The sequence below is a fragment of the Flavobacterium profundi genome, assembly GCF_006491645.1.
GTDB lineage: Bacteria > Bacteroidota > Bacteroidia > Flavobacteriales > Flavobacteriaceae > Flavobacterium > Flavobacterium profundi.
In genome coordinates, this window is the sequence record NZ_VDCZ01000003.1 from 230686 (window position 1) to 288356 (window position 57671).

At 30.3% G+C, this 57671-nt stretch carries 54 protein-coding genes and 2 tRNA genes (2 of these 56 only partly in view); 23 read left to right on the plus strand and 33 right to left on the minus strand.

The genetic code is table 11. From position 1 onward, the window contains the following. From FHG05_RS06205 to FHG05_RS06235, 7 genes are all read right to left on the minus strand, one after another. Window positions 1-42 carry the beginning of a glycerophosphodiester phosphodiesterase gene (locus FHG05_RS06205; protein WP_232338059.1) on the minus strand. It extends 1149 nt beyond the left edge of the window, so the window shows 42 of its 1191 coding nt (coding positions 1-42); it begins with the start codon at window positions 40-42; its stop codon lies beyond the left edge, outside the window. Between the two features lie 127 nt (window positions 43-169). After that, a complete protein-coding gene (locus FHG05_RS06210) occupies window positions 170-2695 on the minus strand; it encodes a hypothetical protein (protein WP_140997151.1) in 2526 nt (841 codons plus the stop codon). Between the two features lie 71 nt (window positions 2696-2766). Continuing rightward, entirely contained in the window at window positions 2767-3564 is a 798-nt protein-coding gene (locus tag FHG05_RS06215) for a GLPGLI family protein (RefSeq protein ID WP_140997152.1), read from the minus strand. Between the two features lie 6 nt (window positions 3565-3570). After that, entirely contained in the window at window positions 3571-4362 is a 792-nt protein-coding gene (locus tag FHG05_RS06220) for a GLPGLI family protein (protein ID WP_157504185.1), read from the minus strand. A gap of 63 nt (window positions 4363-4425) precedes the next feature. Continuing rightward, the gene (locus FHG05_RS06225; RefSeq protein WP_140997154.1) at window positions 4426-4713 is read right to left on the minus strand and encodes a hypothetical protein; all 288 of its coding nucleotides are present in this window, start codon (window positions 4711-4713) and stop codon (window positions 4426-4428) included. A 158-nt stretch (window positions 4714-4871) separates the two neighbouring features. After that, window positions 4872-5885 (minus strand): UDP-glucose 4-epimerase GalE, encoded by a 1014-nt coding sequence (gene galE / locus FHG05_RS06230; RefSeq protein ID WP_140997155.1) that lies wholly within the window; start codon window positions 5883-5885, stop codon window positions 4872-4874. Window positions 5886-5957: 72 nt separating this feature from the next. Beyond that, on the minus strand, window positions 5958-7085 hold the full coding sequence (locus FHG05_RS06235; protein ID WP_140997156.1) for a DegT/DnrJ/EryC1/StrS family aminotransferase: 1128 nt from the start codon (window positions 7083-7085) through the stop codon (window positions 5958-5960). Between the two features lie 93 nt (window positions 7086-7178). On the opposite strand from FHG05_RS06235, the gene FHG05_RS06240 reads away from it, so the two are divergent. The 3 genes from FHG05_RS06240 to FHG05_RS06250 all read left to right on the plus strand — a co-directional run bounded on the left by FHG05_RS06240 (window position 7179) and on the right by FHG05_RS06250 (window position 11104). Beyond that, window positions 7179-8429 (plus strand): 3-deoxy-D-manno-octulosonic acid transferase, encoded by a 1251-nt coding sequence (locus FHG05_RS06240; protein ID WP_140997157.1) that lies wholly within the window; start codon window positions 7179-7181, stop codon window positions 8427-8429. Between the two features lie 139 nt (window positions 8430-8568). Next, window positions 8569-10728, plus strand: coding sequence for a S46 family peptidase (locus FHG05_RS06245; protein ID WP_140997158.1), 2160 nt, complete (start codon window positions 8569-8571; stop codon window positions 10726-10728). A gap of 154 nt (window positions 10729-10882) precedes the next feature. Next, window positions 10883-11104, plus strand: a complete 222-nt coding sequence (locus FHG05_RS06250) for a hypothetical protein (protein WP_140997159.1) — start codon at window positions 10883-10885, stop codon at window positions 11102-11104. 232 nt (window positions 11105-11336) lie between these two features. Here FHG05_RS06250 and FHG05_RS06255 read toward each other — a convergent pair whose 3' ends face one another. After that, a complete protein-coding gene (locus FHG05_RS06255) occupies window positions 11337-11690 on the minus strand; it encodes a DUF1508 domain-containing protein (RefSeq protein ID WP_140997160.1) in 354 nt (117 codons plus the stop codon). A gap of 256 nt (window positions 11691-11946) precedes the next feature. Between FHG05_RS06255 and FHG05_RS06260 the strand changes: the two genes are divergently transcribed. Genes FHG05_RS06260 through FHG05_RS06270 form a run of 3 tightly spaced genes read left to right on the plus strand, consistent with a single transcriptional unit; the run spans window position 11947 to window position 14203 of the window. Further along, window positions 11947-12597, plus strand: a complete 651-nt coding sequence (locus tag FHG05_RS06260; protein WP_140997161.1) for a hypothetical protein — start codon at window positions 11947-11949, stop codon at window positions 12595-12597. 53 nt (window positions 12598-12650) lie between these two features. Next, a complete protein-coding gene (locus FHG05_RS06265) occupies window positions 12651-13226 on the plus strand; it encodes a hypothetical protein (RefSeq protein WP_140997162.1) in 576 nt (191 codons plus the stop codon). Between the two features lie 8 nt (window positions 13227-13234). Next, on the plus strand, window positions 13235-14203 hold the full coding sequence (locus FHG05_RS06270; protein WP_140997163.1) for an HTTM domain-containing protein: 969 nt from the start codon (window positions 13235-13237) through the stop codon (window positions 14201-14203). Between the two features lie 66 nt (window positions 14204-14269). On the opposite strand, the gene FHG05_RS06275 is transcribed toward FHG05_RS06270, so the two are convergent. The 3 genes from FHG05_RS06275 to mutS form a co-directional block, all read right to left on the minus strand. After that, window positions 14270-14355: transfer RNA gene (locus FHG05_RS06275), tRNA-Leu, on the minus strand. A gap of 26 nt (window positions 14356-14381) precedes the next feature. Continuing rightward, a tRNA-Gly gene (locus FHG05_RS06280) sits at window positions 14382-14454 on the minus strand. A 151-nt stretch (window positions 14455-14605) separates the two neighbouring features. Further along, a complete protein-coding gene (gene mutS / locus FHG05_RS06285; RefSeq protein ID WP_140997249.1) occupies window positions 14606-17176 on the minus strand; it encodes a DNA mismatch repair protein MutS in 2571 nt (856 codons plus the stop codon). Window positions 17177-17366: 190 nt separating this feature from the next. Here mutS and FHG05_RS06290 point away from each other — a divergent pair, with 190 nt between their 5' ends. Next, window positions 17367-17894: an RNA methyltransferase gene (locus FHG05_RS06290; RefSeq protein ID WP_140997164.1), complete on the plus strand. Its 528-nt coding sequence runs from the start codon at window positions 17367-17369 to the stop codon at window positions 17892-17894. 194 nt (window positions 17895-18088) lie between these two features. Continuing rightward, the gene (locus tag FHG05_RS18340) at window positions 18089-18232 is read left to right on the plus strand and encodes a hypothetical protein (protein WP_181369148.1); all 144 of its coding nucleotides are present in this window, start codon (window positions 18089-18091) and stop codon (window positions 18230-18232) included. 329 nt (window positions 18233-18561) lie between these two features. Here FHG05_RS18340 and FHG05_RS06295 read toward each other — a convergent pair whose 3' ends face one another. The 10 genes from FHG05_RS06295 to FHG05_RS06340 form a co-directional block, all read right to left on the minus strand. Further along, a complete protein-coding gene (locus tag FHG05_RS06295; protein WP_140997165.1) occupies window positions 18562-21264 on the minus strand; it encodes a carboxypeptidase-like regulatory domain-containing protein in 2703 nt (900 codons plus the stop codon). Next, window positions 21233-21919: a GLPGLI family protein gene (locus FHG05_RS06300; RefSeq protein ID WP_140997166.1), complete on the minus strand. Its 687-nt coding sequence runs from the start codon at window positions 21917-21919 to the stop codon at window positions 21233-21235. The genes FHG05_RS06295 and FHG05_RS06300 overlap by 32 nt, the downstream gene beginning before the upstream one ends. Window positions 21920-21982: 63 nt before the next feature. Beyond that, window positions 21983-22243 (minus strand): hypothetical protein, encoded by a 261-nt coding sequence (locus FHG05_RS06305; protein WP_140997167.1) that lies wholly within the window; start codon window positions 22241-22243, stop codon window positions 21983-21985. Between the two features lie 165 nt (window positions 22244-22408). Continuing rightward, on the minus strand, window positions 22409-23092 hold the full coding sequence (locus tag FHG05_RS06310; protein ID WP_140997168.1) for a GLPGLI family protein: 684 nt from the start codon (window positions 23090-23092) through the stop codon (window positions 22409-22411). 56 nt (window positions 23093-23148) lie between these two features. Next, window positions 23149-23382: a hypothetical protein gene (locus FHG05_RS06315; protein ID WP_140997169.1), complete on the minus strand. Its 234-nt coding sequence runs from the start codon at window positions 23380-23382 to the stop codon at window positions 23149-23151. A 126-nt stretch (window positions 23383-23508) separates the two neighbouring features. Then, window positions 23509-24240 (minus strand): GLPGLI family protein, encoded by a 732-nt coding sequence (locus tag FHG05_RS06320; RefSeq protein ID WP_181369149.1) that lies wholly within the window; start codon window positions 24238-24240, stop codon window positions 23509-23511. Window positions 24241-24283: 43 nt separating this feature from the next. Then, window positions 24284-24964 carry a GLPGLI family protein gene (locus FHG05_RS06325; protein ID WP_140997171.1) on the minus strand — a complete coding sequence of 227 codons (681 nt, stop codon included), beginning with the start codon at window positions 24962-24964 and terminating at the stop codon, window positions 24284-24286. Between the two features lie 40 nt (window positions 24965-25004). After that, window positions 25005-25244 carry a hypothetical protein gene (locus FHG05_RS06330; RefSeq protein WP_140997172.1) on the minus strand — a complete coding sequence of 80 codons (240 nt, stop codon included), beginning with the start codon at window positions 25242-25244 and terminating at the stop codon, window positions 25005-25007. 17 nt (window positions 25245-25261) lie between these two features. Continuing rightward, window positions 25262-25492 carry a hypothetical protein gene (locus FHG05_RS06335; RefSeq protein WP_140997173.1) on the minus strand — a complete coding sequence of 77 codons (231 nt, stop codon included), beginning with the start codon at window positions 25490-25492 and terminating at the stop codon, window positions 25262-25264. A gap of 497 nt (window positions 25493-25989) precedes the next feature. Beyond that, window positions 25990-26700, minus strand: coding sequence for a GLPGLI family protein (locus FHG05_RS06340; RefSeq protein ID WP_140997174.1), 711 nt, complete (start codon window positions 26698-26700; stop codon window positions 25990-25992). Between the two features lie 411 nt (window positions 26701-27111). Between FHG05_RS06340 and FHG05_RS06345 the strand changes: the two genes are divergently transcribed. After that, the gene (locus FHG05_RS06345; RefSeq protein ID WP_140997175.1) at window positions 27112-28806 is read left to right on the plus strand and encodes a helix-turn-helix domain-containing protein; all 1695 of its coding nucleotides are present in this window, start codon (window positions 27112-27114) and stop codon (window positions 28804-28806) included. Between the two features lie 86 nt (window positions 28807-28892). Continuing rightward, window positions 28893-30023 (plus strand): DinB family protein, encoded by a 1131-nt coding sequence (locus tag FHG05_RS06350; RefSeq protein ID WP_140997176.1) that lies wholly within the window; start codon window positions 28893-28895, stop codon window positions 30021-30023. 81 nt (window positions 30024-30104) lie between these two features. Here FHG05_RS06350 and FHG05_RS06355 read toward each other — a convergent pair whose 3' ends face one another. Beyond that, entirely contained in the window at window positions 30105-32624 is a 2520-nt protein-coding gene (locus FHG05_RS06355) for a DEAD/DEAH box helicase (RefSeq protein ID WP_140997177.1), read from the minus strand. Next, window positions 32611-33378: a hypothetical protein gene (locus tag FHG05_RS06360; RefSeq protein WP_140997178.1), complete on the minus strand. Its 768-nt coding sequence runs from the start codon at window positions 33376-33378 to the stop codon at window positions 32611-32613. Before FHG05_RS06360 ends, FHG05_RS06355 begins: the two co-directional genes overlap by 14 nt. Window positions 33379-33723: 345 nt before the next feature. On the opposite strand from FHG05_RS06360, the gene FHG05_RS06365 reads away from it, so the two are divergent. The 3 genes from FHG05_RS06365 (at window position 33724) to FHG05_RS18670 (ending at window position 35031) form a co-directional block, all read left to right on the plus strand. Next, the gene (locus FHG05_RS06365) at window positions 33724-34260 is read left to right on the plus strand and encodes a hypothetical protein (RefSeq protein ID WP_140997179.1); all 537 of its coding nucleotides are present in this window, start codon (window positions 33724-33726) and stop codon (window positions 34258-34260) included. A 172-nt stretch (window positions 34261-34432) separates the two neighbouring features. Continuing rightward, on the plus strand, window positions 34433-34843 hold the full coding sequence (locus FHG05_RS06370) for a hypothetical protein (protein ID WP_140997180.1): 411 nt from the start codon (window positions 34433-34435) through the stop codon (window positions 34841-34843). Between the two features lie 50 nt (window positions 34844-34893). Beyond that, the gene (locus tag FHG05_RS18670) at window positions 34894-35031 is read left to right on the plus strand and encodes a hypothetical protein (protein WP_394344896.1); all 138 of its coding nucleotides are present in this window, start codon (window positions 34894-34896) and stop codon (window positions 35029-35031) included. A gap of 74 nt (window positions 35032-35105) precedes the next feature. Here the strand turns inward: FHG05_RS18670 and folK are convergent, their stop codons facing one another. Next, window positions 35106-36239 (minus strand): 2-amino-4-hydroxy-6-hydroxymethyldihydropteridine diphosphokinase, encoded by a 1134-nt coding sequence (gene folK, locus FHG05_RS06375; protein ID WP_140997181.1) that lies wholly within the window; start codon window positions 36237-36239, stop codon window positions 35106-35108. 120 nt (window positions 36240-36359) lie between these two features. On the opposite strand from folK, the gene sppA reads away from it, so the two are divergent. The 5 genes from sppA (at window position 36360) to FHG05_RS06400 (ending at window position 42606) form a co-directional block, all read left to right on the plus strand. After that, the gene (gene sppA / locus FHG05_RS06380) at window positions 36360-38126 is read left to right on the plus strand and encodes a signal peptide peptidase SppA (protein WP_140997182.1); all 1767 of its coding nucleotides are present in this window, start codon (window positions 36360-36362) and stop codon (window positions 38124-38126) included. Window positions 38127-38216: 90 nt separating this feature from the next. Further along, window positions 38217-38924 carry a queuosine precursor transporter gene (locus FHG05_RS06385; RefSeq protein ID WP_140997183.1) on the plus strand — a complete coding sequence of 236 codons (708 nt, stop codon included), beginning with the start codon at window positions 38217-38219 and terminating at the stop codon, window positions 38922-38924. Between the two features lie 99 nt (window positions 38925-39023). Beyond that, window positions 39024-41642 (plus strand): AsmA-like C-terminal region-containing protein, encoded by a 2619-nt coding sequence (locus tag FHG05_RS06390; protein WP_140997184.1) that lies wholly within the window; start codon window positions 39024-39026, stop codon window positions 41640-41642. Between the two features lie 21 nt (window positions 41643-41663). After that, complete coding sequence (locus FHG05_RS06395) at window positions 41664-42068, plus strand: hypothetical protein (RefSeq protein WP_140997185.1); 405 nt, start codon at window positions 41664-41666, stop codon at window positions 42066-42068. 46 nt (window positions 42069-42114) lie between these two features. Continuing rightward, window positions 42115-42606 (plus strand): hypothetical protein, encoded by a 492-nt coding sequence (locus FHG05_RS06400; RefSeq protein ID WP_140997186.1) that lies wholly within the window; start codon window positions 42115-42117, stop codon window positions 42604-42606. Between the two features lie 51 nt (window positions 42607-42657). On the opposite strand, the gene FHG05_RS06405 is transcribed toward FHG05_RS06400, so the two are convergent. Beyond that, a complete protein-coding gene (locus tag FHG05_RS06405; RefSeq protein ID WP_140997187.1) occupies window positions 42658-43449 on the minus strand; it encodes a DUF2797 domain-containing protein in 792 nt (263 codons plus the stop codon). 98 nt (window positions 43450-43547) lie between these two features. Between FHG05_RS06405 and FHG05_RS06410 the strand changes: the two genes are divergently transcribed. Continuing rightward, window positions 43548-45071 (plus strand): GH3 auxin-responsive promoter family protein, encoded by a 1524-nt coding sequence (locus tag FHG05_RS06410; protein ID WP_140997188.1) that lies wholly within the window; start codon window positions 43548-43550, stop codon window positions 45069-45071. Window positions 45072-45416: 345 nt separating this feature from the next. After that, window positions 45417-47012, plus strand: a complete 1596-nt coding sequence (locus tag FHG05_RS06415) for an OmpA family protein (protein WP_181369150.1) — start codon at window positions 45417-45419, stop codon at window positions 47010-47012. A gap of 75 nt (window positions 47013-47087) precedes the next feature. On the opposite strand, the gene clpX is transcribed toward FHG05_RS06415, so the two are convergent. The 8 genes from clpX to FHG05_RS06455 form a co-directional block, all read right to left on the minus strand. Beyond that, a complete protein-coding gene (gene clpX / locus FHG05_RS06420) occupies window positions 47088-48320 on the minus strand; it encodes an ATP-dependent Clp protease ATP-binding subunit ClpX (RefSeq protein WP_140997190.1) in 1233 nt (410 codons plus the stop codon). Between the two features lie 58 nt (window positions 48321-48378). After that, window positions 48379-49038: an ATP-dependent Clp endopeptidase proteolytic subunit ClpP gene (gene clpP / locus FHG05_RS06425; RefSeq protein ID WP_140997191.1), complete on the minus strand. Its 660-nt coding sequence runs from the start codon at window positions 49036-49038 to the stop codon at window positions 48379-48381. A gap of 81 nt (window positions 49039-49119) precedes the next feature. After that, window positions 49120-50445 (minus strand): trigger factor, encoded by a 1326-nt coding sequence (gene tig / locus FHG05_RS06430; RefSeq protein WP_140997192.1) that lies wholly within the window; start codon window positions 50443-50445, stop codon window positions 49120-49122. A 144-nt stretch (window positions 50446-50589) separates the two neighbouring features. Continuing rightward, window positions 50590-50934 carry a phage holin family protein gene (locus tag FHG05_RS06435; protein ID WP_140997193.1) on the minus strand — a complete coding sequence of 115 codons (345 nt, stop codon included), beginning with the start codon at window positions 50932-50934 and terminating at the stop codon, window positions 50590-50592. Between the two features lie 70 nt (window positions 50935-51004). Further along, window positions 51005-52651 carry an SGNH/GDSL hydrolase family protein gene (locus tag FHG05_RS06440; RefSeq protein WP_140997194.1) on the minus strand — a complete coding sequence of 549 codons (1647 nt, stop codon included), beginning with the start codon at window positions 52649-52651 and terminating at the stop codon, window positions 51005-51007. Between the two features lie 16 nt (window positions 52652-52667). Beyond that, on the minus strand, window positions 52668-53906 hold the full coding sequence (locus FHG05_RS06445; RefSeq protein ID WP_157504187.1) for an OmpP1/FadL family transporter: 1239 nt from the start codon (window positions 53904-53906) through the stop codon (window positions 52668-52670). A 121-nt stretch (window positions 53907-54027) separates the two neighbouring features. Further along, window positions 54028-54789 carry an alpha/beta fold hydrolase gene (locus FHG05_RS06450; RefSeq protein ID WP_140997196.1) on the minus strand — a complete coding sequence of 254 codons (762 nt, stop codon included), beginning with the start codon at window positions 54787-54789 and terminating at the stop codon, window positions 54028-54030. Beyond that, on the minus strand, window positions 54789-55502 hold the full coding sequence (locus FHG05_RS06455; protein WP_140997197.1) for a pyridoxine 5'-phosphate synthase: 714 nt from the start codon (window positions 55500-55502) through the stop codon (window positions 54789-54791). Before FHG05_RS06455 ends, FHG05_RS06450 begins: the two co-directional genes overlap by 1 nt. A gap of 95 nt (window positions 55503-55597) precedes the next feature. On the opposite strand from FHG05_RS06455, the gene FHG05_RS06460 reads away from it, so the two are divergent. The 3 genes from FHG05_RS06460 to porG all read left to right on the plus strand — a co-directional run. Continuing rightward, window positions 55598-56257, plus strand: a complete 660-nt coding sequence (locus FHG05_RS06460; protein ID WP_140997198.1) for a CBS domain-containing protein — start codon at window positions 55598-55600, stop codon at window positions 56255-56257. 34 nt (window positions 56258-56291) lie between these two features. Then, window positions 56292-57170 (plus strand): NAD kinase, encoded by an 879-nt coding sequence (locus FHG05_RS06465; protein WP_140997199.1) that lies wholly within the window; start codon window positions 56292-56294, stop codon window positions 57168-57170. A gap of 123 nt (window positions 57171-57293) precedes the next feature. Further along, window positions 57294-57671, plus strand: partial view of a type IX secretion system protein PorG gene (gene porG, locus FHG05_RS06470; protein ID WP_140997200.1) — the 5' portion only. Its footprint extends 306 nt past the window's final position; only the first 378 of its 684 coding nucleotides appear in the window; the start codon lies at window positions 57294-57296; the stop codon falls past the right edge of the window.

Consider the following 57671-nt stretch of genomic DNA (forward strand, 5'->3'; position numbering starts at 1 on the left):
CAATACTGCAGTAATTGCAAAGAATGTGTTTTTAAAAATCATGTTATAATTTGTTTGTTTGAAATGCAAAACAGCATCTTTTTTTCAAATAACAGATTACCCGATTGTTAAAAATAGATTATTAAATCATTGGGAGTTATCTAAGATTTATAAAAAAATTTAACTTTATTTAAAAATTATATTCAACGTTTAAAAGAAAAAAACGCTGGGTTAAATTTATTTCTGAATTATAGGTCGAAAAATCAGTATTATCAAACTCTTTATAAGAATTAATATTCAATAAATTATTAGCTAAAAAAATAAAATTTAATTTTTTAGTTATGGCATAATAGCATTCAAAATCAAGAAAATTATAATTATTATTTTTATTATCTAGATTAGGGATATAAGAATCCCACTTTATGTTGCCATTTATTTTTTTGTTTATTTTATACCTAACTTTAAATGTGTTTTTGAAAGAATTTACTTGATTTTTAATTATATATTTTGAGACTACTGTACTATAATCAATAGTTTCTTCAAAATTTACTTTTGAATTAAAACCAGTTCTAAAATCCAAGGAATTTTTAAAAACATAATTAGTATTTTTTCTAATATCATTGCTATTTACAAAATTAGGATATTTATTTTCTACATAAGAACTTGAAACAATTATAGTTGAAGACAACTTCTCTATAAAACTTGAATATCTGATATTATTCGTAAAAACAGAATTTTCAGCATGATAAAAGCTTTTATTAATTCTAATAAATTCTTCATCGATACTATAGCTTGACAAGTACTGACCGTTACTTTTTTCATACCTTGATGAAACACTTAAAGTTTTATTTTTAAATAAATTATTGTAGAAGTAGAATACTCCAAAACCATTTGTCCTTTTAAAATCAAAAGAAGGTATATTCTGAATTGTAGTTCTATTATTTATAAAGACTCTGTCTGAAAATATATTTTCTTCACTAATAGGCTTTTGGGTATAGGAATAAAACGTTCGAAAGGTAGATTTCCTAAAGCTATAAATTAAATCAAGGCTTGGCTCAACAATAACAACATTTTTTTTTAAATCGCTATAATTATTTTTATCCGACAAACTAAAATCATAATCCGTCAAAGAAATACTTGGTGCAATTACAAATTGTTTTATATTAATTTTAATTCTAGAATGATTGTAGAAAAAATTATTACGAAATAAAATATCGTTGTTATCTATTGAATTTTCAGACGCATATGGTGTTTTTTCTAAGTTTCCACCTATCTGAGAAGTATAACTTATTTTATTTGTTTTACCAATTAAATTATAATTAAATAAAAAAATTGACTTTCTAAAACTACTTTTTTGTGTAAAAGACTCATCTATACTATTACTTGTAAAATATTGAGGTATTTTATTAAAAGTATAATATATATTGCCTTGTAAAGCATTATTGTTAGACACTTTCCAAGTATGTACAATTTTATTGATAGAAAAATAGCTGTTAGTAGTATTGTTATTATTAAATTCATTATTATTGTTTTTAACGTAAGTACTAAACAATTTTGTCTTTTCAATATATTGCTTACTATACACTTCAAATAGAGTAGATTTTGTTGTATTTAATCTAAACTCTAACTCTCCTGTAAAAACTTTTGGTTTCTTAATGAATGAATACGTATCATTAGTTTCAATTGTCGTATTATTAATGAAATTTTTTGTTGAAATATCTTGTTTAGAATTTATCTTATCATCAATAAAATTGAAATTCGTCTTAAAAGTAGTCTTTTGATTTACTTTAAATAAATTATTATGACTCACAAATAATTGATTATTTCTGTTGTATCTAATGGGATCTAATTGTGGGCTAACAATATCTGAAGTAATTATTTTTTGTGTTTGAAAATCTTCATCTGATTTTCGATCTAAACTTTTACTGCTTTGCTTCTCATAAAAATAAGCATCACTTCTACCAATATTATTCAAATTTAAAGTGGTGAATGATTTTACTTTAGAAGAAATCTGCATTACATAAGAATTACTATAAAAGGCTCCATTAAGATCATTTTTGAAACCCAATCCATTTTCTAAACTTCCAGAAAAATCTGACTTTCCTTTTTTTAATTTTAGATTTAGAGCAACTTTGCCCTCGCTTTCAATACCTTTTAATAATTTATTATTGGTATAATTATCTATGGCTTCTATTTGCTCCACCATATCGATATTGATATTCTTTGTACCTAACTTGTAATTACTATTAAATAAATTATCGCCATCTAGAGTAACAGTTTCTATAGATTTACCTTTATATTTAATAGAACCATTTGCATCAACTTCAACACCTGGTAATTTTTTGATTACATCTTCTACCTTTTTTTCTGAACCATCAGTGTATTTACTAATATCAAAGACAATAGTATCTTTTTTAATTTTATAAGGTAATTCCTTTCCTTCTACTATTACTTCTTTTAGTTCAACTTCTTTTGATTTTAATACTACATTAAAAAAATATTCTTCTTCTGGATTAGGATTTATTATATTAATTTCTTCACTAGCATAATTAGTAGATTGTATTTCCAATAGTATACTTACATATTTCTTCTTTATTACATAAGTTCCATCTCCTTGAAAAACTCTATAAAATTCCCCAATTTCGTTAGACGATTTTTCCTTTAAAAGCACATTCGCCACTGGAATATTATTACCTTGATCATCTTTAATAATCAATTTAAGCGTTTGACTATACGATAAACAGGTAAGCAAAAGGCAAAAAATAATTTTTTTAATCATTTCTAGTTTTATTCATATACTCTTTCTCCTACTTCATAGTCCTCTATAGACTCAGGTTTACTCATTGCTATTTTATCTGGAGGATTAGGTCTACTCTTCATTTTAGAAACATGTTTTTTATCTTGCTCTAATATTTTGTCTTTAATTTGAGAGAAAGTAATTACTTTTTTATTCAAAAATGGATTGCTAATTTTTTGAGTTTCTTTTTTGAATACAATTTTAGTAGGTTCAATTAACAAAAAACCGTCTGTAGATTCTACTTTTAAAATAAACCCGGGCAATCCATCAAATTTCCAAGGACCTCCCTGATTGGCAATTTCATTTGTATAATAAGCCCAATATTCTCTACCTCTAAAAAAGGTCTTTGCTTTTTTACAGTTATAATTAGCAATATTAACTACATCAGAATCTATAATTTCCCACTTCATCAAATTAAATAAGGAATCTTTTATATTTAATAATTCTAAATTCATCCCAAGTTGTAGATTATTTATTTGAGAGTCATTTAAAAAATCCTTGTAGCAAATTTCTTTAAATAAAGTTTCTACCGTATTATTCCCTACAAAATAAAAAATGATAGAATCTTTATCAACTTTGTTAGTAATTTCATTCTTATATTTAAATTGGTTTTCGTCTTTAATATCTATTATTTTAAAAACAGAAAATTCATCATTTTGATATAGCTTAAATTTTTTATTGGTACTTGCCAAATCATTCTCTCTATTAATATAAAAATTAAAATCCACCTCAATTTTTTGAGAAAAAGCAAAATTGATAAATAAAACTAAAAACAATATTCTATTCATAAAACTTTATTCATAAACTCTTTCACCCAATCCAGTATCTTCAATCATATCAGGTTTTCCAACAACTATTCTCTCTGGAGGATTAGGCAACGACTTGGTTCTAGCAAGATATTTTTTGTCTTTTTCCAACAAAAGCTTTGACAAATCAGTGAAAAGTGTTGTTTTTTTATTTATAAAAGGATTAGGAATTTCATTAGAAGTAGTCCTAATTATTTCAACAGGTTCGATTAACAAATAGCCATCTAACGATTCAACTTTTAAAATAAAGCCAGGTAATCCATCAAATTTCCATGGACCTCCATAGTTTGCTATTTCATTTGAAAAATAAGCAATGTAATCTCTACCTCTAAAATTTGTTTTCGCTATTTTGCAATTAAATCCTCCAATCAACGTGTCTTTATTATTAATTATTTCCCAATTAAAAATATCGATTTTATCTTCAATATATATTTTTGGAGATTTCATCTCTAATCTTAAATCAGCTATAAGGAAATTCTTTTCAAAATTTTTATAAATCTGTTCTTTTTCAAAAAACAAAAAAGATTCACCATTCATTAAAAATATAACAAGAGAATCATTTTCTTTATATACACTTGCATATTCTTTATTTTTTATTTGACTAATATTTCTTATATCATCAAAAACAAAAGTGGATGCTCTTTCATTTTGAATTAATTTAAAATTTTTAATTGTAGAGACTAAATCATACGACTTATTTTGATGAAATTTAAATTTAACCTCTAAATTTTGACAAAAAACTAAATTTGAAATAAAGACTAAAAAAAATATTTTTTTCATAATTGGAATATAAAAACTCCTCCTTTTAAATAATTTCAAAAAGAGGAGCTGTATTGTTTTTTATTATAATTCTATTTGAAGAGTTTTAACAGCATCTGCTAAACAAGCGTTATTAGATCCTCCCCAACAAAAGAAACATGAATATGTATGTGTATACCATGAATCTGTAAAACCATCATAAACTGTACACGTTACAGTTTTAAATTCTTCATTTTCTTTTACGGGCTCATTCTGAACAGTAACCATTTCTTTTTTCACTGTTTCTTTTACTGGTTCTCCAGTTTTAATTTCAGTTGCATTTGCAAAAGAAATCATAGCAACAGCCATAAGGCTAAATACAATTTTTTTCATTCTAAAAAAGTTTTAATTAATAAGTTACAAACCTGAAAAAAAAACTTTTCATAGACAAATACAAAACTAGCTGTTTAACGACAAAACTTGTTTTTCAAAGAATTCTTAACAAACAAATCATTTAACACTTTATTGAATTACAAATACAATACCAAATATTAACTTCTAATTTTTTGTTCCCATTTCCAGGCACTTGCTAAAGCTTCTTCAAGAGAGAATTCCGCTTTCCAACCTAAAACAGAATTGGCTCTATCTGTATTAGCATAAGCCGCTACAACATCACCTTCTCTTCTACCTACAATTTTATAATTTAATTTTTCTCCACTTACCTTTTCAAAAGCAGTTATTACCTCTAATACTGAACTTCCAGTTCCGGTCCCTAAATTAAAAATCTCTACTTTATCTTTATTTTTATGCTGCAATAAGCGTTGTAACGCTACCACATGTGCTTTTGCCAAATCAACCACATGAATATAATCTCGAATAGCTGTTCCGTCTGGAGTAGGATAATCAGCACCATATACAGAAAGTTGTTCTCTTAAACCAATGGCAGTTTGAGTTATATAAGGTACTAAGTTTTGGGGCACACCTATTGGCAACTCCCCAATAGCAGCACTTGGATGTGCTCCAATAGGATTGAAATAGCGTAAAAGAATAGCATCAATTTCTGAAACTTTTGTAACATCTTCAATTATTTCTTCTCCGATTTGCTTGGTATTTCCATAAGGAGACATTGCTTTTTGTACAGAAGCGTTTTCAGTTATTGGCATTTGTTCTGCTTGACCATATACTGTACATGATGAACTAAAAATAAAGTGCGCTTTAGGTAGCTTTTGTAATTCTTGCAACAAATACACTAAAGTGGTTACATTATTTTCATAATATAATAATGGATTCTCAACACTTTCACCTACAGCTTTTGATGCTGCAAAATGAATGACACCTAAAATATCATTATATTTTTGAAACAATTCCTGAACCGATTTCTTATCCCGTAAATCTATTTTCTCAAAAAGCGGTTTTTTAGCTGTAATAGAAAAAATACCGTCTACAACTTGTTCCGAAGAATTAGACAAATTATCTACAACAACAACTTCAAATCCTTCATTTTGTAATTCAACAACGGTATGAGAACCTATAAAACCTAAACCTCCTGTAACTAATATCTTCATTTTTAATTATTCGATTATTCGATTGCTGGATTGTTAGATTTTCTTACTAATCTATTAATCCAAAAAACATAATTACACAAATTCTAAAACGACATCCGTAATAAACTTAATTTGTTCATCATCTAATTCGGTATGCATGGGTAACGCAATCACTTCTTCACATAATTGATTCGTTACTGGAAAATCTTCTTCTTTATAACGGGAATCAGCATACGCTTTTTGTTTATGTAAAGGAATAGGATAATAAATAGCACAAGGAATTTGTTTGTTTTGTAAGTGAGCCAATAATCCATCTCTTTTTCCATTTGTAATGCGAATTACATATTGATGGAATACATGGCAATCACAAGTATCACAAATAACTGGTACTATAATATGTTCATTTACACCTAAAGCTGCAGAATATTTTCTTGCCGCATCCTGACGTGCTTTATTATAAGCATCTAAATGCGGTAGTTTTGCTTTTAAGACTCCAGCTTGAATACTATCTAAACGAGAATTCACACCAACCACATCATGATGATAACGCTCATACATTCCATGGTTTACAATACCTCTCAGTGTATGTGCTAATGCATCATCATTGGTAAAAATAGCTCCTCCATCTCCATAACAACCTAAGTTTTTTGATGGAAAAAAAGAAGTGGCACCCACATGACCAATCGTTCCTACTTTTATTTTTTCTCCTTTTGCATTGGTATAATCCGCTCCAATGGCTTGTGCATTGTCTTCAATTACATATAAATTATGCGCGTTTGCAATTTCCATAATAGCATCCATATTGGCTGCACGTCCAAATAAATGAACGGGTACAATCGCTTTGGTTTTAGGGGTAATTGCTTTTTTAATTCCTTCTAAAGAGATGTTCATATTTGTCATATCTACATCTACTAAAACAGGTGTTAATTGTAACAAAGCAATTACTTCAACAGTAGCAGCAAAAGTAAAATCAGCAGTAATTACCTCATCACCAGGCTTTAAATCTAAACCCATCATGGCAATTTGTAAAGCATCTGTACCATTTGCACACGGGATAACATGCTTTACTCCTAAGTATTTTTCTAAATCTGCTTGAAATTGGTGAACCAAAGGTCCATTTATATAAGTATTAGTGTCTAAAACTTCCTGAATAGAAGCATCAACTTCCACTTTTATTTTTTCGTATTGACTTTTCAAGTCAACCATTTGTAATTTTTTCATTCGCATAAATTTGGTAACACAAAAGTAAGAAATTATATGCTACTTTTTCGGTTAACCAAAAAGAAACGTATTTTAGCCGTAAAATTGATATTCATGTTTTTTTTATATAATCTTCTCGTCATTTTTGCAGGCTTTTTACTAAAAATAATTGCGTTTTTTAGCCCAAAAATAAAATTATTTGTAAACGGTAGAACCACTGTTTTTGCAACTCTAAAAGAAGGAATTCAGCCTTCTGATAACGTAATTTGGTTTCATGCGGCTTCTTTGGGTGAGTATGAACAAGGATTACCAGTAATGGAAGCTGTAAAAGTAAAGTATCCACATCATAAAATCTTGCTTACTTTTTTTTCTCCATCTGGGTATGAAGTTCGAAAAAACAACACCATCGCTGACCTTACGTTGTATTTACCTTTAGACTCTCAAAAAAACGCAGTTGAATTTATCACCTTGGCACATCCTGAAATGGTCTTTTTTATCAAGTATGAATTTTGGCCTAATTATTTAAAACAATTACAGGAAAGACAAATAAAAACCTATTTAATATCTGGTATTTTTAGAGAAAAACAAGCCTTTTTTAAATGGTATGGTGGTTTTTACAGAGCTGCTCTACATAGTTTTGAGCATTTTTTTGTTCAAAATGAAAAATCAAAACAATTAATACAATCCATAGGTTTTACCAATGTTACGCTTTCAGGTGATACTCGTTTTGATCGCGTGCAAATGATTTTAGAAAGAGACAATACCTTAGATTTTATTGAACAATTTACATGGGATACCACTAAAAATGAGAAAGCTACAATTATTGTTATTGGAAGTTCTTGGCCTAAAGACGAACAATTAATTGTGAATTATATCAATCAAGCTCCAGAGAATGTAAAATTTATTATTGCGCCACACAATATTAAATCGGAACAAATTGCGCAATTGAAATCCCAAATACAACAAAAAACAATTTTATTTTCTGAGAAAGAAAATAAAAAATCTCTTTCTGAATATACGGTTTTCATTATAGACACTATTGGAATACTGACAAAGATTTATTCTTATGCCAACATCGCCTACGTAGGTGGTGGTTTTGGAAATCCTGGTGTACATAATATTTTAGAACCTGCTACTTTTGGAGTACCTATCGTTATTGGTCCTAACTACACTCATTTTGCTGAAGCCTCTGCTTTAGTTAATATAGAAGGATGCATTTCCATTTCAAATTTTGATACTTTAAAAAATGCTTTCGACTTATTACTTCAAAATGAAGACGAACGCTATGAAAAGGGGCATATTTGCAGCACATTTGTACAAATGAATCAAGGTGCTACACAAGCCATTCTTCGTTATTTGAAATAGCGCAAATAATACATAATTTCCAATTAATAATATTCCAACCTATTCTATTATTCCCTTTTAGTAGTACAAATCTGCGTGTACATTTTTTTAAAGCCATTAAAAATTACGTAAATTGCGCGCTATAATAAACCTATCAATTATGAAGTTTTTAAAATTACTGATCTTATTATTCACTATTCCTATTTTTTCTCAACAAGGAGGTATGTGGATTCCCTCTTTATTAAAAGGAATGAATGAAACCGAAATGAAGAACCTGGGCATGAAAATGACTGCGGAAGACATTTATGATGTAAACAAATCTAGTTTAAAAGATGCCATTGTACATTTTAATGGTGGCTGTACTTCTGAAATTATTTCAAACCAAGGACTTATCTTAACCAATCACCACTGTGGATATGATGCGATTCAAAGTCATTCTTCCGTAGAACATGATTATTTACAAGATGGTTTTTGGGCAAAAACTAAACAAGCTGAATTACCAAATCCAGGTATGGTGGCTACCCTTATTGTAAGTATTAATGATGTAACTACACAAGTACTAGAAGGTGTAGCTAGCCTTTCTTCAGAAGCAGAAAAACAAAAGAAAATTCAAGAAAATATAACTAAAGTACAAAATACTTTTGCTAAAGAATCTTGGCAAGAAGCTAAAATCAGAACGTTTTACGAAGGCAATCAATATATTCTTTTTGTAACGGAAACTTTTAAAGACATTCGCCTTGTGGGTGCACCTCCAAGTTCCATTGGTAAATTTGGATCAGATACCGACAACTGGGTATGGCCAAGACACACAGGTGATTTCTCTATTTTTAGAATTTACGCCAACAAAGACAATAAACCTGCTGAATATGCAACTGATAATATTCCGTATACTCCTAAACACTTCCTACCAATTTCAATTGATGGAATAAGTGAAGACGATTTTACATTAGTATTTGGTTTTCCAGGAAGAACACAAGAATATTTACCTTCATTTGCTGTAGAACAACTTGTAAACACATTAAACCCAGCAAAAATTGAAATTCGTGATGCAGCTTTAAAAGTACAAGATGGTTTCATGAGAAAGGACAAAGCTATCAAAATACAATATGCTTCTAAATATGCTAGTGTAGCCAATTACTGGAAAAAATGGATTGGTGAGAAACAAGGTTTAGAAAAATCAAATGCCCTTAAAATTAAACAAGATTTTGAAGCTGAATTTTCTAAAAGAGTTGACAAAGCAGGAAAAAGCAAAGAGTATGGAACTTTATTAAGTGATTTCAAAGAGAGTTATACTAAAATAAATGATTATGCTTTAGCACGTGATTATTTTAATGAAGTCGTTTTAAGAAATACTGAATTATTAAGTTTTGGTTTCCAACTATATCAATTGGAGCAAATTTTTAATGCTAGAGGCGAACAAGCCTTTACAGATCGTAAACAAAACGCTTTACTACGTTTTGAAGATGCCTATAAAGATTTTAATCCTACTGTAGACGAACGTGTTTTTGAACAATTAATGCGTTTATACAGTACTAAATCTCCTTTTATACCAGCAAGTTTAAAATCTGAAGACATTACCACTTTAGCTAAAACCATTTATTCAAATTCAAAGCTAACTTCTTACAAAGGGGTTCAAGAATTATTAGAAGGTGATAGTAAGGTAGTAATGGAGCAATTAAATAATGATAAAGGATATCAATTAGTAAAATTACTAGCCGATTATTATGCTGCGAATGTAGCTGGAACTTATAATGAGCTTAATTTAAAAATTAATGCTCTACAAAGAGAATATATGAAAGCACAATTGGAACTCTTTCCAGATGCGCGTTTCTTTCCAGATGCAAATAGTACACTTCGTGTTACCTATGGTAAAGTAAAAGGATACAGTCCGAGTGATGCTGTTTATTACCAACCCGTAACACACTTAGAAGGAATTATTGAAAAATACGTTCCTGGAGATTATGAGTTTGATGTACCTGCAAAACTAATTGAATTATACAACACTAAAGATTATGGCATCTATGGTGAAAACGGAAAAATGCCTGTTTGTTTTATAGGAACCAATCATACAACTGGTGGAAACTCAGGTAGTCCTGCTATTGATGCATCAGGAAATTTGATAGGATTAAATTTTGACCGCGTTTGGGAAGGTACGATGAGCGACATTCATTACGACCCTTCTATTTGTAGAAATATCATGGTAGATATTCGTTATGTTTTATTCATTGTAGACAAGTATGCGAATGCAACAAATTTGATTGAAGAAATGAAATTGGTGCATCCAAAAAATTCAACTAAGAAATCTAAGAAAAAAAGATAAGATTTTTCATTTTTTTTGGCATGTAATTTGCTCATAATGAACACCAGAGTGAAGAATAAAAATTTTTAAAAAAAAATTCAAAAAATATTTTGTCAAGTCAAAAAATTTATATCTTTGCTCCGAATTAATAATTAACCTTTTATAATTTAGTAAGATGAAAAAAGTTGTTTTAAGTTTAGCATTAGTTGCTATGATGTTCGTTTCTTGTAAAGAAAATAACGCTGAAACTCCAGCTGAAGAAACTGCTGTTGAAGCTGTTGAAGCTGTTGAGGCTACTGCAGAAGAGGCTGTTGAAGCTGTTGAAGTTGCTGCTGACTCAGCTACTACTGCTGTTGAAGAAGCTACTGAAACTCCAGCTGAAACTCCAGCTAAGTAATTAGTTGCTAACTAGCAAAAAAAATTAAGCTCCACACGGTGGAGCTTTTTTTATGCCTTATTTTTTTAAAAAGAGCATTTTATTCTTTCACACCCTTTAAAAAAAACACCCTTACTTCTTTTAAAAACGGTTTTTCCTTATAAATATGTTTTTTTTTACTAAATTAAAAAAGTAACACTGTGTAAAATAAGTGTGTAAAATTTTTACACTTTAATTTTACAAAAAAAGGAAATTATTCAAAAGTTGCAAAAATATCTTCATCCGAAGAAAAATCTAAAATTTCCGCTAAAACCCCATATTTTACAAATTCATCTATTCCTTTTTGAAGTAATAATTGCGTGGAATATTTTCTACTTACTGCGATTTGTTTATCGTCTAAAATAATACGAAAGAAAAACTTCCCATTTCCAGATCTAAACCGCATAAAAATCAACTTTTCAATACTTGCTTGTAAATGCAAAATATGCTCTTCACATTCAAAGCGCAATTCAAAACTGTTACTCGTAAAAATCGTCTTTCCTTTGCGAGAGGTTAATTCGTACTTATACTCCCCATTCAATCTTTTTGTAATCACAAAAGTCGCCATGTTTCTTGTTTGTTAATTGCAGTGTCGCAAAATACTATTTTGAAACTAACTACAAAACAATATTAAAAATAAGTTATCAAGAAAATCATCGCATTTCTATATCCTAAAATCTGTTTTTAGCTAAAAAAGGGGAAATACCCTTAATAATTTCAGGCATAAACCCCTTTCAATCAATATATTATACAATTAATTTTATGCTTTTATTGACGGAAGCCGAAAAGTCAACAATAGAGTAGGCAATTAAAAAAATAAAAACATGAAACTAAAAACAATCAGCTTAATTGCATGTCTTGCTTTGGGTGTATTTATACTCTCACAATGCAAGCCAAGGAAATCATTATTGTATAATGAAGCAGGAAATTATTTGGTTGATGGAAATTTCCTCATCCAAAGTACAAAAGAAATCTCCTCTGGAGATATTGAAAAGTTACTAGCGTTAAACAAAGAGTATGCAGGTCAAATTAAAGGAAAAGCTTTTCTATCTTATTTAGTAAACACACAACAAATTCAGTTTATCCAAAGAATTCAAAACTTAGATCGAATATCTAGAATTCAAAGAATCAACTTTATTCACAAAGGATGTTTTGAAACCGCACAAATCGACTGGTCTCAATTTGGTGATTTAAAAAGTCAATTAGACGAAATTTTAAACAAATACAACCCCACTTTGATAAACGGCAATGTAGCAATTACTAATAATCAAATTGCAACAAAAGCGGTTAGAATGAGTGACAAAGACATTAATACGTTATCAAAACTAAGTGTTTATGGTCTTGATGACGCTAATATTTGTGGCGATTTTATGGGAGTAAATAAATATTCTAGAGTTTTATTCCGAGTGAACAATGTAGCTCCAGATAAAGAATTACAAACACGTTTAGAAGGCGTTATTCAACAATACCGTTAAACACAAGACAAGACTGATTTACTATTGGTCTTGTCTTTTTAAAATGTACTATAATGAAAAAGAAACTACAACTGCTTGGCGTTTTTACTGTTCTTTTCTTGGTTCTCACTGTTGGCTTAAAAGGAACACTTGATGGGTATTATGGCTTTTATTATGCTGAAAAAGAATACAACAAACCCGTTATATACACTCTTTCAGAAGAAATCATCAAACTAAAACCGGTCAGTATTTTTTTATCCTATACAGGTTTTGATACAGGATATAGTTTTTTTGCACCCAATGTAGCTAGTGATTTTGTTTTGTTATTCGAATTAAAAGATGCCAAAGGCAATGTCATTGAAAATAAAATTATGCCTGCTTTTAAAAACAAAGAAAGCATTACGCGCTACACTTCGGTATACAATATGTTTTTAGACAAAATATCCGCTGAAGGAGGAAACCTAAAAGACAATAAATACCAACAATATTTAGATATTATCGTGAAACAAATTGCAGTTTCTGTAAAAAATGAAAATCCAGCTACCAAGACCATAACCGCACGATTATATTTATACCATTACCCTGATTTAAAAAGCTATAAAAAAGGAGAAAAATCAGAACAACTAATTCTTATAGGCGAATATAAATAAATTTCAAAATGAAAAAACTATCCAAAATCTATTCTAAAATCGAACATTTTTTCTTTGCTCCCTCAATCAATCATGAGTTTCTATTGTTTTTCAGAGTGGCAGCAGGAATAATTATACTATTACACTTCATATCTATTTTTAGTGATTTCGACCAATTCTTTTCAAGTAAAAGTATAATTCCTATGGATATTATGGCTACTTTTAATCAAGATTGGCAACTTACCTTCCCAGTGGTTATACAACAATTAGAAACTATCGGAATTTCTGAAGCCACTACTATTGGGTTAACCAAAATAACTTATATTACCTTAGGAATCGCTATTATCCTTGGTTGCTACTCTAGAATTAGCGCATGCTTACTCCTATTCATCCAAATACTATTAATGAAAGGTAGTAGCTTTTTTATTTATGGTGCTGATTTTTTCACCAGTATGTCGCTCTTCTATTTGATTTTATTTCCTTCAGATACCGTTTTTTCAATACGAAATCTATTCCGTACCAAGCAAAAGAAACAGACTCACTATATGCCTGTGAAGCGTCTTTTTCAAATTCATGTTAGCATCGCTTATTTCTTTTCCGGTTTTGATAAATTATTAGGATTTAATTGGTGGAATGGTGAATCGATATGGAAAGCCATAAATTTACCTTATGCCAACCGCGATTTTAGTTTTGATTTTAGTTGGTTGGCAGACCATAGTTTTATTCTAGTACTTATCGGTTGGTCTACCATAGTAATAGAAATGTGCTATCCTATATTTGTATGGATTCCAAAAACCCGAAAATTATGGGTTATTTTAACCATTTCCATGCACATCGGAATCGCTTTAGTTTTAAATTTATATTACTTTTCTGCGATTATGATTGTTTGGAATTTAACCAATTTTTATTTTGAGGAAAATACGAGCTTAGTTACTGACAAGAAAATGATTGTACACGCTCTATTTCCCCATAAAAAGAACGTTTTTAAGCTACGATAACAAACTCCTATAAGAGAAAAACTAGTAGAAACAAAAAAAGCTCCTAACAAAGTTAGAAGCTTTTTGTACTCAAGGCGGGACTTGAACCCGCACGAACATTACTGTTCACTGGATTTTAAGTCCAGCGTGTCTACCAATTCCACCACTCGAGCAAAAATATTTTTATTTGGTAGTGTTGAGCGAAAAACGGGGTTCGAACCCGCGACCTCAACCTTGGCAAGGTTGCGCTCTACCAACTGAGCTATTTTCGCGTTTGCGTCTTTTTAAGAACTTTAGCAACACTCACTCTTGTTCCGTATTGCGAGTGCAAATATAGTACATATTTTATATTCTGCAAGTACTTTTGGTAAAAAAAATTAAAGTTTTTTATAACCATTTGGTAACGAATACCTTATTTTTAAATTATTTTTTCGTTAACATCCTTTTTATCTCGTTTAACTTCATTAAAGCTTCAACAGGAGTTAACGTATTGATGTCGATATTTAAAATTTCATCTTTAATTTCTTCCAATAAAGGATCGTCTAAATTAAAAATACTCAATTGCATTTCGGCTTCTTTTTCTAATTTGGTTCCGTTTAAGGCATCACCTGAATGTTCTTTTTCTAATTTCTTTAATAACTTTTGTGCTTTTTGAATTACCACTTGTGGCATTCCCGCCATTTTCGCCACATGAATACCAAAACTATGCGCGCTTCCTCCTTTAACCAATTTACGAATAAATAAAACCGTATCTTTTAATTCTTTAACCGAAACATTAAAATTCTGAATGCGTTCAAAAATCGCTTCCATTTCATTCAATTCGTGGTAATGAGTTGCAAAAAGCGTTTTCGGTTTGTTGGGATGTTCGTGTAAATATTCAGAAATCGCCCATGCAATCGAAATTCCGTCATAAGTAGAAGTTCCTCTACCAATTTCGTCCAATAAGACCAAACTTCTATCCGAAATGTTATTCAAGATTGAAGCGGTTTCGTTCATTTCCACCATAAAGGTCGATTCGCCCATAGAAATATTATCACTAGCTCCTACTCTAGTAAAAATCTTATCTACAATACCCATACGTACACTTTCTGCAGGCACAAAGCTTCCCATTTGGGCCAACAACACAATCAGAGCGGTTTGTCTTAATATGGCCGATTTACCCGACATATTCGGCCCTGTAATCATAATGATTTGTTGGCTTACATTATCTAAGAAAACATCATTGGAAATATAAGGCACTCCTACGGGCAATTGTTTTTCAATCACAGGGTGTCTTCCTTCCTTAATTTCTAAATCGTAACTGTCATCGATTATAGGTTGTACATATTTATGTTCTATGGCCAATTGGGTAAACGAATTCAAACAATCCAACTGTGCAATTAAATTGGCATTGTGTTGCACAGGTTTAATATAGGTTGCCATCCAGTTGACCAATTGTTCAAACAACTGACTTTCCAATTGCTGAATTTTATCTTCTGCACCTAAAATTTTACTTTCGTATTCTTTAAGCTCCTCCGTAATATAACGCTCCGCATTTACTAGCGTTTGCTTTCTAATCCAATCGGCTGGAACTTTATCTTTATGGGTATTTCGAACTTCTATATAATAACCAAACACATTATTAAACGACACTTTTAAAGAAGAAATTCCTGTTTTCTCACTTTCTCTCACTTCTAAATCTTCTAAATAGCCTTTCCCTTTGGAAGAAATGGCTCTTAATTCGTCTAATTCTGCATGTACTCCTGTCGCAATCGCATTTCCTTTATTCACATGTACTGGTGCCTCTGGATTTAAGGTCGTTTGAATTTTTTCACGCAACAATTCGCAGGCATGCAAACTATCGCCTATCGCTTTTAAGGCTTCATTCTTACTTTGCAAAGCTACTTCCTTTATTGGAATAATAGCGTTCAAAGAATCGTTCAAGTACACCACTTCTCTTGGAGAAACTTTCCCTGTTGCCACTTTAGAAATCAAACGCTCTAAATCGGTAATTTGCTTAATTTGGTACTGAATCTTTTGTAAGGTTTCCGTATTTTCTTTTAAATATGCCACCACTTCATGACGACTTTGAATGCGCGCAGCATCTTTAAGCGGTAAAGCCAACCAACGTTTCAGCAAACGCGACCCCATAGGCGACAAGGTTTTATCAATCACATCTAAAAGCGTTACTGCATTTACATTGGTTGAATGATACAATTCCAGATTGCGAATGGTAAAACGATCCATCCACACGTAGGCATCTTCTGCAATACGCTGAATGTTTGTAATATGTTGAATTTTATTATGTTGGGTTTCCGATAAATAATACAGAATCGCACCCGACGCCACAATACCTTCTTGTAATTCTTCTATACCATACCCTTTTAGGGAATTGGTTTGAAAATGCTTGGTTAAGGTATCCATCGCATAATCTTCCTTGTACACCCAATCTTCTAGAAAAAAGGAATGCAAATCATCACCGAAAACTTCTTTAAATTGAGTCTTGTGATGCTTTGGCACTAAAACTTCACTAGGATTAAAATTTTGCAAGAGTTTGTCGATGTATTCCTCATTCCCTTGTGCGGTTAAAAACTCACCCGTTGAAACATCTAGAAAGGCAATTCCTAGGTTCTTTTTACCAAAGTGTACCGATGCCAAAAAGTTATTGGATTTCGCTTGCAGTACCTCATCATTCATGGCTACTCCTGGTGTTACTAATTCGGTAACCCCTCGCTTCACAATGGTTTTGGTCATTTTTGGATCTTCTAATTGATCACAAATAGCTACTCGAAGTCCTGCCTTAACTAATTTAGGCAAATAGGTATTTAAAGAATGGTGAGGAAAACCCGCTAAAGCAGTTTCGCTATCAGAACCCGCTCCCCTTTTGGTTAGCGTAATTCCTAAAATTCCAGCCGAACGAACAGCATCTTCTCCAAAGGTTTCGTAAAAATCACCTACACGAAACAACAAACAAGCATCGGGATATTTGCGTTTGATTTCATTGTATTGCTTCATTAAAGGAGTTTCCTTTTTCTCTTTTCCCTTTGCCGCGGTATCCGATGATGTTTTAGCCACTGTCTGTATTTTTTTAATAAGTGCGAAGTTACAAAAATCGACAGCACTGACAATATGTATTTCAAAAACATACACCACATTAAATCTTTAAACTATTTTAAACTTTTAAACTAAAAGCTATCTTTGCCCTATGAGAAAATTAGCCAACGCAGAACTAGAGCGATTAGACAAAGAAGGCTTTAAAGAAGCAGAGAAAACACCGCTCATTTTAGTATTAGACGACATTCGAAGTTTACATAACATTGGTTCGGTATTTAGAACGGCCGATGCCTTTTTAGTAGAAAAAATTTATTTATGTGGTATTACTGCCGTGCCACCCAATAAAGAAATTCATAAAACCGCTTTGGGGGCAACTGAAACGGTAGCTTGGGAATATGCCAAAGACGTATTAGAAGTGGTAGATCGCTTACACCAAGAACAAGTTGTGGTGCATTCTATTGAGCAAACTGAAAACTCGATTATGCTGAACGATTTTAAAGTGGATGCTACTAAAAAATATGCGTTAATTTTTGGAAACGAAGTAAAAGGGGTGGCTCAAGAAGCAATTAATAAAAGTGATGGGGTTATTGAAATTCCTCAACTAGGCACCAAGCATTCTTTAAACATTTCGGTGAGTGCCGGAATTGTGGTTTGGGATTTGTTTCAAAAGATGCAGTAGAAAAAGAGAAAAGAAAAAAGAAACAAGAAACAAGAAACAAGAAACAAGAAAAAAAGGAAGCCTTTCTTTTTAATCTACTATAAAACAATAACAACCCATTTTTTAACGCTCTTTTACAATAGTTTAGGATAGTTTTAAGAGAATTTAAATTGGAATTGGTTATATTCTTCCTATAACATTAAAACACACATATTATGGGAATTATTAAAGATTCAAAAAAGTTTAAAACAACCAAAGAACAGACTAATCCGACGAATCCTACTGGGAATGTCGATCAGAAAACCAATCAATTTGATATTGATAAAAAAACCATTAAAAAGCAACAGCAAAAACATTAGTCCATGAAAATAAGGACTACGGTTTGTGCATGAAAAAAGCGTTCTTAAGGAGAACGCTTTTTTTTGTGGCATACAATCATAACTAACTACATGGCGTATACAATATTAATAAACCTTATTAGGAACAGGCAATAAGAAGTTTATTCAAAAATTGAAATGTTATATTTAAAATCTTTTATAAAGAAATTATTAAGCGATTCCAATTGATGTATCAAAACTACTTGGCTTTTTTGAGCCAGACAAATGATAGCACTCGACATTCGGGAATTTCGACTGGTTTTTCAGGAATTTAGATAAAATACATTATCACTTTAAGAAGCACTAAATGATTATAATTTATAGCTTATCGATAATAAAATAATTCTTGGCAAAGTAAAAGTTGTGGAATTGGAAATTAAAAAATCTGAAAAGGAATTATTAATTATTGTCCCGTTGTTCAAATAGTTACGCGCTGAAAGTTCAAAACGCAACGGATGATCTTTCTTTTGATAACTCAAATAGGCATTACCAATTCGATAAGTCGTTTTTTGATTTTGACTATTTTCATTAAACGTCACTTCATAATCGGTTTTAAAAGTAAAGGATCTTAAGAAGTCGATATCCCAACTGAAAGAGAAAACGTCATTTGTAAATTGGGACGAAGTTAAACCGCTAAACTGACTAAAACTTTTGTTATACCCTACACTGGCACTAGGCCATTTTTTAGTAGCTGTACTTATCTTTACACCTACAGCCTGATTGTTTCTATTATTAGTAGTCGTTTGATTATTTAAAGTTTGAATATAACTGAACCAACTTAGGCTGGAATTGAACTGCAATCGAAAACGGTGGATTTTTTTACTAAGCGTACCGTAAGCTCTCCAATTGGTTTCTGGATTGTCTGTAATAATAGGCGTGTTAAACTGATTGATTCCGTCCAATTCCACTTTATTTCTAATGGTTCTTATCTTTTTATTGAAATTAATGTTTGCAAAAAGCATTAAACCGCGATACATACTGGTTTTTTTATAACGCAAACTAGCCGTATGAAAACGCTCATTACTCAATAAAGCATTCCCTCTAAAAACGGTATTATAACTTTGCAACGTATAGCGTTCTAATAGTTGGGTTGCATCTGGAAAATCATTTGACAGTTGGTACTTAAACGTCAGTGCTTCCGATTGGTTGAACTCGTACTCACTATCCCATTGCGGTTCCAAATACGTTTTGTTTACAGTATAGGTAGCGGCAATTTGATGGGTTTGTAAATGATACTTATGGGTATAGATTCCGGGTTTATTAATCCATTTTCCTATTTTGAATTTGTATTCCAAGCCTACATAAAAATCATTCAACACATACTCCAAATCATTTCCAAAACCACCATTGGCAAAATCGTTCACCGTACCGTCTGACACCAACTGCTTTTCTGAAATTTGCAAATGAGTGGTACCAAAATTATTTCCTACATTGGTATACAAATGATTGTAATTGTTGACAATCCAATAATGCTTGAACAAGGCATCTATAGTATTGTTTTTTACTTTTTTAACTTGCTGAATTTCATAAAAACTATCATTTTCCAGAGGAATCAACCCTGCTAAAAATTCAGTATCGGTTAACCAAATATTCGTAGGAGTGTTGTTTTCATAACTTTGATTTACTACAAAAGTTGTCGTATGCTTGGTATTTTTATACTGTTTGTGCCATTCTACAAATTGCTTGATTTGATTGTTATCTGCTTCGTTTAGGGTTTCAAAAACACTTTGTTGTCCATCTCTAATAGAGTTCAACATAGACGCAGCATCGTTGGCACTCGATTGCAATTGCGCATTGTAAAACCATTTTGAATGGTCACTTGGGCTGTAATCTAACTTAACATTAGCAATTCCTAGCAAGGTTTTATTTTCTTTTTGGGTCGTTCTATTTTCAAAAGTAAAAGCACTATTTTGCAAATACTCGTTATTGCTTTCCGTTAAAGAAGCACTAAATAGTTTTGAAAAAATGGCAAAACCTTCAACTGCCAGTTTGAAATTGAGATCGTGTTGAAAATTTAAAGCTCCAAATTGCGATTTATTTTCGATAACATCGGTATTATCGGTAGTAAAAGCATACAAATTGGTCAATTGTTTTCTATCATTAAAAAAACTACTCACACCTCCTTGAAAACGCATCAAGTCCTGAAAAGAAAAGGTTCTTTTTCCTATGTTATTCGCATCTCCAATAAAACTGACATTGGTTTTCGGACTGTAATAAAACAAAGCCGTGTGCAACAAATGAAATCCATTATCGTTTGCCACCTCAGCACCCGCCTCCACATCTCCAAACACAAATTTCTTTTTCTCTTCTTTGAGTTTTACATTCATGGCCAGTTCATCGCTGTCTGACACTTCTTTTAGAAAACCCACTTTATTAAAATGGTCAATTACTTCTATTTTATCTAATGCATCGGCCGGAATATTTTCTACGGCTAATTTGGAACCGCCCCCAAAAAAAGATTTGCCTTCCACCATCATTTGAGTTACTTTTTTACCTTGTACCGTAACCGTTCCATCTTTGTCGACTTCAACACCTGGCATCTTTTCTAGCACTTCTTTCATTTTGCGCTCATTTCCATTGGCAAAAGAAGCCACATTATAAATTAAGGTATCTTTTTTTACCACTATCGGTTTGTACTCATAGTCGATTACAATTTCCTTTAATTGTTGCCCGCTTTCTTGTAATACAAAATGATGCTCTTTAAGATCGCTATTCGCATCTATCTTTAACAAAGCTTCCTTATAGCCTAAATAGGAAACTTTAATTTCATAAGGCACTTCTTTTTCTAGCTCTAGTTTATACCTCCCTAAATGATCGGCAATAGCAAATTTAAGTCCTTTGTTTTCTAGTAAGGGTTTGGCAATTACATTGGCATTGGCTAATGGATTTTGTAGACTATCTTTTACCGTTCCAGTGAGTGTTTGACAAAAAGAATGGGAACAAAAAAAGAGTATAAAATAGCACATCAGCTTTGTCGTAGCATTAAAAAGTAGGTGGTTTTTTAACAATTTCATTAAATTCTTCTTGAGTTACATTTTTTCCTTTAGTTGGTTTTTCAATTACTATTTCATTGGTGCTTAAGTCTATTTTTTCAACTCCATACACAGTAAATCTTTCATGAAGTTCAAGAATTAAGCCAGGCAGTCCATCATATCCATTAGGTCCATAACTGAAAGGAATACTGGGACAATACCAAGCAGTTACTGGAAATTTAAAAGTACCTTTAGAATTTGTTACAATTAATTCTGAAGTTGCTTTATAACATAAATAGGAATTAATCAATTTGGATTCATTTTCTAATTTCCAGTCTGTTCTGTGTGTATAATTTATAATAAATTTTCCAAAAGCCCCTTCGGTTTGCTTAATTTTTTTTTCTGTACCTACTTCAGTGTAGAAAGTACTATTTGCTCCTGAAAAAATTTTTGCTAAAGAGGTATCTTCGTCTTCAATCATTTCATTCACACTAAACAAGGATGCCTTTTTATTGAAAACTAGAGAAAAGGAAATTTTTTTACTTCCGTTTTGTGCTTTTTCAAACAACGCTCCCATTCTTTCATCTTGAGATATCTTTTCATCTTGACCAATAATCAAATTGTATTTTACTTTGGCTGAATTTATTTGACCATACAGATGAAATGTAAATAAAATCAAAAAAATAATTTTTTTCATTTTAAACGTATTTATTAATTCTTACCATATACATGTATATGGTAAGAATTTTTATTTTTTATATTACAAAGTACCCGTGCATTTCTGAAAATTATGAAACGCTATAGCACCAGCAGCTTCAAAAGTAAGTCCTAAATTCTCTAATCTTTCGAAATCTTCAAGATATTTTTGACCACATGTTTTTTCTTCTGGAATTATTTGAATATTTTTTTCATTTTGCATATCTTTATTTGATAGGTTTTCAAAAACTTCAACATCATTACTTGCTACACCATTTAATGAAAACGCGACAGCTACTAATACACTTAATATATATTTTTTCATAATCTTCTTGTTTATTTTTACACATATAACTTGTTCTTTATAGGCATCCAAGCTAATCCTTTTCTATTTATAAAAAGATTCAATTAGTATTTCTTATTTGATAAATCTTAGAAAAAAGTGACTTCTTTAGTGAAGTTTCACAATTAATAAGGGAATAATTTAGAATTAATTTATACCAATTTTTTTAAGAAATTCTTCCTCCGTTACCTCTTTATTTTTTGGGAAATCTATTTTAATCTCTTCTTTAAAAAATTCTATCCCTTTTGCTACAAGTTTGGTTTTATCATATTCTAATTCTAAAATTAAACCCGGCAATCCCATGTAGCCATTAGGTCCATAATTAAAATTTATTTGAGGCGTATACCAAGCGGTTACCAATCGATTTACCTCCTTACCTTTTCTGGTAACAAACTTATAATTATAAGTAGCTTTATAACAGGTATAGGCATCTATTTCTTTCGTTTCGCTAGACAACTCCCAATTATAATTTGTATTACTAATGACATTTAAATTATTTGTAACAGAAAACAATATGTTTCTTTTCTTTTCATAAAAATAATCAGAAATTGAATATGCAAGATTGGCTATTTTTGCCATTCTTTTATTACTATCATCTGCGTCCATTTTTAAATTTTCTTTAAAAATAAAACCCATATTATTGGCTTTTAAAACAAAAATTTTATTTGTAAAAGATTCATTAATATTTTCAAACAAATCATTATGTTCTACATTTTTAGGGTCAATTTTAATTGGTTCAACAATCGATTCGTAATTCACCACAATTGATGAATAATTTTGAGAAAAACACAAAATTGATACTAAGAAAAATAAAATAACTATTTTTTTCATTTTAATAATTTAAATATTTAATAGGTTATCATTTTTTTTGACAATCTATTAATTAATTATTGACGTTTTTCATCGCAAGCTTCATAAAGAACTAAAAGTAATTCTCCTTCATCAATTGGAGTAAGAGAAACCCCAAATGCATTTTGAATGGCATCAGCTACAATGAAACTCGCCTCAACACATTCATCTTCTACAATTTTACTTTTTATTTGTACATCTTGGTTTTCATTTGCTAAGCATACAAGTGTAAATGCAATTAGTGCCACAAGGCTGAAAATTATTTTTTTCATAAATATTATTTTTAAAATTTAATTGAATACTGCTATATTAAATAGCATTTTTATTTTTTGAATTTAAATATACCTAACTTTTAACTAGGCCATTAGTCTTTATCATTTTTTTACTATAATGATAGTCTACTCCTGATTTAACAGCTCTCTTTTTACCTTATTATCTTTTTTAATAATATCTTCATCTTTTAAATCTTCCCCTTCAGTTGGTTTTTCTATTGGAATTTCTTTATCCAAAAATTCAATTTTTTCAACTATATATCCAACTTCCTGTTCTTGCAATTCTAAAATTAGACCCGGTAACCCGGAATATCGAATAGGCCCTAGAGAAACTGGAATTTCTGGACAATACCATGCAATAACAGGCCAAGGAAACTCTCTCCCTTTCCATTTTTGAATATAGGTATAGGTTGCTTTATAACAGGTATATCCATTGATGTTTTTGGTTTCATTTGTTAAATTCCAATCGATAAAACTGGCTTTTTTAGTTCTTAGAAGAATGGCAAAAGAATAGTACAATTGTTCGACAAGTTCGTCGGTTGCTCTATTCAGATAAAATTTATCCATACCGTAAAACAAACCGGTAACATAGGCTCTAACACTTTTACTCTCGGCATCAGAAATTAAACTTTCAGACAAATAAAATAAGGATTCATTCTCGTTAAAATCTAACGAAAAGCGCAGCATTTTTGCCATCATTTCTTCGTCTAAAGCTTCTTGATATCGCATTCTGTTGCTTTCTTTCAGCTCTTCTGTAGCTTGTACATGAGCAAAATAAGATTTGTAGGTTATTTTACCGCTTTTTTGAGAAAATAAAAAAGAGGAAACAAATACTAAAAGAAGAGGTAAATATTTCATGTTACAAATGTTTATTTCTAGTGAATCAATTTTTATATACCCATTATCTTTGAGGCAAATTCGCTTTAATAGCATCATAATAGGCTTTTTCATCAATTTCTTTCAATTTATTCAATTGAAGAATTTCTGTATTGTCTTTATGAAAAGTAATTGATTTTAACACAAAATGAGTGGCAGGCATTTCAATTAATTCAACTATCAGACCAGGCAAACCATTATACTCGTTAGGACCATAACCAAAAGGAATTTCAGGACAAAACCATGCTGTAATTTCATGATTAAAAGTTCCTCTCTGATTGGTCACTTTTTTAATTTTTGTTGCTTTATAACAGGTTAAATTTTGTATTACCTTAGCTTCAGTGGTTATATTCCAATCTGAAGAATCTTTTTTCTTTTCATAATAAAGATTATCATTTATAACATAAAATGAAGAATTATTTTTTTTATGTAAATAATCTCCTTTACTTATTATTTTAGAAGCAGCTTTTTCAAAACTTCTATCATCTAAAATCATTTTTTTTGAAATTGAAAAAAACGAAACACTATCATTAAAAACTAGTTCAAATTCAAGATTTTTAGAAGCCTCCGTAATTTTATCAAAAAAAGCCGACTCTCTTTTTGGATTTTGAACTTTAAAAAGCACATTATATTTTGCTACATTATTTTGAGAAACAACAGTAGTTATAGCAAATAGTACAAATAGTAGTATAAATTTATTCTTCATTATATTTTATTTAACAGGGGACATTGCCCCTGTTTTCATTTTAATCAACTCCTTGACCAGAATCTCTTATTAAGTTTCTATTCATTAACCAACATTCTGCATATGCAGCATTTCCAGCATTTGCAATTTGTTGATCATCTAATCCAGCCTCTGCGGCCCAATCCATCGCATCAAACATCCTATCATCACAATAACCTACCGCTACTTGTTGTGATCTTAATCTTGTAGCAAAAGAAGACAACGAGACTAAAATAAGTGTACTTAAAACTATTTTTTTCATAATCATAACCTATTAAATTAAAATGAAGGGTTTAATTCCGAATTTTGCCTTAACCAACAATTGGCATACGCCCAGTTTCCAATATAACTTACTGTTTGATCATCAAAGTTTTCTTCCAAAGCCCATTCCATAGCATCAAACATAGCTTCTTCACAACTTGGATCCAAAACTTGTTCACTATTTGTATTTGCAAATGACCACAATGAAGTCGTCATTAAAAATACTAAACTAAAAATTACTTTTTTCATAAATTTGTTTTTTAATTAAATTAATTACAGTCATACTAGGTGTTCGTCAAAACATAATTAGAAAGGACTGTTTTTTTAGTTGGCACTTCGTAAAACAAGAAAAAGCCAACTTTCTTTATCCTTGTTTGATAGTTTTGTTTTAGAAAATCTATCCATTCCTTTTTTGCTCGTTTTTTTTTACGGGTTACTATCAGCTGAATCAATCCCAAATAGTGGCCGACTATTTTTTTGAAAAATGGATGTTAATTCTCTCATTTCTCATATTTCAAAACTACATGTGTTTTTCAATTAATACAAACATTGCTACTCGACATTCTTGAATACCGACCTTGTTTTCATGAATTTCAAGAAAAATAAATTGATTATTAAAACTTTATAAACTAAAGTATTTATAGTATGAAAGATTAAAATACACCTTATTTTAATTAAACTTTATGTTTTAAAAAATATATTCTATAAAAATCATTAGTAAAATTTGATCAAGGTAAAAAAACTCTTTATCCTTTAATGTTGCTTTTTTTAATATCTAAGTCCATTTTTTCAAAATCTGAGCGTGAAATTATTTTAGCTTTTTTTGAAAAGAGCGGCAATTTTTCTTTACTATTGAATTCTATTTTTTTTAAACCATATAGTATATTATCATATTGTAATTCTATAATTAAACCTGGTAGTCCGCCAAAACCTCTTGGCCCATATGAATAATTTAATTCTGGGCAATACCAAGCAATAACAGATTTTTCAAAATACTTTAAATTACCTTGTTTATCATATCTACCATTAGTATAGTGATGGGTTTGTATCGCTTTATAACATACATACTCACCAATTTTTTTTGTTTCATTAACTAAATTCCAATCCATTAATAATGAATCCATTATAATAAACTGCTTATCATCAGACACATTAAATTTGGTTTTATTAGCTAGATCTATATATAGAGGAGTAGTTGTTGTAAGAATCGTTATAGCAACTAATTTATTCTCTAAAATAGCATTATCATCCAGTTTAAAAACAGATAATTCATTATTAAACAAAAGAAAGGGTTCTTGTTGTTCCGCATTTTCATTTATTTTTTTTATAAAAGAGTTATCTATAACTGGTGAGCTTTTTAGAGCCTTATCTTCAGAAATTTTAACATTGTAAATTGCTTTAATATTATTTTGAGCAAAAGAGGAAAAAGCAATAAAAATTAGCACTATCTTTTTCATGAGTTTATTATTTAATTAAATTAATTACAGTCGTTCTTGTTCATTAAAACGTAAATCAGGAAAATCATATTAATTATAGTTGATTAATCACTACTTAAAAAAGTCAACTATATCTTTGTTGTTATATAATGATTTTGTTTTAGAAATATATTCATTCCTTTTCAACTCTTTTCTTTAAGGTTTACAATCAACTAAATCAATCCCTAATAATGGCTTCATATCTTTTTAGAAAATAAATATTTCTCTAATTCAAATCTAATAGGGTTTCATAAGGTTTACAAATAAAGTAACTCGATATTCTTGAATTTCGACAAGTATTTCAGGAATTTATTGAGAATATTATTTTCAAATAAATTAAAAAGTAGATATTTACAATTTAAAAATTCAAGCTGAAATGCTGTAAAATTTCTTATGAAACATTTTTTTCTATTCGGTTTATTCTTCTATTTTGGTTTTATATACTCTCAAAATACAATCTTATCAAAACTATCTTACCAACAATTAATAGACTCTTTTCATAAATATAAAGGGCAAATAGAAATTCAAAAAAAATTTGCTAAAGAATACTTAAATAGAGGCAAAAAAGAAAAAGATATTGAACGAATCGCAGGGGGATATTATTTCCATTCCTATTTTTACAATGACAATAACTGTTTCAAATACTGTGATAGTGCTATAGAAATAACTAAGAATTTTAAAAATCAAAAATTCCCAATGGTAGCATATAGCAGAAAAACAGACAAGTATGTAGAATTAAAAGACTATGTAAAAGCAATAGATAATTTATTACTTTCAGAAAAATATGCCTTAAAATTTGACAATCTTATGTATTATTATGATGCTAAAAATAACATTGGTATCGTAAAATCAGAATATTTAGGGGAATATAATGAAGCTATCGATTTATATAAAGAGAGTTTAGATTATTTTAAAACCAAAATAGGCAACGATAAAGATTACAATAATTACTATTTAGGAATTATTTTCGGTATTGCAGACTCTTACAAATCCTTAAAAAATACAGACTCTTCAACATTTTACAATCAATTGGGTTATAAAGAATCCATTCGATTAGGAGCTAAAGAAATGAAAAATCTCTTTATCCTTAATGAAGGAGCCAATCAAGTATTTAAACAAAATTATTATGCAACTATTGATAGTATTGATAAAGCTTTACCTCTTTTAATTGAAAGTAAAGACCTTGGAAATATTATAGCGGCAAACTTTTATTATGGCAAAGCCTATGAGGGTTTAAAAAACGATAAAAAAGCAATTTATCATTTTAAGAATGTTGACTCTTTATATCTTTTAAATGGAAGAATAAATCCTGATTTTGTAGATGGATATATGTATCTTGTAAATTATTATAAAAGAATAGATGACAAAGAAAATCAACTTTTATACATTAACAAGTTCATAAAAATCGATAGTGTTTTAAAATACAATTATCAACAACTCAACAACAAAATCAAATATGAATATGAAATACCACATTTAATTAAAGATAAAGAAAATATTATAAACGAATTAGAAAGTAGTAAAAAAATCAATATTTTCATAATAATTACAGTTATAGGTATTTTTCTTCTAGCGTTATTTTATGGCATTAGGCAAACCAAACTTAAAAAAATATATAAAAAACGCTTTGAAACTCTAATAGAAAATAAGAATGAAAATAAAACATTTAAAATAACTGATACAGTAAAGAATGCACAATTTTCAAATGGATTAAAAATAGGCTTAACAGATGAAACTATAATAAATATTCTAGAAGAATTGGAAAATTTTGAAAAAAATAGAGGCTATCTTGATTCTAGCGTTAGTTTACAAATTTTAGCCCAAAAATTGAATACCAATTCCAAATATCTTTCTCTTATAATTAATTCAAAAAAAGAAAAAAACTTTACACAATATATAAATGATTTAAGAATCGACAACATCATTAATGAATTAAAAAACACCTCCATTTTTAGAAATTACACCATTATGGCTTTAGCCAATGAAGCAGGTTTTAATAACGCTGAATCGTTTTCAAAAGCTTTTTTTAAACGAACAGGAATAAAACCATCCTATTTCATCAAAGAATTAAAAGAACGTTATTCATAATTTTCATTACACATATAACTTTTTTTATTGATTCCTTCTTAAGCTATGTATATTTGCATGACATTATTCTGAAACAGAAAAACATCATGAAAAAAACATTTTTATTAATGGGCTTGTTCATTCAATTGACATTGAGCGCACAAGACACAAAAGTAGTTTCCAGTACTTGGACTTCTTTTACACAATCAATTAACGTAGAATCTAAAACCGAAAAGAAATTTAAAATTGAAGCCTCTGTAAAAGCAGTTATTGCAGATGAACATGCTTGGGCAGGTGTGTGGGCAAGAGTAGACAAAAAAGATGGCGGTTATGGTTTCTTTGATAATATGGGAGATAGACCTATTAACACCGACACTTGGCAAACCTATGCTGTGGAAGGAACTTTTGATGCAACTTCTAAATCCATCAATTTTGGAGGTTTATGTGAATACAATGGTAAATTTTATTTTGACGATTTTAAATTATACATTGAAAATGACAAGGGCGTTTTAGAACCTGTAAAAATAACCAATGGCGATTTTGAAAAGAAAGTAGAAAACGGAACTGTTCCAAGATGGAGCTTTGGCGTTTCAAAAGGAAAAAGTATCAAGGTAAAAGAATTTGACGTTACCTCAACTACTGACAAAGCCGAAGGAAAACTGGCATTACTTGTAGAAGGCAAAGGCATAGTCTTTAAAGACTCTTATAAAATTAAGCCTATGGAAGATGTTTCTCCTCAAATTGGAACTTTAATTGCCATGTTAGAAAACTTAAAAGACCGTGTTGAAAATCAGGTAAAAAATATGAGTCAGTATGAATTAGACTATCTCCATGATGACAAAGCCAACCGTATTGGTTCTTTAATCATGCATTTAGCTGCTGCTGAAAAATACTACCAAGTATACACATTTGAAAACAGAGGTTTTACGGAAGAAGAAAGCAAAATGTGGGAAACCGCTTTAAATTTAGACCAAGGTGGTCGAGATGAATTACGCAATCATGATGCTCAATATTATTTGGATATTTTTAATGAAGTACGAGCTAAAACCATAGCGGAATTAAAGAAAAGAGACGATGCTTGGTTGATGGAAGTACATGAGAACAGTGGCATGAACAACTTTTTTGGTTGGTTTCACGTTATGGAACACCAATCGAGTCATTTAGGACAAATCTTATTTTTAAAGAAACGTATTCCACCAGAACCAGAAGTAAACTTGGAACAACCGATTAAAAATTAAATAAAAAATGCGTTCTTAATGGAACGCATTTTTTTTATCAGTTGGAATAATTATTAACTTATTAAAACAATAATGAAATATTTAATATTGCAAATATTTTTTTATTTCAAATTGAAACAACTCTGGTTGTTTCTTTAAATAAAATTCAAAGTTGACTCTATCCTTATCTTCTACAAATAAGTTCCCATTAATATCTAGTTTTAAATTATCTAATTGTTTATCTTTTTTTAATTTATTTATAGTATTCACACTTAAACCAAAACGAACAAATTTAATTACTTTTAAATCTGTTGTTCCATAAACATATTTGAAATAATATTCTTCTGTTATTAAATTGAATTCATAAAGAAATACAATCAGCGAGTTCAATTTAAAACTCACAAAATCTTCTTCTAATTTTAATTTTACAATTGCAATATTTACTAATATATTTTCAGGCTTATTTAAATTTATATAAACATTCCTATTATAATGGTCATTATCATATATTTTTGATGTCCTCGATGTTTCACCATATGAACTACCTATATATAACAATGGGTCTTCAGTCTTAGATTTTCCAATAAAATATTTTAAAGTTTCATTTATTCGTTCATTTAAATGCAACTTTTGTGTAACTTCTAAAAAATGATTATAATAATTTCTTGCTTTAATATTTTTCAATCTTTCTAATTCATAATCTTTAATATTATCTTCATTCTCTAATACAAATATATCTTTGACAATATCAACTATTTTTAAGTCATCATTAAAATTAAATTTTAAAATCTGCCCTATTATTTTATCAATTGCATAATCTAAATCTTTATAAAAAACATTTATTGAATTTTCAATTAAATATTTTTTTATTTCAAAATTAAAATTTATTGGTTCCTCTAAAATAAATTCAGAATACTTAATTAATTTATCATCCTCAATCATTTGCTTTTCTTTTCTTTCTTTTACCTTTTCTTTTGTACCTGAAAATTCCAAATTATTTATATCATAATTTTCTATTAAAGGATTTTTAATAACATCTTTAAAAGTATGCTCTCTTAAAGATTTCAAAGCAGTTTCTATACTGTTTTTACCTTGATATTTTTTATTATCTAAAAAGTGAATTTTTGTCAAGAGCCCTTTTAAGGTCGGTTTATCTTTGCTAAAAACTTCATTTAATCTATTTGCCCTACCTATTAAGTTAATTAAATCCTTTACTTTAAGTCTTTCATTTTTATTTCCAGTCCCATTGGTTGTAATAAATATTGTATCAATAGGTAAGTTAATACCTTCTAGTATTACAGAATTTGCCACTATATATTTAATATCATTTATATTTTTGAATTTTTCTTCTAGATATTCCTTAATAATATTTGGTATTTTTGCATGAATATATATAACACCTTTTCTAATATAGTTTACTACATAAAATGATTTGTGGACTTCTTTATTTAAAGTATCAATTATTTTCTTTATCTCTTTATTATTTGATAAATCATTATTTGTTTTTTTTGAAATTTTTTTGGCAAGTCTTTCTACAATTTTAGGTCGAGAGTGGAATACAAAGTTTTTATAACCACTATTTTCAATGATATATTCAAAATAATTTGTTTTATTAATTAAATCAAAATATGAATCTGTAAAACGGTCATAAAAATAACTCTTCTTGCTCTTATAAAGATATAACTCAAAAGACTTAAAGTCATGTTGAATTTTCTTAGTAAAAATTTCTCCATTATTAGTACTCTTAACCTTTAAATTATCTACATTATCTATGAGAGGAGAAAGGTATACTATTTTTTGAGAATAATTTCTCTTATGATTAAGCTGAATTAATCGAGTCAAAATATAACTCCTTGAATCTCTATCAAATAATTTATGTGCTTCATCAATAAACATTACTTCATAGTTAATTAATAAATTTTTATTAAGGAGTCTTGTTGCTCTTTCTTGTGTTAATATACCAATGAATTTCTCCTCATTATTATACATTTCATCATGCAATATCAATTTATAATCTAGATTTAATGCTTTAATATCTTTATAAGTCTGTACTAATAATGATTTAGAAGGAACGATAACAGCTATTCTTAAAAAATCTTTTATTTTTATAAATTCTTTAATCAAAGAACTTTTCCCGTAGGATGTTGGAGCTATATAAGCGACTTTATTAAATTGACTTTTAATTATTGAATTTCTTGAAATATTTTGCTCTAATGACTCTATGTATTTTTCGGGAGATTCGAAATCCCTTTTATAAGAAATGAAAGCTATTGCATCTAAAATTAAGTTTTTTGAATCTACCTTATAAATCTTTTTTTCAAGTTTAGTTATAAAGTCAATAATAGGATAAAAACCAATCTGAAGACAAATCTCATATAGTGGTTTATAATTATTAAAATTTAAAGTATACTTCAAAATGATAAAATAACCTATTTTAAAATAGCCTTTTAATCTTTTATCAAGATTATAATATTTAAAAAACATTAAAGAACATGTCAAAATAAATTCTTTTTCCGTATCATTTAATTCTTCATTTAAGCAAAGCTTTCTAAATTTCTCTTTAAAATATTCATCTTTACTTAATTTCTTTAATTCTAATAAATCTTCATTATTCTTTTTCAATGTCAATAAATTTTATAAATTCATCAATACTCTTTTTATTAATACAAATAATATTCAATTTATTTGCTCCATAATCTTTGCAAAGATTTTTTAGCTCATCTTTTAAGCTATCATTTATATTTTCAAAATTATCTCCCATAAAAATGGTAGAACTAGGAATAATATTAAATTCATCTATTTTATGAGACACATTATCCATAAAATCTTTACTGAGCTGAGTAATTAGTTTAGATAATTTTTCATTTTTTCTTACATTTCCATTCTCTAAATGATTCTTTGCATTTTCCCAAGGATCACTATCTTTGATATCATTTGATTCAATTTTCTTTTTAATATCTTTATAAGCTGCTTTTATTTTACTTGTATGTTTTGTTTTATACTTTGAAGTAGATTTACTTTCTACTAACCATAATGTTTCATCTTTTAAATACAATCCATCAAATCCTTTTTTTGGACCATTTTCTTCTAAATTCTTAAATAGAAAATATTGCTTATAATCTTTTGATCTTAAATAAAGATGACAAATAAATTCAGCCACATAACCTATTTTTGGCCTTTCATCTTTACCTTTTTTTATAAACCATTTTTTAATCGCTTTTTTCACATACACTATATCATCTTTACTTAAATCGCCATTTCTAATCAATGCAATTTCTTTTTCGATTAAATCAATAAAATCATTAGAATAACTTTCAATATTTATAAAGTTTAAACAAAGCTTATCTGAAATTTCAATTACGTTATTATTAAACATCTAAATTGTAATTTATATTAATTTGTTCTTATTTAAAATCTATAGTATATAAACAAAATAGATTTGTAATTTACCAAATATAAACTATTTAGGTATTTAATATTTAGGTATTTCTACCTATTTTAAATACTTAAACCTCTATTAATATATTAATACAATGCATTTTATTATTTTGTGACAATTAATTTCAACATTATTTTTTTGACACAAAACGGTGACAAATTATTTTTAAAATATTTTTTTGTTACAAATTATTTATGTAAAAAACCGTGACAACTATTTAATTCTTAAAAAAAATGTCACGGTTTTTGATATGTATTATAAATCTTTAATTAATAATACATAATGAAAAAAGATTCTATTTTTAAATCAAACTTATTTCTTTCACAACATGAAATTGCGATGCTCCTAAATATTAATAGAAGTCAATGGGCTATGTTTTTATCTGGCAAACGCGATATACCTCCTAAAGCTAAATTAAAATTAGCCAATTTAATCGCTATTTCAAATAACTTATCAAATGAAATTCCAAAAAACTCACCCTATTTAAAAAATATTGAAGAAAAAAAGAACAAAATTTTATTAGAAGAATTCAGAAAAAATCTAGTAGAAAAAGAATATCTCGAAAAGAAATTAGACCAATTAAAAAGAAATTATTTTAAAGCAAATACTACATTTAATTTAATATCTAAACTAAAGGAAGGCAAAAATTTAAAAGAAATTGATATTTTATTATTGAGTTCAATTGAAAATAAAATAATAAATCATTTAGAAAAGAATGGATTACACATACAAAAAAAGCTACAATTAAAAATAAACACATTAATAATTTATAAAAACCAACTAGAAAGAGAGATAAAAAATAATGAACTCAATCTTTAAATGTTAAAAAATAAACTCACTTTTGTTTAAAACTCTTAAATTTATCTTAATTTTTAACTTGTTTTTAAGTTTTTTCTTACAAATGGTTAATTTTTTTATAAATTAATTTTTACCATATTTATTGGCATTTCGTTTGATGATTATGTAATATAACATTTAATTTTTTAAAAACATGAATTACTCAATCAACAATGTAACTCAGGTTACAGACTGCGACGTGCTAATCTCTTGGGCGGAAAAAGAGAAAGCTGAATTAACTTTTAAAAAAATTTCAGAAGAACGTTTAACAAATAAGTATGCTAATACTTCATTAGAGGTAGAAGCTATTTTACAAGGTGTTTTAGCTGAAATTTCTGCTGTTGAAACAGTAATTAGTGTTTTACCTGATGGTCAAACAAAAGACGAGGAGATCAAAAAGAAAGTTAAGTTAGAGTACAAAAAATTCTTACTGGAAAATCGTAAAGAAAGTTATGGTGCTGTAGCTTTACTAGAAAAAGAACTTGATTTGGAACGTATTAATAAAGAGCTGCTAGAAGTAGATGCTTTTATTACTACTATTACAAATCACAAAGCAAACTTATAGATAACGTTTATAAGTAAGTAAAGGGTTGACTATAATAAGTCAACCCTTTTATTTTAGAAACTAACCACATGCTCCTCAACCGCCAATTCACTTCACGCCAACGCGAATACGAACTAATTATTTACGACCATTTGTATCGCTATTATAAAGCCAACTATTTTAAGGAAGTAGTGGTTAATTCCTATTAATAAATACACCCAAAACCAAGCCTTTAGACATTTGACTTTATCACTTTAGACTTTATGACTTTATGACTTTATGACTACCCCAACTTCTCTTTAATACGCGCCAATAAAAAAACATAATCCTCTTGGCGTTTTACAAAATCTAGATCGGAAACATCAATAACCAATACGTTTAAGTCGGTTTGCGTTTTGATATAATCCAAATACCCACGGTTGATTTTCTCTAAGTACTCTGCCGGAATTTCTTGTTCGTAACTTCTCCCACGTTTTTTAATATTGGCTAACAGGCGTTCGGTATTTTGGTACAAGTAAATATACAAATCGGGTTTAGCGGTTTCGCGATGGATAATGTCAAACATGGTTTTATACAAGCGAAACTCGTCTTCTTGTAAGGTAACCTTAGCAAAAATGAGCGATTTAAAAATATGATAATCGGCTACGATAAAATCTTTAAACAAATCAAATTGCGCCAAATCATCGGTGAGTTGTTGGTACCTGTCGGCTAAAAAAGACATTTCCAAAGGAAACGCATAGCGGTTTTGATCTTTGTAAAATTTAGGCAAAAACGGATTGTCGGCAAAACGTTCTAGCACCAATTTCGCATTGCAATCTTCTGCAATTTTAGTCGCCAAAGTGGTTTTTCCTGCCCCAATGTTCCCTTCAATCGCAATATAATTGTATTGCTGCAAACCCAAGCTTTCTACCGGAGAAACCAGCTGATATACTTTGGTACACACACTTGTATCGCTAGTCGTAGCCAGCAATTCAGCAACCGATTTTTTAAGAACAGGATGCACCCAATTAGGCACTATGTCTTTTAAAGGCAACAACACAAAATTGCGATGTTGCAGTTGTGGATGCGGAATTTGTAAGGTATCAGTAGCAAGTTGTTCTTCGTCGTAACTAATAATGTCCAAGTCAATTATTCGTGCTTGATAGCCTTTATCTTGCGTACGCACGCGACCCATTTGCTTTTCAATTTTAAGCAATTGCGCTAAAATCTTTTGCGGACTTTTATAGGAATGCAAGACTACCACTCCGTTATAAAAAGCAGCGCTCTCAAAGCCCCAAGCAGGAGTTTCATATAGCGGAGACACTTTTACCACACTGGCCACTTGCTCGTGTACCAAATGAATGGCTTGTGTAAGGTTCTCCAACCGATTGCCTACATTACTCCCTATGGAAACGACTATTTGATGTTGCTTTTTCATCGGGGACAAAATAACAAACAATTTTAGACTTATAATTTCTATTTTCTATTTTTTTATGAACATGTAACATTTTAACATTTTAGCAGACCTATAGGGCAGATAAAATTAAATGAATAGAAAATGAAATTTTTAGGAAATGTATTAGCCACCGTAATTGGAATTTTTGTGTTCTGTATGGTGTTCTTTTTTGGACTTCTATTTTTAGGAGCTATCATGGGTGGAGACAAAGACACCGTTAGGGTAAAAGATAATTCGGTTATTGAATTAGACTTGTCTAAAGTAACACTCGACTATGGTGGAAAAGTAAACTTTAAAGAATTCAATTATTTTGAAACCAAACATGACGGTTTAATCGATGTGATTAATGCCATAGACGCAGCCAAAGCAGACGACCAAATTAAAGGGATTTCTATTTTAAATAATGAATCACAATTAGGTATGGCGCAAAGTAAAGCGTTGCGCGACAAATTAGAAGATTTTAAAAAATCGGGAAAATTTGTTGTTGCGTATTCCAACTATATTTCACAACGGGATTATTATTTGAATTCGGTTGCCGATTCGTTGTATTTGAATCCTATTGGAGAATTAGAATTTAAAGGGTTGTCTTCTGAAATCTTATACTTAAAAGAATTACAGGAGAAAACGGGTATTAAAATGGAAGTTATTCGTCATGGAAAATACAAAAGTGCTGTTGAGCCTTTCTTAGCACAAGAAATGAGTCCAGAAAACAGAGAACAAATTTCGGTGTTATTGAATGGCGTTTGGAACACGGTAGTGACTGATATTTCAAAAAGCAGAAATATTTCGGTAGACAGTTTGAATAGTATTGCCAATTCTTTAGGAGCGCGTACTCCAGAATTAGCCTTATCAAAACACATGATTGATAAAATTGCATATGAGGATGAGTACCACAATGCGATTAAAAAACAGTTAAAGGTAAAAGAGGATGAAGATTACAAAACCGTTGACATCTTAGATTATGCTAAAAAAGTAGCGACTTCTGCTGTGGATTATTCGGTAAAAGATGTAATTGCAGTTGTGTATGCACAAGGTGAAATTCAAGGTGGTGAAGGCGATGTAAACATTATTGGTGAAGGTGCGGTAAAAAGAGCATTAAAAGCGGCTAGAGAAGATGAAGATGTAAAAGCCATTGTATTGCGTGTGGATAGCCCAGGAGGAAGTGCTTTAACTTCTGAATTGATTTGGAGAGAAATTGAAATTACGAAGAAGGACAAACCTGTGATTGTTTCTATGGGGAATGTAGCCGCTTCAGGTGGGTATTATATTTCTTGTAACGCAGATCGCATTTTTGCGGAACCTAGTACGATTACCGGTTCGATTGGTGTTTTTGGAATCTTACCTAATATGAACGAATTAGGAAAAAACATTGGTATTAATGCAGAACAAGTAGCCACGCATGACAACGCAGCGGGTTATAGTTTGTTTGAACCGGTTAGCGAAGACTTTAAAGCGTTTACACTAGAAAGTATTGAAAATATTTATACCACTTTCTTAACCAGAGTGGCTACAGGTAGAAAAATGACAACCGAACAAGTAGATGCTATTGCACAAGGTCGCGTTTGGACAGGTACAGATGCTTTAAAAAATGGTCTAGTAGATGAATTAGGTGGATTAGATGACGCTTTAAAATATGCTGCTAAAGTGGCTAAAGTAGAGGATTACCGCGTTGAAAATTATCCAGAATATGATAAAAAACTGGAAGATTTGATTGCTAATTTTACAGGGATTTCCATGTTCCAATCGAGAGAGGCTTTATTAAAAGAGCAAATTGGAGAAGAGAATTTCCAGTTATTAGAGCAAATTAAAAGAGCGAACCAATTGAAAGGGGTTCAAGCAATGATGCCTTTTGAATTGAAGATCAAATAAGTTTTTCTTATAAAACTAGTTTAAAAAGCTATTTCTTTCTAAAGAGAGAAATAGCTTTTTTTTGTAAACTTGTATTCTTAATTTTACTCCATGAGCATACAAGACAAACTTTTGGCACAACGCATTTATTTAATTCTTGCGAGTTTATTTATTTGTTCTTTAGTGGTTTCCAATTTAATTTTTCAAAAGTTTTTTTACTGGTATCCTTTTGGGGATGTGGAAATTTTTGGAGCCAAATTATTCCAGATTTCAGTAGGTATTATTCCTTATCCTATTACGTTTCTAATTACCGATATTATTTCGGAAATCTATGGCAAAAAGAAAGCGAACCAAGTGGTTACCACAGGAATTTTTGCTTCGGTTTTTTCCTTAGGAATTATTTACGTTGCTAACTTGGCCCCTGCTATTGATAATTCTCCGGTTACAGATGCTTTGTTTACCCAAGTATTTGGGCAAACAGCTTTAGCAGTTATCGCTTCGATGCTCGCTTATTTATTTGCCCAATATATCGACATTCAGGTGTATCACTTTTGGAAAAAACTTACAAAAGGTAAAAAATTGTGGGTGCGTAATAATTTTTCCACTATTACCTCACAAGCAGTCGATACGTTTTCGGTCTTATTGTTATTGTGCAGCTTTAAAATTCTTACTTGGGATTTATTTCTACCCTTGTTTGTAAGTGGTTTCCTTTTTAAAGTGGGAGTTGCCTTGTTAGACACTCCTTTTATGTATCTAGCGGTTTACTTTTTCAGAAAAAGATTTCAGTTGAAAATGAATGAAGAGTTAAGTATCGATTAATCAAAATTATATAAAAATTTATCAGAATCTTAATACATTATTTTTTAATTTGGTAGTACATTTGTATATCTAACCTATAAATCTTCAAAAACAATTACTATGGCTAAAAAGTTCACATTCAAGAAAGTACTTAAAATTGTAGGTATATTTCTTCTCGTAGTTATTATTGCTTTAGCAGCTGCTCCTTTTCTTTTTAAAGATAAGATTAAAGCTTTGGTCTTAAAATCAATTAATGAAAGTGTAGATGCTACTGTAGCATTTGAAGATGTAGATTTGAGTTTGTTCCGAAATTTCCCAAATGCCACGGTTAACATTGATAAATTAAGCATTATCAACAAAGCCCCTTTTGAAGGAGATACGCTTTTTTATGCGGGTGATGTCAATTTAAAAATGAGCATTAAGGAATTATTTAAAGGGGATGATGAACCGATGAACTTACAAGGTTTTAGTAGTTCTAATGCCGTAGTAAATGTAATTTTTAATAAAGACGGTTTAGGTAACTTTGATATTGCCTTGAAAGACCAAGAAGAAGATACTAGTACAAGTGAAAGCAAACCTTTTGCTTTAAACATTCAGGAATATGCCATTAACAATTTACGATTTACCTTCTTAGATGAAGGTGCAAATATGAAAATGGTATTGGATAGTTTGAACCATACTGGTAAAGGAAACTTTGCCCAACAAAAGTTAGATCTTGAAACGAAAACGACTACCAAAGTATCGTTTGAAATGGATAGTACGAACTACATGAAGAATGTTACGTTATCGTTAGATGCGGTTTTAGGGATCGACTTAGACAATAGCAAATATGAATTTAAAGATAACAAGGCTTTAATCAACCAATTGCCTTTAGAATTCAATGGGTTTATCCAAATGTTAGAAGACGGACAATTGTATAACCTAACGTTTAAAACGCCAACTTCCGATTTTAAAAATTTCTTAGGACTAGTTCCAGAAGCCTATGCAGGAAATATCAATCAGGTAAAAACAACAGGAGAATTTAAAGTAAGTGGTAAAGTAGATGGTAAATTAACGGAAACTACGATTCCTAAATTCAATATTGAATTGGCTTCTAACAATGCTTCTTTCCAATATCCAGATTTACCAAAAGCAGTTCGTAATATCATCATTGATACGCACATTGTGAACGAAACGGGTTTAATGAATGATACTTATGTAAATTTAGACCAACTATCCTTCTCGATTGACCAAGATGTATTCAATGCAAAAGCAACAATTAAAAATGTAGCAGAAAATCCTTTAGTAGATGCCGCTTTAAAAGGAACTATTAATTTAGCGAATGTTACCAAAGCCTATCCGGTACAATTAGACAAACCGCTAACTGGGATTTTAAAAGCAGATGTAACGACTAAATTTGATATGAAATCGGTAGAAACGAGTCAGTACCAAAACATTCAAAATGCGGGTACACTTTCTTTAACCGGATTCAAATACGAAGGTCCAGAAATGGCGAAACCTTTTGAAATTAAAAGTACGTCTTTGGCTTTTAATCCTAATCAAATTCGTTTGAATGAGTTTGACGCTAAAACAGGTTCGTCTGACCTTCAAATTACAGGTGGTTTAGACAATTTATACGGTTTCTTATTTAAAAAACAAGTTTTAAAAGGAAGCTTTGACATGAACTCTTCTCGTTTAGTAGTATCTGATTTTATGGCTCCTACAACAACGACATCTGATGATGGTAAAAAAACAACAACAGAAGCGGTAAAAATTCCAGATTTCTTAGATTGTAGTATTTCTGCTAAAGCAACAAATGTTGTATATGATAATTTAGATTTGAAAAATGTGAGTGGTAACTTAGCCATTAAAGATGAAGCCATTTCATTAAGCAATCTAAAAATGGATGTATTTGGTGGAAGCATTGGCTTAAACGGAATGGTTTCTACCAAAGGAGCCAAACCCATTTTCAATATGGATTTAGGTTTAAATGCGGTTAATATTGCCGAATCATTTACTCAACTGGAAATGCTGAAAAGTATTGCTCCTATTGCGAATGTAATTAACGGTAAGCTAAATTCAACCATTAAATTATCGGGAGATTTAACGGATGACATGACACCCAATTTAAAAACTCTTACTGGTGATTTAGTGGGGCAATTGTTATCGACTACTGTGAATGAGAAAAATTCGACTTTATTAACGGCTTTAAGTTCGAATGTAAAATTCTTAGATGTAAGCAAATTGAATTTAAATGATATTAAAGCTGCTTTATCTTTTAAAGATGGAAAAGTAGCTGTAAAACCAATTGATTTAACCTATCAAGATATTAATATAACTGTGGGTGGAACGCATGGCTTTGATCAAACCATGAATTATGACGTTCAATTTGATGTGCCTGCTAAATATTTAGGAACAGAAGTAACCAATCTATTGAGTAAATTAACGCCAGCAGACCAACAAAAACTGGAAAGAGTTCCGATAACCGCTAATTTAACAGGTAATTTTACCAATCCAAATATTAAAACGGATTTAAAACAAGCGACTACTAATTTGGCTACTCAAATTGTAAAACTACAAAAAGAAAAATTGGTTAATGAAGGAACCAGTGCTTTAAGCAATTTATTCAATGGTACTAAAGACAACACTACTACTACCGATACAACGAAAACGACCACACAAACACCAAAAGAAGATATCAAAGAAGGTGTGAAAAATGTAATTGGCGGTTTCTTAGGTGGTAAGAAAAAGAAAGAATAGTAATAAATTATTTTTTTGTAGATGAATGATAATTCTGAGAAAATTGAAGAAAGAATAAATGATTTAAAAAGTACTGGATTAAATCTAAAACTAGAAGCCCATAAGAACTTTTTTAAACATTTAGACAGAATAAACGATAGACTATTCACTTTAAACTTATCAGTTTTAGCTGGAGTTATAGCTATTTTTAGAGATAGATTATATACTTGGGAAATAATTCACATATTTTTAATTCTTATCAACTTGTGTTTGTATGGTTTTGTCGAATATCTGTTTATTGATCTTTATATAAAAGAATATCATAATGGAGTTAATGTTAAATCAGAAAAATATTTTTTAAAGATTAAACTCTTAACTGAAATTTTAACTTTTACAACAATTATAATTATTTTATACTTTATTTTCAAAATACTGTTTGACAAGTAAAACATATATTTTGAAAATATTTTTAACAAATAAACAACAACAAACCATGAAAAAAGTAACGTATTTATTTATGGCACTAACGCTATTTATAAGCTGTAAAGAAAAAACAGAGGAAGACACTACTACAGTGGTACAACCTAGTGAGGAGCAAATTATAGAAGATGACATCGCTTCTGAAGCAACTCCTGTTGCATTGTTAGAAAAAGGGTGTTATACCTATAATCAAAATGGGAATGCTATTGAAATGAAGATTACTACCGTTGGAGACAGCGTTAAAGGAAATTTAAAAATAGCACTTGCAGAAAAAGACGGAAATGAAGGTACATTTGCAGGAACTTTACAAGAAGACAAACTTATTGGAAGTTACACTTTTTCATCTGAAGGTGCTGTTAGCAAAAGAGATATGGCGTTTTTAGTAAAAGACAACCAACTCATTGAAGGATATGGTGACATGATTGAAGGTATTACGTTTAAAAACGTAGACCAACTTTCCTACTCATCGACCATGCCTTTAACTAAAGGTGATTGTTTAGAATAATATAGTAACCAATTAAAAATCCCTAATAGCATTTTACTATTAGGGATTTTTTTATACACTCATTTTTACAACATATCCTTCATAGGTTCGTATGTTAAAAACGGTTCCATCTTCAAATAAAAGATACTGTCCTTTAATTCCTATTATCTTTCCTGTATAATTAGGTGTTTTATCTAAGTTAAGACTACTCACTTTTTTAGGATACTGTAACACCGGAAATTCTAAATCATAGATTTTTTCTTGTGTAGCAAAATACGGTTTTACTTCTTCCGGAATCCAAGCTATTGTTTTTTGCCTTTCCGCTTGTAAATCCACAGGTAACACTTCATTTTTTAGCATTTTTTGCCAGCTGGTTTTATCGGCAAAATGATTTTTCAAAGCTACCTCAGTAATTCCTGCTAAATAACGATTCGGGACTTCAACTATTGGAACTGCTTGCACTGCTCCTTGATCAATCCATCGTGTGGGTACTTGCGTTTTTCGGGTTACCCCTACTTTTACTTCACTAGACAAAGCTAAATAAACGATATGAGGTTGTAATTGTACTTTCTTTTCATACTCTAAATCGCGATCTTCAATATCTAAATGTGCTGTACTTAGCTCTGGTTTCATTATCCAATCTCCCACAGCAGGACTACTCATAAAACAATCATAACAAAAACCTTGTCTAAAAATCTTCTTAGGCTGTCCACAATTTAAACATTGGTAACCTTGAAATTGCAATTCTATTTCTTTGTTTAATAACTGATTAACATTTAAAAAACTATCGTCAAAAACTAAATAATATTGAATAGGTTGCGCAAATTCGGTTTGCATTTTTTGAAGTACACCTTGGTATGTCATGTGCTTTTTACTTTTTAATGAGTTTAGATTTAAAAAAAATGTTATTTTTGGTAAAGTTATCATTCGTATTTTATAATTCATAATTTGTAATTCTAAAAATGGCATTTCCTATTATCAATTCAATTGCTTCGTGGATTTTAAAAAAGCGAATTCATCAAATGGAGTTGTTTTTAAAATACCCGCATGAGGTTCAGGAAGAGTTGCTTTTAAATTTGATAAAGTCAGCTGAAAATACGCATTTGGGTAAAAAGTATGATTTTGCCTCAATTAAAAATTATCGTGCTTTTTCAGAACGAATTCCTATTTCAACTTATGAAGAATTAGAACCTCTTATAGAACAAACACGCAAAGGAGAACAAAATGTTTTTTGGAACACCCCTATAAAATGGTTTGCAAAATCCAGCGGAACCACTAACGCCAAAAGTAAATTTATACCTGTAAGCAATGAAACTTTAGACCTTTGCCATTATAAAGCGAGTAAAGATTTATTGTGTTTGTACTTAAATAACAATGAAGATTCTCAATTATTTACTGGAAAAAGTTTACGTTTAGGAGGTAGCAAACAATTGTATGAAGACAACAATACTTTTTTTGGTGATTTATCTGCTATCTTAATTGATAATATGCCTATTTGGGCAGAGTTTAGTTCTACTCCAAGCAATAAAGTTTCTCTTATGGGAGATTGGGAAACCAAATTACCTGCGATTATTAATGAAACCATTCAGGAAAATGTAACAAGTTTAGCAGGAGTTCCTAGCTGGATGATGGTACTCTTAAACAAAACGCTAGAAACCACAGGAAAAAATAACTTATTAGACATTTGGCCGAATGCAGAAGTTTATTTTCATGGTGGTGTTAATTTTGAACCGTATCGCGAACCTTATAAAAAATTATTTCCAAAAGATAATTTTAGATATTATGAAATTTATAATGCTTCTGAAGGATTTTTTGCGATTCAGGATCAAAATGATTCCAATGAATTATTATTGATGCTAGATTATGGAATTTTTTATGAATTTATACCAATGGATACTTTTGGCACCAGCAAGCAAAAGGCCATTCCTTTGGACGAGGTGGAACTTCATAAAAATTATGCTATTGTTATTTCTACCAATTCAGGCCTTTGGAGGTATTTAATAGGTGATACGATTCGTTTTACTTCAATAAACCCTTATCGTATAATGGTTACTGGAAGAACCAAACATCATATTAATGTTTTTGGAGAAGAATTAATGGTTGAAAACACAGATAAAGCCATTGCTAAAACCTGTCAAGAATTGAATTGCGAAGTAGTTGATTATACTGTTGCTCCTATATTCATGCAAGAACGCACCAAAGGAGCGCATGAATGGATTATTGAATTTAAAGTGAATCCTGAGGATTTACAAACTTTTTCTGCCGTTTTGGACAAGAACCTTCAACTCTTAAACTCTGATTATGAAGCTAAAAGACATAATAATATGACTTTAAATCCGTTAAAAGTAAATGTGGCAAGACCAAATTTATTTTATGACTGGTTGAAAGAAAAAGACAAATTAGGAGGACAACATAAAATTCCTAGATTATCGAATGAAAGGAAATATTTAGAAGAATTATTACAACATCAGATATATCAAGTATAAAAACGAACCTCAAATGAAAAAAATATTAATCCTACTTCTTTTTGCAAGTATCTTTTTATCTTCTTGTGGACCGAAAAGATATAAATGTGGCCCTTACAGAAAATGTCAAATAGAGCAATTCAAAGAGCAAAAATCTCCAACAGACATTATTCTTTGTTAAACCTTTATTAAACACTTAAGAAATTGATTTTTAATTTATTAACTATTTTCTTAGTAAGTTAAATTTATAATCTAAGTTCATATGGCTATATAACGAGTTTTTTTAACAATTAACCGATTATTCTTTTTTTATGCGGTATTTAGACTTAATATTTGCACCTGCGAAGTCTAAATTAACCTATGATTATGAGAAAATTATTTTTTTGTGTTTTTTGCATTCCTTTTTTAGGCATGAGTCAAGATTCATTTATGGATGACTCGATTGCTAAAAACAACACTACATTAAATAATGATTCCTTATTAAAATACATCCTAACAGATACTGGTATTAACACCGAATTATCAGAAATTGGCGCAAGCTTTTTTAAAGATAAATTTCTTATTGTTTCAAACAAAAAAAGAAGACATACTAAAACTACTTTTAACGAAAAATTAAATCAATTCAACAACAATATCTATTGTACGAATGTAGATAAAAACGGGAATTTATCTTTTCCATTACAGTTTTCAACCGTATTAGATTCTGATTTTAACGAAGGTTCGATGACTTTTTCTAATGAAGACAAAACCATTTACTTTACACATACAACTGAAAACTCAGATAATTTTAAATTATACAAAGCTGATTTAGATGTTGAAATACAAGGGTATTGGAAAGACGTAGTAGAAATTGAAATTACAACTCCAGAATATTCTGTAGAAACTCCTTATTACGCGGCTGGAACGAATAAAATCTATTTTTCTTCTAATATGCCTGGTGGTTTTGGAGGTTATGATTTATATGTAGCGGACATAAACACTAATGGAACCTTAAAAAATATTCAAAATTTAGGCAAGGAGGTAAACTCTTCTAAAGATGAAAAATATCCATTTGTTACACCCGATTCAAATTATCTTTATTTTTCATCAACAGGTCATGATACTTATGGTGGATACGATGTATTCAGAAGCTCAATCGTTAACAACACGTACATCAACAGAAGAAATATTGGTTCAGGCTTGAATTCTAATAAAGATGAAGTAGGTTATATTTTAGTAAATAAAGACCAAGGCTATATTTCCATCAACAAAGAAGACGACAAAGAAAATTTCGATGTATATCGTTTCGACGTACAACAATTGGAACAACAATTAAATATTTTGGTTGTAGAAAGTGATTCGAAAATTAAATTACCAAATGCAAACGTGGTTATTACAGATGAATTTGGCAACACAATAAAAGAAACAAAAACAAACGACAAAGGTGAAATTAAATTAATCATTGAACCTTTAACTTCTTATACAATCTCAACTTCAAAAGACGGGTACGAACCCAATTTAGACGCAGTAACCGCATCAACTGAAAATAATTTTGTTTCTGAAACCATTAAAATGACTCAGAAAAAACCAGAAATTACTAACGATGCAATTGTTATGGAAAATATTTTCTTTGATTTTAATAAAGCAACTTTAAAAGAAGAGTCTCAATTATCATTAAACAAAGTAGTCAATGTAATGAATGAAATACCAGACATGACGTTGACTATTAACGCTCATACAGACAACAAAGGATCTGATAAGTATAATTTAGCTTTGTCTCAAAAAAGAGCAAAATCAACCTACGACTATTTAGTTGCTAAAGGAATTGATAAATCTCGCTTAGCACACAAAGGTTATGGAGAGTCTAAACCGTTACATGATTGCAAGCAAAATTGTACCGAAACACAAGATTCTGAAAATAGACGTGTTGAATTCTTAATTAACAAAGCAATTGAATTTACAGACGCTACAACCAATAATTAAAATAAACAGGTAAACAACAGATAAAAAAATCCCGAGAGTCATTTTCTCGGGATTTTTTGTTTTTTATTTTAGATTTTAAGATGCCGTTTTTAAACGCTGCAACAGGTTTTTATTCAAACTGTGTTCTGCAAACTCTTTGGTTACATGTAATTCTTTTTCAGAAGAACCAGGCAAATCAAACATCGCATCAGTTAGTATAGCTTCACACAAAGAGCGAAGCCCTCTTGCTCCTAACTTATATTCTAAAGCTTTTTCTACAATAAACTGCAAAGCCTCTTCCTCCATTTCAAAATGCACATCATCCATTTCAAACAATTTTTTATATTGTTTTACCAATGCATTTTTAGGCTCTGTAAGAATAGCTCTTAACGTTTCTGCATCTAAAGGATTCATATAAGACAATACGGGTAAACGACCAATAATTTCTGGAATTAATCCAAAATCTTTTAAATCTTTTGGAATCACATATTGCAACAAATTATCTTTATCAATTTCGTTATTATCTTTAGAAGTACTATAACCTACTGCTTGACGGTTTAATCTTTTGGAAATAATTTTTTCAATCCCATCGAATGCACCTCCTGCAATAAACAAGATATTTTGCGTATTGACTTCTACAAATTTTTGATCAGGATGCTTTCTTCCACCTTTAGGTGGTACATTTACAACAGTTCCTTCTAAAAGTTTTAATAAAGCTTGTTGCACTCCTTCACCTGACACATCACGTGTTATAGAAGGATTATCACTCTTACGAGCAATTTTATCAATTTCATCGATAAAAACAATACCTCTTTGGGCACGATCTACATCATAATCTGCAGCTTGTAATAAACGTGTTAAAATACTTTCTACATCTTCACCTACATAACCGGCTTCAGTTAACACAGTAGCATCTACAATAGCCAAAGGAACATTTAACATTTTTGCAATGGTTTTTGCTACTAAAGTCTTCCCTGTTCCTGTTTGACCTACCATAATGATGTTACTTTTTTCAATTTCAACCTCATCATCTGTTTGAGCTTGCATTAATCGTTTATAGTGATTATAAACTGCAACACTCATTACTTTTTTAGTTTGATCTTGACCAATAATATACTGATCTAGAAACGTTTTAATTTCTTTAGGTTTTAACAAAACTAAATCAGACAACAGTTCTGTTTTACCACTTTGTTTTAGTTCTTCTAAAACTATTCCATGTGCTTGCTCAATACAACGATCACAAATGTGTGAATCTATACCTGCAATTAACAAATTAGTTTCTGGCTTTTTTCTTCCACAAAAAGAACACTCTAATACTTCTTTTGCCATTTTTACTCTTTTAGATACAACACATTAAGAAAAGGCTTAATTTGATGCATCTCGTTTTTTATTTTCTTTCTAAAACTTCATCAATCATTCCATATTCTTTCGCCTCAGAAGCAATCATCCAGTAGTCTCTCTCACTGTCTTTATATACTTTATCATAAGGTTGTTTAGAATGCTGAGAAATGATACGATATAATTCTTCTTTTAATTTTAACATTTCTCTCAAGTTGATTTCCATATCTGTAGCAACGCCTTGTGCTCCTCCTGATGGTTGGTGAATCATTACTCTAGAGTGTGGTAAAGCCGATCTTTTACCATCTGCTCCAGCACATAATAAAACCGCTCCCATAGAAGCAGCCATTCCTGTACAAATGGTAGCTACATCTGGTTTTACCAATTGCATGGTATCATATATTCCTAAACCAGCATATACACTTCCTCCTGGTGAGTTGATATAAATACTAATATCTTTAGATGCATCTGTACTTTCTAGAAACAACAATTGCGCTTGAATAATATTGGCTACATAATCATCAACTCCTGTACCTAAAAAGATGATACGATCCATCATTAAACGTGAGAAAACATCCATTGAAGCCACGTTCATTTGACGTTCCTCGATAATATAAGGAGTCATACTATTTACAATTTTATCATAATACAAACTGTTTACTCCATGATGCTTAGTAGCGTATTTTTTAAATTCTTTCCCGTAATTCATAGTAACTTTATTAATGGTTTATAAACTAAGAACGTCAAACCATAGTTTGACGTTCAAAGATAATTATTTTTTACGAGAAATTTATTCTCCGTACATCTCTTTAATAAACTCTTGGTAGTTTACTTTTTTAGATTTTGCTTTAATCTTTTCTTTGAACAAGCTCAACATCTTTTCGCTCATTACTTGCTCAGACAAACGTTTTACTTCTTCTTGATTGGAAAGCACTCTAGCCACAATTCCATCTACCTCTTCATCTGTTGGATTCAATTGACCAAACTGAGCCATTTGTTTCTTGATTAATTCTGCAGTGTGTGCTTTTAAATCTTCAAATTGAATTTGCAAATTATTTGAAGCAATGATTTTGTTCTCAATTAATTGGTAACGCAATCCTTTTTCCGATTTAGCATATTCCTCTTCTGCTTGTTCAGTAGACAATGGGTTTTCTCCTACAGTTTGAATCCATTTTTTCAAGAACACAGCTGGTAAATCAAATTTTGTGTTATCAATTAAAGACTCAATAACATCATTTAAGAATTTTTGATCGGCTTGTTGAGCAAACTGCGCTTCAGCATCTTCCTTAATTTTAGCTTTTAATTCCTCAACAGAAGTTACATTTCCTTCTCCAAATAATTTATCAAACAATTCTTGATTTAATTCCGCTTTTTCAACTGCATTGATTTCTTCAATAGTGAAATCAACAGTAATATCTAAACCATGAACATCATCATGAGAAACTTTTAAATAGTCCATTAATTTATGGTCGTCATCAAAAAGTCCTTTTGTCTCTAAAGAAACAACATCACCTACTTTTTTACCTACAAATTTCTTTGCTGTTTTTTTATCATTGAAAATATCTAAAGTAATGGTAGTGGTATTGTGAATTCCTTTCTCTTCATTTGAAAAAGTCCCTCTTAAAGTATGATCTTCTTCCACTTTATCTTGAGAAATCATTTTACCATATTGCTTTTGAATACGCTCTACTTGTTCGTCAAGCATTTTGTCATCAGCGACGATATCAAATTTAGTCACATTTGACTTTGCATCTAAATCAACTGCAAATTCTGGAGCTAAACCTAATTCAAATTCAAAAGTAAAATCGTCTTTATTCCAATCGAAGTCTTCCGTTACTTTTGGAAGTGGATTTCCTAAAATATCTAATTTTTCTTCAACTAAATAATCATTTAAAGAAGCTTGTAATATTTTATTTACTTCGTCTAAAAGTACTGCTTTACCATATTGTTTTTGAATCAAACTCATTGGCACAGCTCCTTTTCTAAAACCCGGTATGTTAGCATTTTTTCTGTAGTCTGCTAATACTTTTTGCACTTTATCTGCATAATCCTCTTTAGTAACCGCAACCGTAACAATTGCGTTTAAAGCATCAACTTGCTCTCTTGTAATATTCATTATATTATTTTTTATTGACATGAAAATTGGGTTGCAAAATTAAATATTTTTTACAACTCAAGCAACTTTTTAATTGATTGAATTTCAATTCTGTAAAATTTATTCCCTAGAATTTTATTCTATCAATTTCTTTACATGCAAAAATTAGTCTTTTTCAATAAAAATTCCATTTAATATTGATTGACAAACGGAAAGAATGATACTAAATAATAAGGCCGTCCAAAATCCTGAAACTGAGAAGCCACCCACAAAATAATCACCAATCATGATAATTACTGCATTAATGACAAACAAAAACAATCCTAATGTAAGAATGGTTGCTGGAATGGTTAAAAATACTAATATGGGTTTTAAAAAAGCATTTAACAATGCCAAAACAATAGCCACAATAAAAGCACTTTGATAACTAGCTATACTTACGCCTGGTAAAAATTTAGAAATCACAACTACCAAAACAGTCGTAATTAAAAGTTTAATAAGTAAATTCATTTTTTATTTTAAAGATAAAAAAAAGACACCTAAAAAGGTGTCTTTTACTATAAGATTTTTGTCCAATATCTTAATTTATTGGAACAATATGAATTCCTGGATAATCATTTGGATTCAATAATGGCAAGTTTGCTTTATAATGTGAATTAATCACTTTAATAATTTCATTTGATATTACAGCGTAACCTCTTGCATTTGGATGTACTCCATCTAAAGAGAATAATACTTTAAATTCTGTAGTTGCACTATTAAAATAATTTGCAGTATACCATGTTCCATTATCTGCTTTTAAACCACTTACTAACTGATTTAAAATAGCATTCATATCTGCCACAGCTAAATTTTTATCTTGAGCAATTGCTTTGATACTTGCATTATAAGCATCTGTAGCTGCTTTTACCTTAGCTTGTTCTTGAGGTGTTAAAACCCATTTATTACCTAATGGATAAGAAATACCATTTGCGTTAATATTCGCTGGTGCATTCACGTTAGTAGATCCAATAAAAGAAGAAGCAGGAAGCACTACTAAATCTGTAGCAGTAGTTTGTCTTGCTTTACCAAAAATAGCTCCAAAAGCGTTTGCAGTTCCAGCATCATAGTTTAATACTGCTTGTAAATAACCTGAAATTTGAGCTGACCTATCTGCAGCATCAACATCATAAATTAAAACTGGATTTGCAGTATTAGGATCTAAAACATTTACTCTATCAGGCTCGTTACCAGCAGTAAATATACCATCCAACAAAGCGTATAGTTGCGCATTTAATTGTCCCATTGCTGCAGTACCAGCTGCAATTTGTGTAGCCGCGTCTGATCCAGGAGGTGTTAAAGCTTTACCTAATCCTTGCGCTGTTAAAGGTGCATAAGGAACTGTTGTAAAATAAGGAATTGACGTTACATTAGGAACCGTAGCAACTACTCCTTTTGCTCCACCAGAAGTAAGTGTATTAATTAAAGTACTGTATACACTACCAAAAACATTTGAATTAGTAATATCATTTCCTCCATACGTACTTGGGTCTAAATTACCAGTAGCATTATGATCCGCTGCAGCCGTATTATCATAAACATTTGTTGAAGAAGCAGCTCCTCCATTAGTTGAATAAGAAAGTACATCATTATTACCAATCCAATTGGTAAAGAATGTTGGGTTTTTCATCATTGCATCTCCTAAAACTGTTGCTGAAGCCGAAGTGGCATGTCTTGCAAAATATGGATTTGCTTGGCCTGTCGCTACACCTGCAACATTACCATAACCTGGCGCTACTAAATGGAAAGATTTTGCTCCTGGCACTCCCATATTATTATAAGCAGTAGCTTGTAAATTTGTAACTTCAATTGTTGAAGAACCTGTAATGTTCTCTGGTCTTCCTTCAGCAGCATCAATAACTAATCTTGTAGAAGCAATTGGAATTCCTCCTAACGTTAATCCTCCATAATTATTCACATCATCTTCATAAGAAGGCTGTGTAAAAGCACCACCACCTACTAAAGCAAATTGCTTCGCTAACAAACTTGGAAATGAATTTGCTTGGCCCGATTTATAAACCGTACCATCCATATAACCTGCAGTTAAAGAGTTTCCTACTGCAACATAAGAAGAAAAATCAGCTTCTCCAGCTGAATAGTCGTCAGTTGATACTGGATTATCAAATTCTGGCTCACATGAAGCAAAACCAGCAGCTAAAATAGCTAAGTATATAAATTTATTTTTCATTTTCTATATTTTTTTATTAAAAACCATAAGTTATACCAACACCTGGTGAAAACACAACTGACTTGTAAGTTCCTGCAAATTCACCATTAGGATTGTAATCATAAGAATTGTCAATTTCATCAAAATGAATATATAAGAACGAAACATCAATTCCAAATTTTTCATTTAATTGATACGTTAAACCACCAGTGAATGCATTAGAATCGTTACGTGGCGTTTCTGGAGCAAAATAACCATCTTGAACTGGACTTTCGTCAAAATAATAACCTGCTCTAAAAGTAAATTTATCGTTAGCTTTATATTGTGTTCCAAATCTATATGTAGACGCATCTTTATAGTTTCTTGGATTTACAGAAGTTGGCAATCCATTATTAAAACTTACGTTTAAGCTTTTGTAAGCACTCCACATTGTATGGTTAAAATCAAATGCAAACAACCATTTATCTGTTACTTGAACCGAAATACCAGCAGTTACTTCAGCAGGTAATGGTAGGTCTGCGTTAAAAGTTGTATTCGTTAAAGTAGTTTGAGCAAAATCAGGAACATCATTAAATATAGCATCTCCATCTCTAGCTTCCATCATTATTTCTGAACGATAGTTTAAACCTAATCTAATTTTATCAGTTGGGTTAAACATCATACCAATATTATATCCCCAAGCAGAAATTCCTTTACCTTCAATTGTTAAATCCGTTGGATCACCATCAACTTGAAAAGTAGTGTTTGAAGCATATAAATTTCTATTAAAAGTAACAGCACCAGTAGCATATATAGGTCCTCCACCAATACTAAAATGTTCACCTACTCTAACTGAAACTGTTGGTTGAATGAAAATTGCTTTTAAATCAATATTATTAACCAAGTAAGCTCCTTGCCAGTTTTGATCCCAATCTACAGCACTTCCGTATGGGGTATAAACCGCCAAACCTGCTGTTAACCAATCATTCAACTTATAAGTAGCATAAGCATTAAATGGTGTGCCAAAATTATCCGAAGAAGCAGTCGTATTATAGGTGTTTTCTTGAAATCTTACTTTTGCAAACAACCCACTAGCTCCAACAGATAAATTGAATTTTTTATCTAAATAAGCCATCCCTGCAGGATTAAAAAAAGCAGTCTCCGCACTATTTACTACAGCAACACCCGTATGCCCCATAGCCAATTGTTTCTGACCTTGAATACTCACCCTATAACCACCCGCAAAAGCAGTAGAGCTTGCTAAAGCCATTAATGTTAAAGAAAGTAATTTTCTCATAATGTTAAAATGTGTTAGTTTTTCTTGAATTTATTAATATCTATATACCAAAATTATAATAAAATATGGAATTTACAATTTTTTACCTTAAAATATTATGCATTCATAATAAATTTATTTTTTATTTCAAAAAATTCATTACTTCCATAAAAAAATCTTTAGGATTTTCAGCATGCAACCAATGTCCTGCATTTGAAATAGTAACTATCTCACTCCTAGGAAATAATACTTTTATAGTTTCAAAATCACTATCTTCAATATAATTAGATTGTGATCCTCTTAAAAAAAGAGTTTCTTTTGGAAAAGTTAAACCAGCTGGTAATTCTTTTCCAATTACATCACTATTTTTTATCAAACTTTTTAAATTAAATCGGAAAGCCAATTGACCAGGCTCAATCCAATACAAATTTTTCAATAGGAATTGACGCGTACCGAAATCAGTAATATATTTTGATACTATTGCATCAACCTCGCTTCGGCTGGGTTTTAGATCAAAATCAACTGCATTCAATCCTTCTAAAATTGTTTGATGATGGGGAGCATAAAATTTAGGCCCTATATCTGCAACTATGAGCTTTGAAACCAAATCTGGATACTGACAAGCAAACTGCATCGCAACCTTTCCTCCCATTGAATGCCCTAACAAAACAACATCATTCAATTTATTTTCATTACAATAAGCCAAAACATCTTCAACCATTACATCATAATTAAAGATATCAGAATGAAAACTTCTTCCATGATTTCTCATATCAAGCAAATGCACTTCAAATCCTTCATCTACAAATTGCCCTCCTAATGTTTTCCAGTTATCCGACATCCCTAAAAAACCATGAATAATCAAAAAAGGAGTTCCTTTACCTTCTACTTTTGAAAAAATCATTATTTTAATTTTTGAAGATACATATTTACTACATTTTCTATTCCAAGATAAATGGACTCCGAAATTAAAGCATGACCAATTGAAACCTCTAACAAGTTAGGAATATTTTCTTTAAAAAACTGTATATTGTCTAAACTTAAATCATGTCCAGCATTAATACCTAACCCTAATTCATTTGCTCTAACTGCAGCTACTACATAAGAATCAATTCCCTTTGTATTACCTAACTCATATTGTTTCGCAAATTCTTCAGTATACAATTCAATTCTATCTGTTCCTGTTTCTTTGGCTCCTTCAATCATTTCAAGTACTGGATCTACAAAAATAGAAGTTCGAATTCCGTTTCTTTTACATTCGTTTATAACATCAATCAAGAAATCTTTATGTTTCACGGTATTCCAGCCAGCATTAGAAGTAATAGCATCATCAGCATCGGGCACTAAGGTAACTTGGGTAGGTTTAATTTGTAAAACTAAATCCATAAATTTTGGAATTGGGTTACCTTCTATATTATATTCGGTATGCACAATAGATTTTAAGTCGAATGCATCTTGATATTTAATATGTCTTTCATCGGGTCTAGGGTGAATTGTAATACCTTGTGCACCGAAATTTTCTAAATCTTGTGCTACTTTTAATAAATTAGGAACATTTCCACCTCTAGAATTTCTTAAAGTTGCTATTTTATTAATATTTACTGATAACTTTGTCATATTCTTTTTTATTAACTTTACAAAAATACAAAGTATTAATAGCTTTGATAAGCAATTTTTGATTAATTTGCAGTAAAATAATTATAAAATCTACAATGAATACATTAATTGATTTTTTAAATATAGATATTAAACCACTTAAAAGCAAAGAAACCATTGCTGAAGCACAAGATTTATTTGCTGATTATAATTATTCTCATTTTCCAGTTACTGAGGAAAATGTTTTCATAGGTTGTATTTCCAAAGAAGAAGCCGAAATTCATCCAAGTCATAAAACCATTGGAGAATGCCGATATGAATTTGACCGTTTTTATGTTCGTTCCCAAATGATCTGGTTAGATGTCTTGGAAGAATTTGCTAAAAACGAAGCGAATATTGTTCCTGTATTAAACGAACAAAATAAATATATCGGTTATTATGAGCTTGATGATGTTATCAAATTTTTTCATGAGACCCCTTTTCTAAGAGAAGAAGGAGGTATTCTTGTTATTAAAAAAGAAATATCTGGATTCTCGATGAGCCAAGTTACCCAAATAGTAGAAAGCAACAACGCTAAACTATTAGGCCTTTTCATTTCAAAAACAGAAGCTAATTTTATTGAAGTTACTTTAAAAATTAGCGAAAGTTCCTTAAATGAAATTATTCAAACCTTCCGAAGATACGAGTATGAAATTGTTTCGGAACACCAAGAAGATTCCTATCTTAAAAATCTAAAAGAGCGTTCAGATTATCTAGACAAATACTTAAACATCTAATTGGCTTATCCAATTGAAAAAACATCATCTCGACATGAAAATTGCAATTTTTGGCCAATATTATCAATCTGACACAGAAGAAATTGTAGAAAAGGTACTTCAAATACTCCTCGAAAATAAAGTGTTCGTCATTATTGAAAAAAAATTCAAACAAAATATTAAGACGGAACTAAAAGAAAAATGCAATTCCTATTCTTCACATGAAGAATTAGAACATGATATTGATGTTTTAATTAGTATTGGTGGAGATGGGACTATTTTAAGAGCAGTTACCTATGTTCGAGATAAAAACATTCCTATAGTTGGTATTAACGCAGGGAGATTAGGTTTTTTAGCAACGGTACAAATTAAAAGCATTGAACCATTTTTACATCGAATTTTAGCCAGAGACTACTCTATTTCCAAAAGAAGTTTGCTAAGCTTATCCTGCACTCCTAAAAATCCAGATTTAGTAGATTTAAATTTTGCCTTGAATGAAATAACCGTTTCAAGAAAAGACACTACATCTATGATAACTATTGAGACGTATTTAAATGGTGAATATTTAACCTCATATTGGGCAGATGGATTGATTATATCCACGCCAACAGGCTCAACAGGCTATTCATTAAGTTGCGGTGGCCCTGTACTAACACCCAATGTAAATAGCTTAGTGATTACACCTATTGCACCACATAACTTAAACGCAAGACCTTTAGTTATACCAGATGACACCGAAATAACATTAAAAGTTTCAGGAAGAGAAGAACAATACTTGGTTTCATTAGATTCAAGAATTACCTCAGTAACAAACGAAACATTACTAAAAATAGAAAAGACCTCATTTGAAATAAATATGGTTGCCTTTAATGAAGAAGGATTTTTAAAAACCATTAGAAAAAAACTCCTCTGGGGTGAAGATCGAAGAAATTAATGTCCCCTATATAACTTTTACTTTTTTTTTGCGTTTATACTTAACCGTTTAAATAGGAATAAAATTTTCATTTAAGTGCGGTAAAGAAATCTATATTATTATATTTGCAAACTATTTTTAAAAATGAGAAAGTTTTTTATTTACATATTCTTATTATTGAGTACAACTGCTATAACAGCTCAAATTAACGAATTAGGTGTTTTTTTAGGAGGTTCTAACTATATTGGAGACATAGGACCAACTAATTATATCTCCCCTAATAAAGTTGCTTTTGGGTTTTTATACAAATGGAACAAAAGTACAAGACACTCTTACCGGTTATCTTATACCTACTCTAAAATTGAATCAGCTGATAGCGATAGTAATGTTCCAAGTAGATATTTAAGAGATAAAAACTTTCAAAATAGCATTCATGATTTTACTTTAGGATTAGAGTTTAATTTTTTTGAATTCAATTTACATGATTCTGAAAAAGCATTCACTCCCTATGTTTCAACTGGT

What these genes read in the sequence shown, in the direction of transcription:
- FHG05_RS06335 (WP_140997173.1), bottom strand. Translation starts at nt 25,492, where the DNA reads ATGAAAAAAGTAATTTTTAGTTTAGTATTTTTAATGACGACTTCATTG.
- FHG05_RS06290 (WP_140997164.1), top strand. Translation starts at nt 17,367, where the DNA reads ATGAGAAAATTAGCCAACGCAGAACTAGAGCGATTAGACAAAGAAGGC.
- FHG05_RS06415 (WP_181369150.1), top strand. Translation starts at nt 45,417, where the DNA reads ATGAGAAAATTATTTTTTTGTGTTTTTTGCATTCCTTTTTTAGGCATG.
- clpX (WP_140997190.1), bottom strand. Translation starts at nt 48,320, where the DNA reads ATGGCAAAAGAAGTATTAGAGTGTTCTTTTTGTGGAAGAAAAAAGCCA.
- FHG05_RS06265 (WP_140997162.1), top strand. Translation starts at nt 12,651, where the DNA reads ATGAAAAAGAAACTACAACTGCTTGGCGTTTTTACTGTTCTTTTCTTG.
- FHG05_RS06305 (WP_140997167.1), bottom strand. Translation starts at nt 22,243, where the DNA reads ATGAAAAAATATATATTAAGTGTATTAGTAGCTGTCGCGTTTTCATTA.
- FHG05_RS06445 (WP_157504187.1), bottom strand. Translation starts at nt 53,906, where the DNA reads ATGAGAAAATTACTTTCTTTAACATTAATGGCTTTAGCAAGCTCTACT.
- FHG05_RS06465 (WP_140997199.1), top strand. Translation starts at nt 56,292, where the DNA reads ATGAAAATTGCAATTTTTGGCCAATATTATCAATCTGACACAGAAGAA.
- FHG05_RS06220 (WP_157504185.1), bottom strand. Translation starts at nt 4,362, where the DNA reads ATGAAAAAAATATTTTTTTTAGTCTTTATTTCAAATTTAGTTTTTTGT.
- FHG05_RS06270 (WP_140997163.1), top strand. Translation starts at nt 13,235, where the DNA reads ATGAAAAAACTATCCAAAATCTATTCTAAAATCGAACATTTTTTCTTT.
- FHG05_RS06365 (WP_140997179.1), top strand. Translation starts at nt 33,724, where the DNA reads ATGAAAAAAGATTCTATTTTTAAATCAAACTTATTTCTTTCACAACAT.
- FHG05_RS06350 (WP_140997176.1), top strand. Translation starts at nt 28,893, where the DNA reads ATGAAAAAAACATTTTTATTAATGGGCTTGTTCATTCAATTGACATTG.
- folK (WP_140997181.1), bottom strand. Translation starts at nt 36,239, where the DNA reads ATGAAAAAGCAACATCAAATAGTCGTTTCCATAGGGAGTAATGTAGGC.
- FHG05_RS06435 (WP_140997193.1), bottom strand. Translation starts at nt 50,934, where the DNA reads ATGAATTTACTTATTAAACTTTTAATTACGACTGTTTTGGTAGTTGTG.
- FHG05_RS06455 (WP_140997197.1), bottom strand. Translation starts at nt 55,502, where the DNA reads ATGACAAAGTTATCAGTAAATATTAATAAAATAGCAACTTTAAGAAAT.
- FHG05_RS06295 (WP_140997165.1), bottom strand. Translation starts at nt 21,264, where the DNA reads ATGAAATTGTTAAAAAACCACCTACTTTTTAATGCTACGACAAAGCTG.
- FHG05_RS06300 (WP_140997166.1), bottom strand. Translation starts at nt 21,919, where the DNA reads ATGAAAAAAATTATTTTTTTGATTTTATTTACATTTCATCTGTATGGT.
- FHG05_RS06250 (WP_140997159.1), top strand. Translation starts at nt 10,883, where the DNA reads ATGAAAAAAGTTGTTTTAAGTTTAGCATTAGTTGCTATGATGTTCGTT.
- FHG05_RS06450 (WP_140997196.1), bottom strand. Translation starts at nt 54,789, where the DNA reads ATGATTTTTTCAAAAGTAGAAGGTAAAGGAACTCCTTTTTTGATTATT.
- FHG05_RS06310 (WP_140997168.1), bottom strand. Translation starts at nt 23,092, where the DNA reads ATGAAAAAAATAGTTATTTTATTTTTCTTAGTATCAATTTTGTGTTTT.
- FHG05_RS06315 (WP_140997169.1), bottom strand. Translation starts at nt 23,382, where the DNA reads ATGAAAAAAATAATTTTCAGCCTTGTGGCACTAATTGCATTTACACTT.
- FHG05_RS06345 (WP_140997175.1), top strand. Translation starts at nt 27,112, where the DNA reads ATGAAACATTTTTTTCTATTCGGTTTATTCTTCTATTTTGGTTTTATA.
- FHG05_RS06320 (WP_181369149.1), bottom strand. Translation starts at nt 24,240, where the DNA reads ATGAAATATTTACCTCTTCTTTTAGTATTTGTTTCCTCTTTTTTATTT.
- FHG05_RS06225 (WP_140997154.1), bottom strand. Translation starts at nt 4,713, where the DNA reads ATGAAAAAAATTGTATTTAGCCTTATGGCTGTTGCTATGATTTCTTTT.
- FHG05_RS06240 (WP_140997157.1), top strand. Translation starts at nt 7,179, where the DNA reads ATGTTTTTTTTATATAATCTTCTCGTCATTTTTGCAGGCTTTTTACTA.
- FHG05_RS06360 (WP_140997178.1), bottom strand. Translation starts at nt 33,378, where the DNA reads ATGTTTAATAATAACGTAATTGAAATTTCAGATAAGCTTTGTTTAAAC.
- mutS (WP_140997249.1), bottom strand. Translation starts at nt 17,176, where the DNA reads ATGAAGCAATACAATGAAATCAAACGCAAATATCCCGATGCTTGTTTG.
- FHG05_RS06390 (WP_140997184.1), top strand. Translation starts at nt 39,024, where the DNA reads ATGGCTAAAAAGTTCACATTCAAGAAAGTACTTAAAATTGTAGGTATA.
- FHG05_RS06340 (WP_140997174.1), bottom strand. Translation starts at nt 26,700, where the DNA reads ATGAAAAAGATAGTGCTAATTTTTATTGCTTTTTCCTCTTTTGCTCAA.
- FHG05_RS06440 (WP_140997194.1), bottom strand. Translation starts at nt 52,651, where the DNA reads ATGAAAAATAAATTTATATACTTAGCTATTTTAGCTGCTGGTTTTGCT.
- FHG05_RS06405 (WP_140997187.1), bottom strand. Translation starts at nt 43,449, where the DNA reads ATGACATACCAAGGTGTACTTCAAAAAATGCAAACCGAATTTGCGCAA.
- FHG05_RS06410 (WP_140997188.1), top strand. Translation starts at nt 43,548, where the DNA reads ATGGCATTTCCTATTATCAATTCAATTGCTTCGTGGATTTTAAAAAAG.
- FHG05_RS06325 (WP_140997171.1), bottom strand. Translation starts at nt 24,964, where the DNA reads ATGAAGAATAAATTTATACTACTATTTGTACTATTTGCTATAACTACT.
- FHG05_RS06400 (WP_140997186.1), top strand. Translation starts at nt 42,115, where the DNA reads ATGAAAAAAGTAACGTATTTATTTATGGCACTAACGCTATTTATAAGC.
- sppA (WP_140997182.1), top strand. Translation starts at nt 36,360, where the DNA reads ATGAAATTTTTAGGAAATGTATTAGCCACCGTAATTGGAATTTTTGTG.
- FHG05_RS18340 (WP_181369148.1), top strand. Translation starts at nt 18,089, where the DNA reads ATGGGAATTATTAAAGATTCAAAAAAGTTTAAAACAACCAAAGAACAG.
- FHG05_RS06245 (WP_140997158.1), top strand. Translation starts at nt 8,569, where the DNA reads ATGAAGTTTTTAAAATTACTGATCTTATTATTCACTATTCCTATTTTT.
- FHG05_RS06370 (WP_140997180.1), top strand. Translation starts at nt 34,433, where the DNA reads ATGAATTACTCAATCAACAATGTAACTCAGGTTACAGACTGCGACGTG.
- FHG05_RS06330 (WP_140997172.1), bottom strand. Translation starts at nt 25,244, where the DNA reads ATGAAAAAAATAGTTTTAAGTACACTTATTTTAGTCTCGTTGTCTTCT.
- clpP (WP_140997191.1), bottom strand. Translation starts at nt 49,038, where the DNA reads ATGAATTACGGGAAAGAATTTAAAAAATACGCTACTAAGCATCATGGA.
- FHG05_RS06395 (WP_140997185.1), top strand. Translation starts at nt 41,664, where the DNA reads ATGAATGATAATTCTGAGAAAATTGAAGAAAGAATAAATGATTTAAAA.
- FHG05_RS06255 (WP_140997160.1), bottom strand. Translation starts at nt 11,690, where the DNA reads ATGGCGACTTTTGTGATTACAAAAAGATTGAATGGGGAGTATAAGTAC.
- FHG05_RS06260 (WP_140997161.1), top strand. Translation starts at nt 11,947, where the DNA reads ATGAAACTAAAAACAATCAGCTTAATTGCATGTCTTGCTTTGGGTGTA.
- FHG05_RS06460 (WP_140997198.1), top strand. Translation starts at nt 55,598, where the DNA reads ATGAATACATTAATTGATTTTTTAAATATAGATATTAAACCACTTAAA.
- FHG05_RS06235 (WP_140997156.1), bottom strand. Translation starts at nt 7,085, where the DNA reads ATGAAAAAATTACAAATGGTTGACTTGAAAAGTCAATACGAAAAAATA.
- FHG05_RS06385 (WP_140997183.1), top strand. Translation starts at nt 38,217, where the DNA reads ATGAGCATACAAGACAAACTTTTGGCACAACGCATTTATTTAATTCTT.
- FHG05_RS06215 (WP_140997152.1), bottom strand. Translation starts at nt 3,564, where the DNA reads ATGAATAGAATATTGTTTTTAGTTTTATTTATCAATTTTGCTTTTTCT.
- tig (WP_140997192.1), bottom strand. Translation starts at nt 50,445, where the DNA reads ATGAATATTACAAGAGAGCAAGTTGATGCTTTAAACGCAATTGTTACG.
- galE (WP_140997155.1), bottom strand. Translation starts at nt 5,885, where the DNA reads ATGAAGATATTAGTTACAGGAGGTTTAGGTTTTATAGGTTCTCATACC.